Below are 57,671 nucleotides of genomic sequence, written 5' to 3'. Positions count from 1 at the left end.
TCGTTGTCCTCTTTCAGCACAACTTTAACACTTCGCTGTCCATTAAGAGCTAACTCCTGAGCAACATAACCGACGTAAGAGATTATGATTCTCGCATTTCGGGCGACATTAAGCGTGAAGTTACCGTTCATGTCGGTAATCACCCCATTCGTTGTTCCTTTTTCAAGTACGCTGGCACCTATGATGCCTTCGCCTTTTACATCAGTCACTGTTCCTGTCAGTTGGATATTCTGCGCTAAAGAGCTTAGCGGAATCAGAAACGCAAAGAGTAAGGCAAGCTTCCATACTCTTTTCATGTGGCAATTCTTAGCAATTCTACCCATGTGTGTTTATTTTAAGGTTGATACAAAAATGTTTTTCACACTGCAAATAAGGAAGAATTTTATGAATTCCTATCAAGAAAAGCATCTATACCGAATCTACAAAAAGAAGGAAAATACTCTTTTATAATCTACAGAATAAATTGTAAAACGAATTAAATCAGTATATTAAAAATAAATATATATCTACAAAACGGGGATAAAAGAAAGAGAAACTAAACCCCTTGAAGATATGCTGTCAGATCTTCTTCGGTCGACAGTCCGAGCGATTTACGAAGACGATAACGATTCATATTAACGCTTTTAGGATTGCTGCCCGTAATCATAGCAATCTCTTTGGTCGATAAATTTACTCTTAACAAAGTAGCCAAATACTTTTCGCCTTGCGTCAGATCGGGATGGCGCTTCATAAGCCGGTCAACAAATTCTTTGCTCTTCTCATCTATATTCAGGAGCAAAGCCGTATTTGTTTTATCCCCACTCTGGTATTGACAAATAAAAGCATTGATTTTCTTTAAATGGGGTACAAGACTTTGTTCATCCATCTTGTATCCTTCTTTGATCATTTCACGTATTTTATTCAGCAACTCATTCCGGCTTTGCAAGAATACGGCAAAGCTGGTAAGTTCCTGCCGGCTGCTTTCTAACGCATTTTGCACATTTTGCAGTTTCATTTCCTGCTGATGCACTTTCAAAACCGACAGTTCATGTTCCGACTGTTCCAACCGGTAACGCGCTTCTACCAGTTGCAAGTCCTTCCTCCGTTTATACCACTTATATAAAAAGACGCCCGCTATTACACCGAGTATAAGCACACTGCTCAACAGCCAGACGTTACGCTTCAGCAATTCTATTTCATACCCTCTCTCTTTCATCTCCGTGGCATGCTTCTGATCCTGATATCTCTTATAAGATATTTCCTGTTCGATATAAAGACGCCCGCTATTACACCGAGTATAAGCACACTGCTCAACAGCCAGACGTTACGCTTCAGCAATTCTATTTCATACCCTCTCTCTTTCATCTCCGTGGCATGCTTCTGATCCTGATATCTCTTATAAGATATTTCCTGTTCGATATTACGCAGTTTGTTGTTGCTCTGCAGTTCCCTGCCCAGCACGCTCATCTTTTCGAGACATCGATACGCCCGCTCATAATCGCTGATGGCGGCATACACCCACGAAGAATATTCATAATTATCGCAAATCAATTCTCGGGCCCCTATTCCGGTGGCATACCCGTATGCTTGCCTCAATGCTTCCAATGCCTGAGGATACTGTTTGGCAAAGAAATACTGTTTCCCCATGTTGTTATAATTCTCCCCCAACGACCATTGTGCCTCCAAATGTTTGTTGATAACAATAGCTTCACGAATAAGGACCAACTTTTCCTGCGTATCTCCCTCGTAAAGACAAAGATTGTTCAGGTTTGCCGCCACCCCTTTCAGGTTCCGTTGTGCGCGGTTAATCAGCAAAGCCTGACGGAAGAACCGTTCGGCTACCTGAAATTCATTAAGCAGGTAGTGCGTTACGCCCCGCTCATTATAACATTGAGCGATAGCCAATGAGTCTGCCAGCGATTTATAGATGGAAGTCGCCCTGTCATTCAGCTCGATAGCCTTATTATGGTCGCCCAATTTACTGTAAACACGCCCCATCAAAGCGTACAAACGGGCATTCAACTGCCTGTCGGCAGGGTTGATATACGTTTGAGCATCATACAAGTTTTTGATACTTAAATCAAAGTTACCCAGCAACTGTTCTGCCTGACTATACATAATCATAGCCTCCACCCGCAGCTTGTCCGAACTATTCTTGGGAAACAATTCGATTGCCTGAGTAGCATAGTATGAAGCTTGTTTCGGATTCGTAAACAGTGATTTCTGAGCCTGTTCCATCCACACCCGGGCTTTCTCCGGATTACCCGCTTTAAGTCCGGAGCAAAGCAATAAAATCATGAAGAAAAGATATAATTGTTTTTTCATAGCGAACCATATCGTATTATGCAGATAACGTATTTGCATATATTTTGTACTTAGAGCAGCAACAATACCCCACTGAGTATTAAGCCGGTTATTAGTAAGAAACAAAGAAGTCTTTAAACTTTTCCTTTTCTTTTATAATACCACATTTTGAAATAAGCCAAACAACTGCACTTCTCATATAAGTTTACAATCTTTCGTTCTCTTCCGGACAGACTATCTCTAAATTCGGGGAAAAGCCGGAGATACTCCACTACATATTTCAAATCTCTATACACATCCCACACTTTCCCCCATTGTCGCCTCCGGAAAATAGTCTTTAAGTGAAAATAGCCCAAATCTTTTTTAAGCACTTCTTTCCATCCGACTCTTTCCATAAAGCCGAGTATCCATCGCAAGTAAGCATTCATATCCCGATAGTTTCTCTCACTCATAGAATGGGACATTGAAGCAGGAAGTACCCTGTAATATAATAATGGGATATCCACAGACACCACTTTCTCGGAGTAATACAAAAGCTGTGTGGTTAGCACAAGATCTTCTCCAAAAGATATATCGATTGTTTCTATCGGATTTGAATACAAAGAACGCAAATGAAACTTCGACCAAACCATCCAATAACCTTTAAAGTTTAAATACCTCCTGATAAACTCAACTCCCGGGGCTTCGTCCGGATCGAAGAATTCAGCAAATTCATTCTCTTCACCATCACGAAAAACAAAAGGAAAAGAGACAACATCCGCTCCGGTTTGTTCTGCCTTGTTTAACAAAATCTCAATAGCATCGGCACAGAGTATATCATCGCTGTCAAGATGTTGTATATATTTCCCAACAGCTAAAGAAAGCCCTGTTTTTCGAGCCTTTACAAGCCCTTCATTCGCTTTGTTCACATATTTAATTCTGCCGTCTTTCTCCGCATACCGGTATATAATGGACAGGCTGCCGTCAGTGCTGCCATCGTTCACTACTATCACTTCTATGTTTTTATAAGTTTGATTGATGACACTCTGAATGCACTCCTCCAGATACTTCTCTCCATTATACACCGGAATAATAACAGAAACTAACGATTTTTTTTCATTCATACGTTAATCCATAAGAAGGTTTGCCTGAATACACACTTTCTCTCAACTTATAAAATATAAGTTTTTCATTCTCCGGTTAACCGGTCGAATAGTTGCAACCACTTCCTCCCGACCTCCTCAACAGAATATTCTTGCGATTTGCGAATCACATTCTCACGCATGCAAGCCAATTTTTCAGGATCTAACAGCAATTTACATAGTTCATCGGCATATATTCTCTTCCGGAAAGGAGGTATCAATATACCGTTTTCTCCCGAAGGAGAAAGAATCTCCCTGATTCCTGCACAACAGTCGAAAGCAATGGGAACTACTCCGTTTGCCTGCGCTTCAGTCAGACAAAGCGGCCAACCTTCAAATGTAGACGTAAGACAAGAAACAGACGCGTGCTTATAAAAGACAGAAGGGTTTAAACTCCAGCCTGTAAAGGTGACCCGCTCCAGCTTCATTTTCTCTGCCCTCTGCCGCAAAGCTCTCTCTTCAGAACCGCTGCCGACTAAAATAAGCTCCCAGCCGGGAACTTTCTTGTAAATCATCTTCCAGATGTCGAGCAAGCGATCCACACGCTTGTGCTCATAGGTCATTCTTCCCACAAAAAGCAACTGTTTTTTCTTGTCCATAGAGATATTCTCTACCTCATACTCCGCATTATGAATGACAGTTATCTTGTTCAAATCAGACAGGCGAAGTTTCTTCTCCAGTTCGCTTTTATATCCCTCGCAAAGCACAACATATGCATCTACCAAATCATATGTTTTCTTATACTCTTTCATCAACCTTTTCTCGTACACTTTTAGCCAAGTAGCTTTGGGGTTGGTCAGGAGATGCCATTCCAAGGTTTTCCAAAAAGAGCCTTTTGCCGCATGCTTTTTATGTTCACTGTTGCCTATTACCTCCCAAAAAGGCACATTATGCAATATATACACGAACTTACAGGAGGTACATGCGCTTCTTATATAAGCAAATTGCCTGCATTGGATTCCCGGTAGCACAAATATATCAATAGATAAGGTACGAATCAGGTCAACAATAGCGTCGGCATTTTCTTTCGAGTGATAGTCTTCGTGAGGCAATTCTATTAAAGAAACATTCTCCGCCTCTCCTTTCTTATGACACGCTGCTATATAAACTTCATAATCAAAATTTCGAACCCATTGAGCTATATCACGGGTAACCCTTTCCGCACCACCGCATGGAAAGTCTATATGATAAAAGAGTATTCTTTTTTTTCTTTGCAAAGAGGGCATTATTCTTGTTCTTTTAGGGGTTTGTTATATCGATTCTATGGCGTTCCGCAGACGAGACATGATTAAATCCCAGTCGTAATTCTCCTTTACATACCGTTTACCTGCCGAGGCTTTTTCACTACGCAGCTTTTCGGAAGAAGCGATACGGTGAAGTTTGCTTACAAATTGCCTTTTATTCATATAGTAATCGGCAGCATAGCCGCTCTTACGGCAATGGTCTTTCAATACGGCACAGCGTCCATTCACCAGCATCATCTTCCCTTGCTTCAAGGATTCCAGCAGAATAAGCGAAAGGCTCTCGTATTTCGAAGGGTTGACCGTAGCCATACAGTGCTGAATAATGGCAGTCTTCTCCTCATCGCTCACAAAGCCCGTGTATATAATGTCGGGATGAGTAAACGGCTTACGGGAGAGAAACAGCGCACCCACCATCACAAGCTTCAGGTTCGAGTGCGGATATCTCTTTTTATAGGCAAGGAAGTAAGCATGAATATTCGACACCTTCGAGCGGTCGAGCCTTCCCACATATAACAAATATTCTTCCGGCAGATTGAATTTCCGGCGCGTTTCTTCCCATGGAGCCGGTTCAAAATCTTCTATCCCTACGCTGATAATTCCTTCCCGCTTGATGATATTGCCAAAGATTCGCTGTCCGAGCTTCCGTTCTTCTTCGGAGTTATACCCCACATAAGCGAATTTGGCAAATACTTTATTCAACTGAAGGCGGAAAGAGGTTTTTGCCCGATGCATGGTAGGAATGGCGATGGTTTTCTCGCCTGCATGAATTCCTGCGTAATAGAAAGGAGCATAGTCGATAGAAATGGCGATGAAAGCTTTATATTCATTCTTATGCGCCTGTATATATTCGTTAAGTAGCGGAGAGTAGAATTTCGTGGCTTGCAGCGCTTTCTCCTCAAGTTTGTCGAACCAACTCCACTTGGGAAAGAAGCGGTTAATGGTGGACAAAACATTGATCCCATAAAGAAACATCCGGAACTTCTTTGTGAACGACACGCAAAGGTGTGAGAAACTCCCCAGAACCGAGCTGACAGGAGCCACTTCAAAACGCCTGACCAGCACTCCGTTGATACATTCTGACTCAGCAGACATCACGTTCTCGCCGGTTCTATAGTCCTGCACGCATGTAGTCAGCACTTCCACTTCGTAGTCTTCTACCAGTCTTTCGGCCAGCATTCTGCAATGATACTCGGCACCTCCATTTATATTCAGTCCGTATCTTACTACAACAAAAGCTATTTTCTCTTTCTCTACTTTACTCATATTTTTTTTGCTGCAACCGATATTCGTAAAAGGAGTTTTGTTTTAATATTATTTACAGGCAAAGTTAAGAATATAATGTTTTCTCCCCAATTATTACGATAAAAAACGTAGCACATCCTTACTTCACACGTTTAAACACCCAACGCAGGAACACAAAATTGACAGGAACCACAACAGCGAGCACCGCTATGGGAGCAATGGCCCTCGATAAGCCCAGATATAAAAAAAGATTGAACAGCCAGATGTGGTTGAGATAGTTCAGAAGATGGCTTCCGCCAAAACCGAACGCTCTCTTCAACGAAGGGGCTGCACGGAAAGTGACGTACGAGGTCAAAAAGAAATTTACCGTCAAGCTCACTGCATAACCTATGGTATAAGCCAAATTTACATTCATGTAAAACTGCAAAATATAATAAACCGCATAATGAATAGCCGCCGCAATGCCTCCCACAAAACAGTAGCGCATGAATTCAGCTATTTTCCCTTTTCTCCACATGGGCAACCGTTGTTTGATTTACAGAATAATCTCTTACACACATTTCATAAATCAACTTCATCCAGACCAACACGCAAGGGAGAGCCTTGAGCGCGTAGGGTCGCACCCACTCCCGGCGCAGACAGGCGGGAAAGAGGTCGGAAGACGACATACTTGTCAGCACAAACACAAAAACAAGCAGCGCGATATCCCAACGGGTACGTTGCCAAGGAGCCGTGACATACCAAAGCGAAACTCCGACGAAAGCAATGATATAAGAACTCGACTCGCTCCCCGTACTGAAGAGTACGACAAAAAGCAAAACAGAGGAAAGAAGGGCATAGCGGAAGGCTTCGTTTCTATATTGCGATACCCGCAAATAGGGAAGGCCGAACAATACAAGCCCGGCGGCTATGAGCGGGAAGTCGGAATAAGAAGCGCTGCCCGATATTTTACGAACCATGCCCAGCAGAGAGATATTCTGATGGGTGGCGAACAGGTTGTCGGCATTCTTCGACGCAAGGCTTTCCCACCATCCGGAGTATTGCTCCAACACATAGCCGGGACTGCTCAACAGCATGGGGGCAACGAACATAATCGCCGCCCACACGAGCAGCCATGCAACGAGGCGGGCTTTGTGTTTTGAGAAAAAGAAGAAAGCAAGTCCCACGATACCGTAAAGTTTGACAAACGTTCCGAACATGATGAAAAACGCCGCCCATCCTTCTTTCTCCTTTTCAATGCAGCAATATGACATCAGTATGATTGCCGCAATGGCAATATTGAATTGCGACATGAAAAGCGCCGTGAGCAATTCGTGCGCACAAAACCAATACAGGAACACGTGCTTGCGGTGAGGCAAAGGCAGGGACTTGACGGCATAAAAAAGAAACAGCGAAAGCGCCACTTCCCAAAAAAGCAGTCCCCACCATGTGGGAAGTAAAGCGAAAGGGGCGATGACGAGGCTGAAAAACGGTCCGTAATGATTGGTGTCGGCGTATTGGTCGGGATATGGAATATAAAGGGGCAACTGTTCCACCGTATGCCAATACACATACCTGAAAATAAGGAAATTGTTGTGCTTGCTTATCTTCATCAAAGCGGCAACGACCGGCAGCAACAGCCATAAGCCCAGCAAAGTGCGCCGGTCGCTGAAGAAAGGCTTCGTCAGAAAGAGCGTGACAGGTTGAAGATATTTCATAATTAACTTTTCCTTCTCTTAGAATCAACTTCGGCATCCGGATCCGGCTCATCCCACAGTATCTCGTCTACCGTATAAGACGGACGGTTTTTCACCTCCACATATATTTTCCCGATGTATTCGCCGACAACACCGATGGCAAGCAGCAAAACACTGCCGATAAACCATACGGAAAGCATGAGCGATGTCCATCCGGGCACGGCGAGATGTTCCCAATAGGAAATCAGGACGTAGACGGTCATGAGGATGCTTACAAACAAAAAGAAAAAACCGGCTCCCAATATCAGGGAGATGGGCTTGGTGGAGAACGACGTAATGCCGTCGACGGCCAAAGCAAGCATTTTCCGGATGCTGTACTTAGACTGCCCGGCTTCGCGCTCGCTTATCACATCGTCTACCGTGGCGGAAGGATACCCCATCAGAGGTACGAGCCCACGCAAATAGAGGTTGCGCTCTTTGTAGCGTGAAAGCTCTTCCAAAGCCCTGTGACTCAGCAGGCGGAAGTCGGCGTGGTTATATACGGCTTTCACTCCCATAGCCTGCTGCACTTTATAGAAAGTCAGAGCCGTAGTACGTTTTATCAGGTTGTCTCCCTTTCTCGATACTTTCACGCCGTACACCACATCGTACCCTTCTTCGTAGCGGTCTATCATTTTTTCAACGGCAGAGAGGTCGTCCTGCAAATCGGCATCAATAGTAATGACGGCATCACAACGATCTTTCACAGTCATCATTCCCGCCATAATTGCATTCTGATGCCCGGCATTGGCGGCTAAATTCATTCCCCGTACATAACGGTTCTCACGAAAAAAACGGGAGATGAGTTGCCATGTGCGGTCTCTGCTGCCATCATTGACCAGAAACAGGAAGCTGTCCGGCGACAATTTCCCTTTTCCGACCAGTTCGTCCAGCAAAGAAGTGAGGCGTGCTATGGATGAAGGAAGAACTTCCTCCTCATTATAGCAAGGAAGCACGAAGCCCAGCTTGATCATAATGCTCTTTTTTTATGTAGTGTGACAATGTTTATCCACAAAATGAGAGAAGGTCGCAAATACTGCTTCTTTACCCTTAAAAAAATCGATCCAGTCCGCCAAGCGCTTTGCCATTTCTTCACCGGAGCGGTTGCGTACGATGAAAGGCAAGTTGAATTCGGGGTGGTTGTTCAGCGGATAGAATTCCCACGGATGGAAATAAGTGGTCAAGTAACCGTCGTGACGGAGTGTGCGATGGCACAACCAACGGTACAAAGCAAACGGAAGATTATGGCACGACAGCCAGAACAACGGAAAACGCAGCCACGGACTGACCGAAGCCGGAATCTGCCACACGCCGGCTTTCATAAAGAAAGTGCGTGGAACGGAAAGGTGCATGTATCTGCCGGGAATGAAAGTGGGGTTCAACGACGAATTATAGGCATATCCCGCCTTAAACACCTCCGCTTCGGGCACGGGCATCATTCGCGCCTGGCGATAGCCGCGTATCTCTCTTCCCGAAAGTTCTTCGAGCGCTTGCTTGGAACGCAGCAAGTCTTCGGTATGGAAAGTCCAATGATAATAGCCGTGCGAAGCAAGTTCGTGGCCTTCGTCTACAATACGCCGTACCACGGCGGCAGACCTCAGGGCGAAGTTGGCGGTACAGAAAAAAGTCGCTTTCACTCCCTTTGCTTTTAAAATATCGAGTATGGTTTCCGTGCCGGCAGTCGATATGCGGATCTGCTCTTCCATAGCGAGATCGACTCCATGCTCCAAAGGCACGTCAAACTCTTCTATATCAAAACTCAAAAGTATCATTGCGCATTTGTATAATTATCCGGCAAAAGTAATAAAAAACAGAATACCAATGCAGAGGAGTGCCGTAAAAAATCATTGCACGGGCATATTTGCATGCCCGCCTGCAACATGAACGAACAAGAAGCCGAGCATGCCCGAACGGGTAAACCGCGATGTCCGGAATGAGGGATGCGCGAACTTTGCGGAAGAAGCAAACGCTGCGGATGACAGGCATATCGACGGCAAGCACAATGGCAGATAGTGGAAAGTTTCCCGAAAGACGCTGCGGATGACAGGCAGATTGAGGGCAGGCACAATATGTATATAGAGGGGGGTGCAGTTTCCCATTGGGGAAACAAAAGTTTCCCAAGTGGGAAAATAAAGTTTCCCCGGTGGGAAACTTTTGTTTCAATAGTGGGAAACTAAGCGAAACATTATTCCTTTGTCCGGGAAGTATGCACGTTCGATTTCCTTACCCTTCTTCTCCTTACTTCCCATTCACGCCGGCATGCCTCTGCGCGGCAAATACTCAATCCGCCATTTCCGTCTTCCCGATTACTCTGCCTGTCCCTGCCGGACATCATAAATAGAGCAGATATTCGTTTATTCCGGAGATTTTCCGTAAGTTTGCCCGACGGATGAAAACAAGGTGTTCATACGAAAACATGTTGTCACCCGACGAGAACAGATAGTGCAATATAACATAAGTATGCCATGAGAATAGGATTCGACGCCAAAAGAGCCGTGCAGAACTTCACAGGTTTGGGAAATTACAGCCGCTATGTCATCGATATACTGTGCCGTTTTTATCCGGACAACGAGTATATCGCATACGCACCCAAGCGGATAGAGAATAAGCAGACGGACAGGTTGTTGAACAGACATCCGCAGCTGTCGCTCAAGCTCCCGGCGGGGTTTCTATGGCGAAAAGCCCGTTCGCTATGGCGCGTATGGGGGATATCGGGTCAGATGGAGAAAGAGCATACGGATCTCTTCCACGGACTGAGCAACGAACTCCCGCTCAACATCCGCCGCAAGAAGATAAAAAGCATCGTTACCATACACGACCTGATTTTTCTCCGCTATCCGCGATTCTATAAGCGGATAGACAGGGGCATCTATTCATTCAAGTTTCGCAAAGCCTGCCGGAATGCCGACCGGATCATCGCCATCAGCGAATGCACGAAACGCGACATCGTTTCTTTTTTCGACATAGACCCGGGCAAAATAGAGGTCGTATATCAAGGGTGCGACGCTTGTTTCTCACACGAAGCAACCGAACAGCAGAAGCAGGAGGTGCGGCAACGTTATTCACTTCCCCGAAAATATGTTTTAAACGTGGGGAGCATAGAAGAGCGCAAAAACGCGTTGCTGGCAATAAAGGCAATGGAGGGACTTCCCGATGAGGTACATCTGGTCATCGTAGGAAAGCATACGCCGTATACCGATAAGATAAAGAGTTATGCGGATGAGAAAGGGCTTGCCCGCCGCATACATTTCATACACAACCTTCCTTTTGCCGACCTGCCGGCAGTGTACCAAATGGCAACGGTGTTCATCTATCCTTCGCGTTTCGAGGGATTCGGCATCCCGATTCTCGAAGCTCTTCACTCCGGTGTGCCTGTGGTGGCTGCCACAGGCTCTTGTCTGGAAGAAGCAGGAGGCCCGTACTCCATCTACGTCGACCCCGACAACGTGGAAGAAACGGCCGCAGCTCTCCGCCTGCTATGTACCGATGAAGCCCAAAGAAAAGAGATGATTGAAAAGGGAAAAAGGTTTGCCGCCTCTTTCTCCGAAGAGAAACAGGCGGAACAACTCATGGAGATTTACAGGAAAGTGCTTCACTCATAGTTGCCGGCATCCGGTGCATAGCGTTCCTTGTAGGCTCCGTCAAAATCCGGCAGACAGTTTCACTGCGCAGAACCCGGCCGCGCATAGAGCTCCTTGTAAACAGCCCTCAAATCACTCGCGGCAAAGTAGCGGTTGTAGAGCTCGCTTTCTTTGGCAAACAAGCGTCGGGCGGCAGAAGAAGCGGACGGAAGCATACGGCGCAGCGAACGGTATAGCTTAAAGCGGAAAACCGTGCGGGCAGAGGCCCTGCCGACAGGGTTGCGGAACGCAATCTTATACATCAATCCGGCGAAGAAACGGTCGCTCATCTCCTCGCACTTCTTCACCCAAGAGGCATCCGCCCATCCCCGGAAGGCAGCATAACAGGTAGCCACATAGCCTAAAACGTCACGGGAGATGCAAAGCCTGCGCAAGTTGAAGGCCGCCGTCTCACGATCCACCTCCCCGTCTATGAACTTCATCCGGTTCACATCTATCAACGAGAACGAATATCCGCCATTCACACGGGAAATGAGAATGTTGCCCGGCGAGTAATCCAAATGTATCACTCCTTTCTGATGCAGCGAAGCGGTGTACTCGGCAAAGGCCCGCAACTCAGATTCATTTCCGGACACCTCGCCCTTCATCAGGGCACGCACGGTTTCTCCCTCTTCATGTGCGCAAATGTAATAACTATATCCCAGCAAGCCGAATGTGTACTCTTCCAAAGCCGCAACCGGATCGGGAGTATCAAACCCCCGCCGGAGAATTTCCTCCGAATAGACGAAAGAACGTAAAGCCTTCGATTTACGGAAGAAAGAGTATACAATGCGGTTGATTACGTTGGGCTTCTTGAATCGCTTTACCACCCAATCCATATCCTTCACTCTTATCCGTTTCAGTACATTGCGCTCATCGTAAATCACTTCCCCCTCCGTATCAAAGGAAAAAGGAAGCTGTCTGACATACTCTTCAAACTCCTTATACTTAGAGTTTACGACACACTTCATCTTAAAAACATTTTAATCTATAACCTAATATCATCGAAAGCCGCTCCTATCTCGCAAAATAATCGCAGCAAATCATCAAATCGGATACTCGCCAAGCATCTCGCGCATGTTGCAGCTCGGCAGGAGACACGCCCGTAGTATCTCCGATAATCTCCATCTGCGAAGAGATCGCGAACCCTTTCTTGTCGGGCGAAAGAATACTTCTTCCCAATCCTCTCCACGGATAATCGTCGGCGCCGATCAGATCGAGCAAGGTAGGATACATGTCTATCTGCCCCATCACTTTCTCATAACGAAGAGAAACCGGAGAGTTTAGCACAATGAAAGGAGTAAAACGCTGCGGAGAAATGATATCTTTCCCCACAGGATCGGCGTACAAACCGCTCCTGCTCGTCCCGAACCCTTCGTGATCGCCGGTAATGACAATCATCGTACTGTCGAATTTCGGGTGAGAACGAAGAAATTCCACAAACTTTCCGATTGCGTAGTCTGTGTAATTGGCCACCTCTATATAATTCTTCAGCAGTGTAGGTATGCGTTCTGAAAAATGCACTCGCTTACTTTTCTCGGGAATAATGAAAGGTCCGTGTCCGGAATAAGTGACACACTGCACAAGCGTATGCCCTCCTGTTTGGAAAAGCTCTTCCGTCAGCAGCTTCTCTCCGCACTGCCTGAGGAAAGAAACATCCCCCAAGCGTTTTCGAGGACCGGTTTTTTCATCCAACACAAAGAACGGTTTATCCAGCAGCTTGTCATAACCGAAGTCCTGAGCCACAATCGCCACGTTCCAAACCACCTTCTTGTCTACAGTGAAACAACGGGTCACCCCTCCATCGTGCTTTTCTTTGAAAGCTTTATCTATGGTATAGTAGGTATGATGCGGAAAGCGGGCGCTGTAAGCGCCGAAATTAACCGGCAGCAAGCCTGTATGGAGCAACAGTTGGCCGTCGATAGAACGCGCGCCTTTCACCTGGCTTTGCACATAAGGGGCATACAACACATTGTCTTCTTTCAGTAACCGGTTCAGGTAAGGAGTGATTTCCTTTCCTTCCACCACTTTCTCGAGCACAAAGCTCTCGAAAGATTCCGCCAAAATAATAATGCAATTATCGCGGGCCTCTATCTTATAAGGTAGTTCTTGCCTACGCGGTTGTTTGCTCAGCCAGTCTTCAATTTCTTTTTTTATTTCAGGGGTATACTCTGTTTTATCCTGTATATGCTCGTAATACAAAGAACCGGGTATGGTATAGATTGGAGTACCGCATGTCTGATAGTCAATAAGCAGAGCCTCGTAAGCTTTTTTATAGCCGCCATAAAAAGCGAAAATGACTCCCAGAACAAAAGCCGGAGCGCCTATACAGACAGCCAAAAACTTCAGGCTGCGGGAAAGGTTCTCTTTCAACCGGTCGCCCAATTTCTGCCCGCGGATCAACACAAAAAACAAAACGGTAGAAAGCGGAAAGAGCAAATCCGACCATCGCAAAGAGCTCAATACGCTATCGCTGAAGTCGGCAAGATTGCCGGCAAGGAAGTAACTATCCCACGGAATGGAAGTGAAGTAAGTTCTGAAATACATCAGATTGACAACCAGAAGTATATCTACCAAGGATGCAACGATGGCACAATACCAACGGGTGCGAATGAACGTAAGAGGGACAGCCAGCAAAGAAGCCAACAAGAATTTGCTGAAATAAGTCTGAGGGAAGGAAAAAGAGGAGAAAGTCGTGTTCAGACACCAATCTAAATCAAAAAGCAGAAACTTTAAAAATAAACACCCAATAAACAAAGATAGAATTTTACGCGACTTCATTTGTTTCATAACAAAAAATCAAGATAATTTAACAAACAGTTTTTCAAAATAAGCAACGTAAGCATCTACACTGAAATCATTGATGATACGTTCACGGGCGGCAACACCCAAAGTCTTCAGCTTCTTCCTGTCATTCATCAATCCCCGAATGGCCTCTGCTATTTTCTCCGGTGAACGGGACGGAACCAAAATACCGGAAACATTGTCCACAATCAAATCGCGCGCACCGGGAATATCGGTTACGATGCAAGGCACACCGCAAGCCATAGCTTCACGCACTACACGCGGAGAAGCATCACGTAAAGCCGGTAAAATAAACAAATCTTGCTTGGGCAAAAAAGATATGGCATCTTCCCGGTTCCACAAAAAATGAATACGATTTGCACACGCTCCTTTTTGAGCCAATTGATAGTCCGAATCGTCATAATCACCAATCACTACCAAGTGGGCGTCTTTGGAATCCAATATCCGGAAGGCCTTGATCAAATCAGTCAGCCCTTTGAAAGGACGACCTTTCGTTGCACCGATATAGATACACTTAAAAGCATTCTCGGGAACTCCATCCGCCTGCTTAGGATTAAGACAAGCATCGGCTACCCATTCCACATCGAAAGGTTTAGTACTGACTGACAATTTATTGCGATCTATGTAGTGAGATAAATACTCTTGTATATCAGCCGTTTCGCACACGATATGGTCTACCCGCGGATTCAGCAGCCCCATGTAATAAGTAGGGTCGAATCTTTTCACCTTAGCTTGCGTACCTCTGTAACCGACATTCTTCACCCGCATACCCAACGAAGCAAACAGCGAATTTGACAGGCCCGAAGTACTGGGAGAAAAAATAAGATTTATCTGATACTTACGTATGTGCCCGCGAAGCGCTTTAATTACTTTCCATGAAAATTTAGAGTTTATACCTGGGATTTTTAGCGGAATACAATCACCTTCAAGCATTGACTCTTCCTTTTCAGAAGAGACTGCGATGTAAATCTTAAAAAACTTATTCCGGGACAAAATACCCAGCATTTTATAGGTTACCAAGTCGGTTCCCCGGTGAGTAATTAGTATATTCATCAACCATCTAATTAATAATTCCCTCTATTTTCTCTATCACCTGTTCCGGCCTGATATCTCGCAAACAAGCATAATCTCCTCTGCGGCAAGGCTTCTCTCCGTATACCGAGCATGGACGACAGGGCATATCGAGCTGTACGGTGTTGACAGGCAACTGCTTCCAACCCATGAATCCGGCATAAGGATGGGTGGCTCCCCAGATGGATATGACGGGTGTATTGACCAGCGATGCCAGATGCATATTGGCGGAGTCCATCGACAGCATCACATCCAAATGACTCATCAGATTGAGTTCCGTGCGTAAATTAAGTTTGCCAATCATAGAGGTAACCGCAGGATATTTGGCAGTCCACTTATTAAAAATATCCGCTTCTTTTTCTCCTCCGCCGAAAAGGAATACTCTGACCTTGGGATTGGCGGCAAAATGAGCTACCACCTGTTCTTGAAGTTCTATCGGATAAATCTTTCCGGCATGTTTGGCAAAAGGAGCGATACCAATCCATTTCTCATCCCCTTTAACGCCTGTTATAGGTGCTATTTCGGAAAAATCGCCTTTCCCCTCTCCATAAATGGAAGAGAAATTCATTAAAACCGGAAAACCTAATTTCTCCAGCACATCTGCATATCGACGGAAAGAGCTTTTTTGATTTTCGAATACCTTACGGTTCGGACGTATCAGTTTATGCTTACCTGCACGTCCCTTGCAAATGGATGCCACAGGCATGCCTGCCAATCGAAACCTCAAAGAGAGGTATTGAGAACGAAGTACATTGTGGAAATCGGCTACATAATCGAAACGCATCGCTTGCAGCTCGGCATATAGCCTGTTCAGTCCGAGAAAGCCTTTATGTTTGTCTGCCAAATGGGCGCCGACAAAGCGAACGTTCTCGGGCAGCCCTTCAAAAAGAGGCTGCCACGGAGCACGACTCAACAGTGTGATTTCATGCTCCGGATATTGCACAGCCAGCGAATGCAGCACAGGGAGAGTCATAGCGACATCGCCCAACGCTGAAAAACGAATAATAAGAATACGCGCCATTCGTTATTTTTTAGCATAAAGAACCGGATTCAATGCCGGATCGTTATACATCTTCATCTGTTTATAAACTTTCATATATTTTTTCCCTGCTTCGATATCAGCCAACAGCTGATCGATTGCAGACGAAAGGTCTTTGCGCTGCTCAAGCAGAACATCCAATTTCGCCTGACATTTAGCCCGATGTTCTTCTGTGGTATCGGTACGTTCCACCTCTTGTTGCATGTGATAGATTTTCAAAGCCAGAATAGAAAGGCGATCTACCGCCCATGCCGGGCTCTCTGTATTGATAGTGGCGCCCGCCAAAGGATTCACCTCTTTATATTTATCCAGAAAATAACTGTCGATAAGCTCCACCAGATCGGTACGGTCCTGATTCGACTTGTCTATCCTCCGCTTCAGCATCAATGCTTCCGCCGGATCTATCTGAGGATCACGGATAATGTCTTCAAAATGCCATTGAACTGCATCGATCCAGTTTTTCAGGTAAAGATAATACTCGATCGACTTCAACTCATAAGGATTGTTCATGGGAGCATCTACCGAATCCGTCACATGGTAATCGGTTGTCGACTTCCAAAAAATACCGTTACACAGGTTACTAAATGTCATAATCTTAGTCCAAATTAAGTATATAATAAGGCAAAGCTATGGAATATTTTCCACACGGACAACCGTTTCTTACTTTTTTATTTTTTACCTTTGTAAGGTCAATATCCAATTTGTATATGAAAATTATTGTCGACGATAAAATACCTTATATAAAAGAGGCGATAGAATCGATAGCCGATGAAGCTGTTTACTTAGCGGGTAGGAATTTTACCCCCGAAACGGTGAAAGATGCCGACGCTCTTATTATCCGCACGCGTACACACTGCAACAGTGAACTGTTGGCGGGAAGCCGTGTGAGGCTAATCGCTACTGCTACCATCGGCTATGACCATATAGATACGGAGTTTTGCCGGCAGGCGGGTATAGAATGGAGAAATGCGCCGGGATGCAACGCAGCTTCCGTAGCACAATATGTACAATCGGGGCTCATCGTATGGAGCCGGATGAAAAAAAGAGAGTTGAAAGGACTGACCATTGGCATTGTGGGAGTAGGGAATGTGGGACGAAAAGTCGCCGAAGTCGCCAAACATTTCGGCATGCGCGTGCTACTCAACGACCCTCCTCGAGAAGCGGCGGAAGGGAGCAGAGAGTTCTGTCCGCTGGAACAGATAGCAGAGGAATGCAATATCGTCAGCTTCCACGTACCTTTATATATAAAAGGAGCATACAAGACTTTTCATTTGGCAGACGAAATTTTTTTCCACTCATTGCGCCAAACGCCGCTACTGATTAACACCTCGCGGGGTGAAGTAATTGAAACGGACGCGTTATCCAAGGCGTTGGACAAGCATCTGATTTCGGATGCCATCATTGATGTATGGGAAAACGAACCCGCCATCGATCGAGAACTATTAGGTAAGGTACTGCTCGGTACTCCTCACATTGCCGGATATTCGGCAGACGGGAAAGCAAACGCCACCCGGATGGCGTTGGACGCCGTTTGCGACTTCTTCGCCATAAAGAAAGAATACGTCATCGCACCTCCCCCCCCGGCTTCACCCACTGTTGAAGCCCGAACATATGAAGAAGCTCTGCTCCGGATATACGATCCTCGAAACGACAGCAACCGGCTGAAAGCACAGCCGGAAGTATTTGAAAAGCTGCGAGAGGAGTATCCGCTGCGGAGAGAAGAGGCAGCTTACAATATCAGCTGCCGGCAAAACTGACTATTCATTCAGAGAGGGTTACTTCTACAGCGGCAGGATACAAACGGCGAGGATCGCAGAATGCCGCACAACTGTTGACGATATGTTTCAATTCAGGGCGGACTTTACCCGTATAAACCTTCCGCCCATTGACGGAGACAGTGACTTTCCTGCTCAAATCGACCAATTCCGGACATAGATAAAGAATCAACTTTCCTTTTTTCACAGGCGTATAGTTCTTCCTGAACTTCATCTCTATTCCCCATCTCGGATCTCTTTCTACGGTTTCGTAAACGACATCACTCACTTTCAGTTCGATATCATTCCCCGAAATATTCATTTCATAAAAAGTACGTGCATTTTCATCCGGACGCTCTTTCACGTACAGATTATAGAAGCCTCTCCGGTGAAGTCCGTCCATCTCAAAATCCTCCCAACTGACCTGCTTGGGATATGGATTGCGCGTATACCGGCTCAACCAAGGTGTAGTAGGCGTGTAATCGATGCTGTGTCCCGCACCGGGAATCAACTCGACACGGTGAATATAAGTCTCCGGGTTCTGCCTCTGCAGGCGTTCGAATTCTTCTTTCACATAAGAAGTCAACGTATTTCGATAGAACATCCGGTCATTATCACCCGTACGCAATGAGAAAGCTATGTGACGGCAATTTTCAGCAGGCGCATTTTTCAACGGCTCTCCACCCGCCATCGGTCCGGCTCCAGCCAGATAGTCGGCATAAAAAGAAGCCAGTCGCTGGCTGCCATACCCGCCTTCGGAGATTCCGAAGAAATAAACCCGGTCGGGATCCACTTCTCCCGAAAGAAAGGCCTGACGGAGCAGTTTCTCCCAAGCATACTGCTTGGCTTTCTGCCACCAGCGATAATAGGCTCCTTCATTGGGAATCTGAGGGATAAAATAAACCGATGGGGCATCTGCAAAACGTTGACAAATACTCAATCCCGTTGCCCATTCCGATTCTTTGCCACCCGAACCATGCATGTACAGATAAAGCGGATAACCTTTTTCAGGTTTTTCACCCTTCGTTCCCCAATAATAAGGCATTACAGCGTCAGGTTCCAAACTTGTGGGAAGATGCCATTTACCTGTACGGGCAACGGACAAAGGCATTAATTCGATAAGTTTTTCTTCATCAAACCGGGCGTTCGCTTCTTTCCAGGCCTTCCAGATCATCGAACGATAGTGCTCTATTTCCGAGATGTCAAAATTCTTCTGTTTTTCGTAAAACGCATGTTTACCCAACAAAGTTCCCGAGAAAAACGAAACGATTTCCTCCATCGGCGGATACTTCCCTCTATCAAGTTCTGTTTCCTTTCCGGACTCCCCTTTTTCCTCAGGAAATTGCAATTCCGGATCTTTCGCTGTACAGTAACTGCAAGCGACAACTAATAGCAGGCATACAAACTTTACAAATTTCATCTCTTTCCCATTTAATAACAAACAATTTTTAAATTACCTCCCCTTAAAAAACACGCTAAGAAGAACAAAAATATTTTTTAAGCGCGAAAAAATCTTTTAAACAGAAAGGTTCTACGGACCGACGTATCCTCCCGCGCAAGCTATAACGCTATCTTCATCACCCTCAATCCTGACCGCACTCCAACAACTCTTCAATCACTTTCGGAAAATAGTGATGCTCCAAAGCATGCACTTTTTTCGCCACATCTTCGGCACTGTCTCCCGGAAACACAGGGCAGACAGTCTGAAAAATCACATCTCCCTCATCGTATCGCTCATTTATATAATGTATAGTAATGCCGCTCTCCGTCTCACCGGAATCGACCACCGCGCGATGCACTCTGTCGCCATACATCCCTTTCCCACCAAACTTCGGGAGAAGTGCCGGATGAATATTAATGATCCGACGAGGGAAAGCATTCAACAACAAAAGGGGAACTCGAAGAAGAAAACCGGCGAGTACCACAAAATGGATCTGATGCGCTTGCAACACAGCCAGGATCTTATCACCCGCTATCCAGTCTTCATTCAAAAACACGTAAGAGGGAATCCTCAGACGATGAGCGCGTTCCAAAACATAGGCATCCGGTTTATTAGAGACTACCAATGAAACTCGAACAAATTCACTCCTTTGAAAGTAACGGATGATGTTTTCGGCATTTGTTCCGGAACCGGAAGCGAAAATTGCGATATTTTTCTTCATAGCACACGTTTTTATGCACAAAACAGTAAAAAATGTGCAAAAGAGAGCATTTATTTGAGCAAAAATTTGCGCAAAACGATAAATATTCATTCCTTTGCACGGCAAAATTAAAGAAATAAAACTAATTATTAATTAAAAACTTAAAGTTATGTCTGAAATTGCATCAAGAGTAAAAGCGATTATCGTTGATAAATTAGGCGTAGAAGAATCAGAAGTTACCAACGAAGCAAGCTTCACTAATGACTTGGGAGCAGATTCTCTTGACACTGTAGAACTTATCATGGAATTCGAAAAAGAATTCGGTATCTCTATCCCCGATGACCAAGCTGAAAAGATTGGCACTGTAGGCGATGCTGTATCTTACATTGAAGAACACGCTAAGTAATCATCGATTTCATTGATATGGAATTAAAAAGAGTAGTAGTAACAGGCCTTGGCGCCATTACTCCTGTTGGCAATGGAGTTCCCGAATTTTGGGAGAATCTCGTGAACGGGGTTAGTGGAGCAGGGCCTATTACTCATTTCGACGCATCACTGTTCAAGACCCAATTCGCATGTGAAGTGAAAAACTTCGATGTGACAAAATATATAGACCGCAAAGAAGCCAGAAAGATGGACTTGTATACTCAGTATGCCATCGCTGTTGCCAAAGAAGCGGTAGAAGACTCCGGTCTTGACATTGAAACAGAAGATTTAAACAGAGTCGGCGTCATCTTTGGTGCCGGTATCGGCGGTATACACACTTTCGAAGAGGAGGTAGGCAATTACTACTTGCACAAGGAAATGGGACCGAGATTCAATCCGTTCTTTATCCCGAAAATGATCTCGGACATCGCAGCAGGACAAATTTCGATCATGTATGGTTTTCACGGCCCGAACTACTCCGTAGCTTCGGCGTGCGCAACTTCTACGAATGCTATTGCCGATGCTTTTAACCTGATTCGTTTGGGTAAAGCCAATGTAATAGTATCCGGAGGTTCAGAAGCAGCCATTTTCCCCGCGGGAGTAGGAGGCTTTAACGCCATGCATGCCTTGTCTACCCGCAATGACGATCCCGCTAAAGCCTCACGCCCTTTCAGCTCAAGCCGTGACGGCTTTATTATGGGTGAAGGCGGAGGATGCCTGATTCTTGAAGAGTTGGAGCACGCCAAAGCCCGTGGTGCTAAAATTTATGCGGAAGTTGCCGGTGTAGGTATGTCGGCTGACGCACATCACCTGACAGCTTCCCATCCGGAAGGACTGGGAGCCAAACTCGTGATGATGAACGCATTGGAAGACGCTGGAATGGAGCCGAAAGAGGTAGACTACATCAACGTACACGGTACATCTACTCCCGTAGGAGATATTTCAGAAGCTAAAGCCATCAAGGAAGTATTCGGCGATCACGCCTACGAACTGAACATCAGTTCTACAAAGTCGATGACAGGACACTTGCTCGGCGCAGCCGGAGCGGTGGAGTCAATAGCAAGCATACTTGCCATCAAAGACGGTGTTGTTCCTCCGACTATCAACCATGAAGAAGGTGACAACGATGAAAACATCGATTACAAACTTAATTTCACGTTCAACAAAGCTCAGAAACGCGAAGTTAACGTTGCTTTGTCCAATACTTTTGGATTCGGTGGTCATAACGCATGCGTCATCTTCAAGAAATACGCAGAGTAAGATCGTGTTACGCAACCAAATAGATAAGATAAGGCTCCTGTTCCGCAAGGACAGAGGGTCTTATCTTTGTTTTTACCGTATACTCGGTTTCTATCCGCACGATATTCGAATCTACGAGCAGGCGCTTCTCCATAAATCATCGGGTATTCGTTCCGAAAAAGGCAGGATGCTGAACAACGAGCGACTGGAATTTCTTGGCGATGCTATTCTGGATGCCATCATCGGAGACATTGTTTACAAACATTTTGAGGGGAAAAGGGAAGGCTTCTTGACAAACACACGCTCGAAAATCGTACAGCGTGAGACACTGAACAAGCTGGCGGTTCAAATCGGGCTGGACAAGCTCATCAAATACTCTTCGCGTTCTTCTTCCCACAACAGCTATATGTACGGGAATGCTTTCGAGGCATTCATCGGAGCTATTTATCTAGACAGGGGATACAAGCATTGTAAGCAGTTTATAGAAGAGCAAATTATCGACCGATATATTGATTTGGATAAGATTTCACGCAAAGAGATGAATTTCAAATCGAAACTCATCGAATGGAGCCAAAAAAACAAAATGGAAGTCTCATTCGAGTTGATCGAACAATTTGTCGACCAGGACGGCAACCCTGTGTTTCAGACCGAAATCCATATTGAAGGGCTTTCGGCCGGAACAGGCACAGGATATTCTAAAAAAGAGTCGCAACAAAATGCCGCTCAAATGGCTATAAAAAAAGTAAGAGACACCGTTTTTCTATCGACTGTTCACGAAATAAAGTCACAGCGCACAATCGCTGCCGAATCAACAGCTGAAGCTGAAAAAAAAGAAGATATCATTGGCGAAGAAGAAAAGGACAATCTTTCTGAAACAGACGGTTTTTCATATGCTCTCACTGATTCGAGGCAAGAAAATGCAGAAATGGAAACCCGAGAAGGGTCCTTACTTTCAGAAAAAGAAATACCCCAAACAATATCCGTAGCAGAACCCTCCCTGCAGGGAGAAAAAGCAGAAACTGACGAAGCAGGTGTTCCACAAAATTCGCTGTCCACAAACCGACAAACGGCTAAGTAAGCAGAAGCAACTTCTTTTTCACAGCACTGATGAAAACTATCAAATACTCTACCGAACAAACCGATTGGCGAAAAAAGCCCTACACCATCCCCTGAAAGAAAGCTACCTGAACAAAATCCCATTATTCTTCATCAAGTCTGTCTGTAATTGCGAATTATCCGAAGCAAATCCCCATTCGCCGCCCTTGAATTACCAAATCGTGATCTTCGGTAACCAATTTCAATTTACCTGCTACTTCTTCAAGAGGAATAGACGAAATATCATTCCCTTTCAAGGCAATCATACGCCCAAACTCACCCTTGGCAATCAATTCCGTGGCATGCCCTCCCATTCGAGTCGAAAGATTACGGTCAAAAGGCGTAGGCGAACCGCCTCGCTGGATGTATCCAAGTACCGTTTCACGAGTTTCAATACCGGTTTCATATTCTATTTCCTGCGCAATATAAGCTGCAGCACGTTTTCCTCTGTCCGTCACAATGCCTTCCGCCACCACTACAATAGAGTAAGGCTTACCCTTTTTCAGTCGGTTCAAGATAGTAGCTCCTACATTCTTGATGTTATAGGGAATTTCAGGAACAAGAATCACGTCTCCTCCGCCCGCCATTCCCGAATATAAGGCAATCCATCCGGCTTTATGTCCCATCACTTCGATTACCATTACCCGTTTGTGCGAACTGGCCGTAGAGTGCAACCGATCGATGGCATCGGTAGCAATGCTTACCGCAGAATCGAATCCGAAAGAGAAATCTGTTCCCCAAATATCATTATCAATAGTCTTCGGTACAGAAACAACATTTACTCCCAAAGCGGCAAACTTGGCAGCAGTCTTTTGCGTACCGTTTCCTCCGATACACACCAAGCAGTCCAACCCTATTTCACGGATATTTTTCATAATCAGAGCCGGTTTATCGACATCGGATACAATGCCTCCCTTCTTAAAAGGTTTCTCGCGTGAAGTACCCAACATGGTTCCTCCCAGATTAAGCAAACCGGACATCGATTTATCTGTAAAAACTTCCGTGTCTTTAGTCAGCAGGCCCTGAAAGCCGCTGTGAATACCTATCACTTCCATTCCGTAATGGTGGATAGCCGTCTTGCAAACACCACGAATAGTAGCATTAATGCCCGGACAATCTCCACCGGAAGTCAAGATTCCAATTCTCATAATCTTACCTTATTTTTAATCAATATCTTCTGAGTTCCTGCGAAAGTCGTCATTTTTAACGATTATTTCCGTCATAAAGATAGAAAAAAAAGATAAATAAGGCTACTTTTGCACTCCTAAACATTATGATGATCACACAGAAATGAATATAACCAAGCTCATAAGCAGAATCTTCGATTCCCGCCTGAAACAAATAGACCTTTACAGTAGCTGCCCCGGTGAACTCCAACGCCAAGTATTAAGCAGGCTGACCGCACAAGCTGCACAAACGGAATGGGGGAAAAGATACGACTATGTTTCCATACGCGACTATGAAGACTTCAGAAACCGTCTCCCGATACAGACATACGAAGATATCAAACCCTACGTAGAGCGCCTCCGAGCGGGTGAGCAAAACCTGCTTTGGCCTTCGGAGATACGCTGGTTTGCCAAATCGTCGGGAACGACAAACGATAAAAGTAAATTTCTCCCGGTGAGCAAAGAGTCTTTGCAAGACACTCATTACAGAGGGGGTAAAGATGCCGTGGCTCTTTATTTTCGAATCAATCCAGACAGCCGCCTGTTCTCGGGTAAAGGACTGATTCTGGGAGGGAGCCATAGTCCGAACCTCAGCTCGAATCACAGCTTGGTAGGCGACCTTTCGGCTATCCTGATACAGAATGTCACACCATTGGTGAACCTGATCCGCATTCCGAACAAGAAGATAGCGCTAATGGACGAATGGGAAAGCAAGATAGAAGCGATTGCAAACAGTACTGTCAGATCCAATGTGACAAATCTCTCGGGCGTTCCATCGTGGATGCTCGTGCTCATCAAACATATTCTGGAGAAAACCGGCAAGAGCACACTGGAAGAAGTATGGCCCAACCTCGAAGTATTCTTTCACGGCGGTGTAGCTTTCACACCTTATCGTGAACAGTACAAACAGGTCATCCGTTCGCCGAAAATGCATTATGTAGAAACTTACAACGCGTCCGAAGGATATTTCGGTACGCAGAACGATCTTTCCGACCCTTCGATGTTACTAATGATCGACTACGGCGTTTTCTACGAATTCATCCCGCTCGAAGAAGTCGGCAAAGAGAACCCTCGGGCTTACTGTCTGGAAGAAGTGGAGTTGAACAAGAACTACGCAATGGTGATTTCTACTTCATGCGGTTTATGGAGATACATGATAGGCGATACCGTCAAATTCACCTCCAAGAATCCTTATAAGTTTGTCATCACCGGAAGAACCAAACATTTCATCAATGCCTTCGGCGAGGAGCTGATTGTAGACAATGCTGAAAAAGGGCTGGCAAAAGCCTGCGCTGCTACAGGCGCACAAGTCAGCGAGTATTCTGCAGCTCCTGTTTTTATGGACGAGAATGCCAAGTGTCGCCATCAATGGCTGATTGAGTTTGCCAAAACACCGGACTCGCTGGAGAAGTTTGCCGCTGTACTGGATGCCACCTTAAAGGAAGTGAACTCAGACTACGAAGCCAAGCGATGGAAAGACATCGCTCTTCAGCCGCTCGAAGTGATTGTGGCGCGCCCCGGACTGTTTCACGATTGGCTGGCACAGAAAGGCAAACTCGGCGGACAACATAAAATACCCCGCTTGAGCAATACCCGCGAATATATCGAAGAGATGCTTCCACTGAACAACCGTATTGATTAGCAAAAAGAACTCAATGCGTTGACATCGAGCGTCCCATACACCGGTTGTTTGCTATTAATAGCTGACCGTTTTTAAGCAAACAGAATAAGGCTAAAAGCCATTACTGCCATTCCCGCCACCAGCCCATACACAGCATGATGATGTTTACCGTATTCTTCGGCAGCGGGTAGAAGTTCGTCGAACGAAATAAACACCATCACACCCGCTATGGCAGCAAATATAAGACCGAAAGCCTCATCGGTAAGCCATGGAGCTAACAGGAAATAACCGACAAGCGCCCCCAACGGCTCGGTAAGTCCCGAAAGGAAAGAAAGCCAAAAAGCGCGGCGACGGCTTCCGGTGGCATAGAAAACAGGCACAGATACGGAAATCCCCTCCGGAATATTATGTATAGCAATGGCTATAGCGATAGGAATGGCAATGCTCACATCCTTCAGTCCCGCAAGGAAAGTAACCATACCCTCTGGGAAATTATGAATCGCCAATATCAGCGCAGTTACCATACCCACGCGAAGCAATCTCGGATTGTGTTCTGGCGTTTCCTTTACACCGGAAGATGACTCATCGACCATTTCTTCCACCTTATGCATCTCGTGCGGATTTTCCTGTTCCGGAACGAAACGGTCGATAAGCATTATAAAGGCTATACCACCAAAAAATGAGAGGGTAGCGTAGAGCGTCCCTTGTTTCACACCATACAAGTCAGTGAGAGAACTCACCGCAGCAGGCAATAGATCGACAAACGACACATACGCCATCACCCCGGCCGAAAAACCTAATGAAACGGAAAGGAACGAGGTATTAGTACGCCGTGCAAAAAAAGCGATAGCGCTGCCTATACCTGTAGAAAGTCCGGCGAAAAGAGTCAGAAGAAATGCGGTCAATACAGATTGTTCCATACTATGTCTCCCATAATTAATAATTTACCCTACAAAGGTAAAATGATAGACAGACATTTGCAATACCTAAAAGGAATGTTTTTAACTATTCTTTTCGGGTTGACAAATGATTGCACTCATTTATTATTCAAATTAAGATTGACTCCTTTTAGGAAAGCAGAACATGCGCTTCATTAGCAAGAGCCCCAAGGAAGAATATGGTAACGGCTACCGTTACTGTAAAGCAAGGGCAGATTCCTCCGTCAACCCATAACAGCCCTTTACCATTGCGGCAAACTCACCATAGCGGGCAAGTAGTTCCAACGGCGTACCCTGCTCTGCCACACGCCCTTCTTTCAACACCACTATCTTATGCGCATTGCCCACCGTACGCATCCGGTGGGCAATGATAAGCACCGTTCTATTTTTCACCAGTACCGAAAGGGCTTGCTGTATCTTGCTTTCATTCTCCACATCGAGGCTGGCGGTAGCTTCATCAAGCAATACCACCGGAGCATCTTTCAGCAATGCCCGCGCTATGGATATGCGCTGCCGCTCTCCTCCGGAAAGGGTTTCTCCGTTTTCCCCTATCAGGGTGTCATATCCTTCGGGCAACTTGCCGATAAACTCGCCGCATTGGGCCTGCTCCGCCGCCCACTTCACTTCTTCGTCGGTGGCGTCTTTCTTCCCGATGCGGATATTATCGGCAATGGTGGCGTTGAACAGCACGACGTCCTGAAAAACGATTGAGAAATTCTTCAGCAAAGCTTCCGGATCGATTTCCGAAATATCCTGTCCGCCAAGAGTTATCGTTCCGCTGTCCACATCCCAAAAACGGGCGGCAAGCTTGGCACAGGTTGTCTTCCCGCCGCCCGAAGGACCTACCAAAGCCGTCACTTCACCCTGACGGGCTGTAAAAGAGACATCGCAGAGCACCTGCTTCCCTGCTTCGTAAGAGAAGTTCACGCAATCGAATACGATATCGTAATTATCTATCTTGCATTGCGTTCTCCCCTGCTGAACAGGCATGCCCTCTATCTCTCGCATCCGGTTGATACGCACGTCGAGGAAAGACAGGATTGCCAGATTGTTGAAGACCTCCATCAAAGGATTGTAAATGGCGGAAGAAATCATGAGGAATATCAGGTAAGAGAATATGGACACTTCTCCGACCGAAAGCAAATAAGCACCTACGCCGATGACTGTAGGCAGACCGAGTTTGAGCAGGATGTACGCTCCGTTGAGCAATACGCCTATCAACAATTCTCCGCGTATAAGCCCATTTTCAAAAACACGGAGTACGTCATCAAACCTGTCGAGATACGCCCGTTCGCCATTATAGGCTTTAATCTCCTGAATCTGCTCAAGCCCTTCCTGAATCTGCTCGGTGACACCGCGCTTCACAACATAATGCGCGGCAAAAGACTTGTTCATCGCTTTCTTGGAAAAGAAGATAAGCAAAGCCGCCACCGGAGCCACCCAAAACAGGGCCAGAGCCAATCGCCAGTCGTAGAAAAACAGTCCGGTGGCAATCAATACGCTTATCACCGAAGCGAAAAGCTGCGGAACGGCATGAGAGAAAAGTCGCTCAAGGGCAGTACAATCTTCCATCACGGTGGAAGTGAGGTCGGAAAGATTCTTCTCGCCGAAGAAAGCCAGAGGCAACTTACGCAGTTTTTCGGCGACGGAGATACGCAGATTGGCACTTTCGGTATACACCTTGGTGTAGGTAGCCGTATACTGAAACAGCGAGATTATGTAAATCACCGCCATAAAGACGAGGGCCACCGACACATAGTACCAAAAGCCATTGGATATGGAAGCTCCGGGACTCATCACCGGACGGAGATATTCCGTAAGGAACAGAAAAACAAAAACGGCGGGCAGCAGCATAGCGATGTTGAGCAGCGTAGTCAACAAGATGCTGACGAGAAAAGACTTCGCTCCTTTTTCGGATAAGGCGAAGCGGTTCTGAAAATATTTTATCATCTCATTGTTTTTTTTAGTAAATAATGCATCAATCACAACATCGCGGATTCATTTCGGGCAAATTCCGCCCCAATGAATCACAACTTCCAGGATACAGACTTCAGGTATTCTTTCCACATTGCCTGATAAGTCCCTTCGATAGCTGTCAGTTCATTATGTGTGCCCTGCTGCACGATCCGCCCGCCTTCGATCACCAGTATGCGGTCTACATCCTGCACACTCGTCAAGCGGTGAGCAATCATCAGCACGGTCTTTCCCTTCATCAGCCCTCTCAATGCCTTCTGTATCAGCCGTTCGTTCTCCGGGTCGGCAAACGCGGTAGCTTCGTCGAGCACCACCACCGGAGCGTCTTTCAGTATAGCCCTCGCCAAAGCGATGCGTTGTTGTTCTCCTCCCGAAAGAAACGTTCCCTCCGATCCTATCCGGGTATGCAGCCCGGCAGGCAGACGGTCGATGATCTCACGGCTCTGAGAAAGGTCGATGGCGCGTTCAATGGCCTCTTGCGTTGCATGCGGATTGCCGTAGGTTATGTTTTCGAGCAAGGTAGTCTTAAACAACCCGGAATGTTGAAACACAAACGAAACATTGCGCATCAACTCTTCCTTAGCGATATTGCGTACGTCTGTCCCGCCGATGCGGACAGCTCCTTCGGTTACATCCCAGAAGCGCGGGATAAGGCGGGCTATCGTCGTTTTCCCACCGCCCGATGGTCCTACAAGCGCATACGTTTTTCCTTCGGGAATGGAGAAAGAGAGGTCGCGAAGCACATCTGCCGACGTGCCGGGATAGCGGAAACGGACTTGACGGAAGTCTACCTGCTTCCCCTTCATCGTTTCCGGCACTTCGGGTTGTGGTAGAGGAGGTTGCATCGTCAGCCGTTCTATCCGGTCGATAGACTCTCCGGCGAGGAAAAGGTCCTGTTGCAAATACATTATCTTCATAATGTTTACGGCAAAAACAGGAGCGATAAGCACATACAAAAACATATTAGCAAGCACTTCCGTCCAATCGCCCGAACGCCCGAAGAGCAAAATGGCGGCAGGAACGAGGAAGAATGCCGAAGCGTGGATCACGGTGGTATAGAACGACATTGGCTTCTGCCACTCCAGCGTATATTGGGTTACCAGCTCGCTATAGGTGACAATGCTGTCGTAAAAGCGTTTGAACGAGAATACCGTCTGCTGGAACACCTTCACTACCGGAACACCGCGTACATATTCCACCGCTTCGGTGCTCATCTTCTCAAGCGCGTCAAGATACATACGCTGAAACTTGTTCCGTTTCGGATCCATCATATACGCCATGGTGGCGAAAGCCAGCAACAGGGGGATGAGGCAAGCGATGCCCAGACGCCAGTCGAAAAAGAGAATGAGCCCCATTACGATAACGGGCGACAATATACTGCCTACAAGGTCGGGCAGCAAGTGCGCCGTGAAGGTATGGATTTCCGAAGCGCCTTCATCCACTATCTTCCTCACCTCTCCGCTGGTGTTCCGGTCGAAAAAGCCCAACGGCATGGCTACGAGCCTCTGCATAGCCTCACGCCGGAGATTGATCTCGACGCGGAATGCAGCCAGATGAGACAACATGAGCGAGAAGAAGTAAAGAACTACGCCTGCCACAGCCGTCCCGAAAGCCCACCAGGCATAAACGCCAACGGATGTTCCTTCGATAGTGCCGCCCGTAACCAGCAATACACGGACTATGAGCCAGATAAAAACAAAAGGCAATAGCGACACAACGCTATTTATACCTGAAAGAACGAGCGAGAGCGGAAGCAGCAACCTCCGTCCGCCCATATATCTTTTCAAATTTCCAAGAGTATTCATTTAGAGCCTGTTTAAAAAAATTAAAGTTTAACAATGGGAATGTATCTCTCCTTTCTTTTTTCCCGTTTGTTTACGGATGCCTCTCAGAAGCTATACTTAGCTTTCATCCATATTTCCGAATTTCGCCTGTATATGCCGAACATGCCTTCTTTACCTCCGAGCCAGTCGCATCCTGCAGCAAAACACACCTGATCATTGACGGCATAATTCGCAGCAAAACGGTTGAGCCATCCACGGTGGCGGATGTCGAAATAAGTGAAATCGGAAAGGGTCAAGGAGCTGTTCAGCAGCTTCTTCGATATGTTCACGGTGAGCAACGAGTGGTATGCAGACTGGGCTATGCAGGGCAGGTAACCGAAAATATGCTCGGCAGAGAATTGCGCCATTACCGTCCACTCATGCGGCGCATACCAATCGACTCCCGCCAGCCAGTTGAGGGTGTTGAAACCTTTCTGGGGCGTTGCAGCCGCTGAGGGCATATAGCCGAAATGCTTTCCGATGTTGCAGGCTATCTCTCCCCGCAGCACAAACTGTCCCAGCGGTTTGGAGAAGTCGCCCCCGACGAATCCCATACGGTAGTATTGCGGTGTAATGCGCACACCGTCCGCTTCAGTCCGGTAATCCAATACCGGCATTTTGTTCCACGTATGCAGTGCGGCAATGGAGAAGTCGATTCCCGGCAACGTCACACTCAGGCGTCCGCCATATTCCACATTCGACAGTTTGAAGGCAGGATGATTGTGCGCTCCGTCCCATATCACCGGGAGCGGAAGATTCTTCGGCAACACAGACCAGGGATTCTGCGCTCCGACAGGCAAGCGGAAACCTTCGACTACCGGAACCAATACGGCTTCCAACTTCACTTTATCGTTGAACCGGAAGAAGCGGAGTGCGTTGACGGGCATCCGTATATCGTCATAGTCGCGTGTCAGAAACTCGGTCATGTCCATCGGCGAGACAAGGTCGGTAATACGTACTCCGTCTGCCGATCCCCAGATGACAAGCTGTCTGCCGGCACGTACCCCCCAATGCTTTGCGCGATAGTCGAGATAAGCTTCACGAAGTTCGAAGCCCGTCCGGTCTTTCAACAAGGCATGGTATACAGCATTGAAAGAAACGAACAGCGAGGAGCGCCCCATATCATGCGTCACCTCGCCACGAAAGCGGGTTCGCGAGCTCATCCAATCGTTAGGAGACTCTATACGAAGCGCATGGTAGGTCTCGGCAAAACCCTTTATCTTCCAACTGCCTTCACCCGTCTCCTGTCCATTTACAGTCAGCAAGCCTCCGCATCCCAGCAGACAAAAAAGACTCTTTATTCGATTTTTTCTTCGCATAACGCATCAAAATTTACCCGTTTCAAGCGTGGTCACACTAAACTTGGCCTCATCCATCGGTATATCGTATTTCGGATCTTTGATTTCAAGCAGAGTCTTATGCCCCGTCTGCACATTCTCCATCTCAAGCTTGCCTGCCATCCAGAAGCCATCCACCTTGCGCACATCTGAAATCAGAAGCAATCGGTGCAATTTATCCATTTTGTCGTAATACTCCACACGACAGCCGATGTAGCAGTCCTGCCTCACCCATGCCACCTTGCGCGAGAAGATATCGCGGCTATCCTTCGGCACAGACTCGAGCTTCCAGCACTTGTGCCCGCCTACCGTTTCTTCACCAAGCAGCTTATGCGTATCTTCGTCCACATTCCGGCTACCCATGTCGTCGTACGTGAAATCGCTGCCCATGAAGTAATCTTTCTTTGCAGACGTGCCGCTGATACGCCGTGTTTTCTTCATCGCAGGCAGATAAAGCCATTTGTCGTCCTCTTTCCCTATCTCATCATAGTCCCAGGTGAGAAAGCCTGTTCCTTTCACATCGCCCGGATAAAGGAAGAACATAAGCGTTTTACGGTCTTTTTTGCCTTTACCCGTATCGAAAGAGTAAGAAACAAGCCGGCGCTCGCGCAAGCTGCCCCGCTTATTGATAAGCTTCATAATGATCTCCAACCGGCGCGTATCGCCGTCGGGACGGTCTTTGACGCGTTGTGCAATCTCCCTGCCCGTAAGAGTCTGGGCATTCAATCTCGCCGCCCCTGTCGCACTCAGGGCAAGGACAGCTATCCAATGTTTTGTTTTCATCTTTTATGAGATTCTAAATAAATTAATATTCAAACTGTATTTTCGGGCGATATCCGCCATTCCCGACACATCCGGTCTTTGCCACGTATGGCATGCATCAGCCGACTTCAAATAATACATTCCGTTATTTTTCTTTTCCGAATATCTGACAGGATTGGAACAGTACCGGAGTGATACAGAGGTCTGCCAGCAAAGCGGCCAGAATTCCGGCAACAGACAAAATACCCATGTGGAAAAACGACAGGCTGTCGGAAGTTCCGTACATAGCGAAATTGAAAGACATGACAAGGCTCGTAAGCACAATAGGAGTTCCTACCACACAAAAAGTCCGGAGAATCGCCTTACGGTAATTCTGTTGGCGATCGAACTCCAAATGTCCGTGATTGATAAAATGAATCGTGTCGTCCACTGCCAATCCTAAAATCATAGGCATGATAGTGGCTGTCATCATATCCAGCGGATAGCCCAGCCACCCCATCAGCCCTCCCACCACTATGGCAGGCATGATATTGGGTATCAATCCGATCAATCCGATACGTACGCTCCCGAACACCGCCATCATCATCACACCTATCACCAGTAAGGCAAGAGCGAACGACCATATCTGTCCGCGGGCTACGTATTGCATCATGGTGGTGAACTGCGGCAAATTGCCCACAGCCGATACCGAAGCTCCCGGAAATAGTTTTTGGGCAAAAGCCGTGACGTCTTTGATATTACGCTCTGCCTCTCCCGAATCGTACGTACTGATTTCCACCATCAATCGCAAACGCCGGTATTCGTAATCCATCCAGTATTCCGCTTCGCTCCCGCCGGCATTCTCGTACAACAGCAGGAGTTGAGCCACTTCATCCGCCTTACGGGGAAGCGTATAGTAAGCTTCTTTCCCTTCATTGAGCGTACAATGGAGGTCTTTCAGTATATTGATTACGGAAGTGGTGCGCTTGGTCAACGGATACCGGGCGGCATGGCTTGCAAGAGAATCGAGTTTCATCAGATTCTCCGGAGTTTTCGCGTCTCCGTCTCCGGGCAGGTCTATCATCACGTCATACGCGTAGATAGCCCCCAGTTCGCTCTCTCCTATCTCAAGCAATTTGCGCACGTATTCAATCTTTCTCCCCATTGTTTTCTCCACATCGAAGGTGGTCTCCAACTTGGTAAACTGATAGATTAAAAAGGCGGTGATGAAAGCCGATACCCACAGCACACACTTGGCGTGGTTCAAGACTGCGGAGCCGAGCGCGACAAGTTTCCGGTCGAGCCATCCGCCTCCCGTCTCCCGTACCTGCGGATGCGGTTCTCTGTCTTTCCCGAAACTAAGCATGATGGGCATTACCGTAAGAGTAATGACAAACGTGAGCATAACGCTCGAAGAAGTGGTAATGCCTACAAAATGCAAGGGAACTACCGGGACAACCAGAAAAGAGAGCAAAGCCGCAAAAGTGGTCAAAGCACTGAATAGTATCGGGTATCCCATCTCTCCCACCGTTTCCACAACTGCTTTCCGGCGCCGGCCGTGCAACAGGAACTGCCGCCGGAAATAAGTATGCACGTGTATGTTGTAAGCAACAGCCACGGCAAAAGCCAGAAGCATAGGAATGAGCATCATGCTGCTATCGATAGGATAGCGGAGGTAACCCATAGCTCCGTATACGATGACAATGGAGCTTACGGCCGTGACGAGAGGAACCACAACGCCACGCACCGATCGGGTGGCAAACAGAAGCACAATGATGGCCAACAAGGAGGCAAGCCCCATCACACGGGGCAACTCTTTTCCCACCCACTTCATTTTACGCTCGGTGGTATAAGGCATCCCCGCTCCACGCAGATGAAGCGGAGCGTATTCGGGTTTTGTAATGATGCGGTGCAATTCCTCCCCCGTCTGCACATCGGGCGGAACAGCTCCTTTCCCTGTATTCCGGAGCTTCTCATTGGGGAAGGGACGGAGTTTCAGGAGTATCCAGCTCAATTTACCGTCCGCCGACACCAGACGCTCAGCAATGTAAGGTTTCATATAAGCCTTCCGGCGAATCTCGTCCAAGCCGGCTTTGTCCGAAGGGATCTCGTCAGGCACTATCTGCTCGATAGCCACTCCGTCAGAGGTAGCCATCAGAAACTCAAGGTCGGTGATGGACGTTATCTTATCGGCATACGAAATACTGTCGAGCATTTCATCAGACAGCTTGCGGATAAGCTCCAGGTTCTTTTTAGTAAAGGTGTTGTCGCACGACGTAAGTACCGCCACGAAATAATCGTTGCCGAATACTTCCTTGAATTCTTCCGTCTTCACCAGCATGGGATCGTCTTCAAGGAAGTAGCTGTCCCACGAGTTGTTGATATTCATAAACCGTATGCCGTAGAAACCCACAGCGAATAAGAGTACAAAAGCTGCAAGAACCAAGCGGCGCCTCTGTACAATCCGTTCGCCCAAACGGGCGAACCATACATTTATTTTCTCGATATTCATATAAAAAAGAAGGTATATATTAAGTTAGTAACTGCGCAAAGCACGCATGGCATAACCACGGCAAAAACGAACAAAAAACCGAAACGTTCTAAAAAAAGCGAGCCCGGCTTCCCAGCCGGACTCGCTTTCAAACAAGAGAGTCTACCTCTTATTATAAAGAATTTATGAATCATTACACTATGCTTAATTATGACTTGCCAATATTTTTTCTTTTTTCATTCTATGCATCCAACAACTTTTCCCAGCCGGCAGTACCAAACTTTACATAGTCGGCTATAAACTGTTCGGCGTCATCATCACTCAAATCATTGTGCCGTGCTATTTCTTCGAGCACGCTCACCCACCACCTTCCGGTTATCCGGACAAAGAGTTCCGAAACCTCGATATTGAGATGCGGGTACTTCTCTTTCATAAGTTGCATATATTCCACACCTATGCAAATATTCTCTTCAACGATTTCCTCCCTGAAGTTCTCGAACGAAGAGCCTCCTGCGCGGAAAAGCAACAGAAAGATAACATCCCTGTATTGCCTGACGAGCCTCATCATCGAAGCAATGACATGGTGCTGGTAGTCTCCCGACACAAAGACATCCAGAGAAACATACTCGCCGCTATGATGCTTCTTCAAAAAGGAGTTAAGGCTGCAAATGAACGGTTCTACCATCGCACGGAATATGTCGTCCTTACTGTGGAAGTAGGTGTATATATTGCTCAGGTTCACATCTGCTTTCCGGGCAATGCTACGCATGGAAGCCGCCTTGAAACCGCAGGCAATGAACTCTCCTTTCGCCGTTTCAAGAATCGCATTTTTCGTATTTTCCTTTATCACTTGCATGAGCGTAAACTCCGGTTTCTTATCCACTCACAAAGTTATGCCGTTCCGTCCGGATATAAAATACCTAAAAATGATGGTTTTAAAGCACACGCATACCCTCTTATGCTTATGCCGCGCAGTAACCTGCCAATTTGCCAAACCGGTACATTCATTACAAAAGATCTTTCTAAACACGAATGTTTTTAAGGCAGGAGGAGAGGAACTCTTTAAGATAGAAGCGAAGAGCAATTTGATGTATTGCCACCGTATAGCATGGAAAACAAAAGGCTCTTTTAAATAAAATCCCCCTGTTTTAGTCTTGCACCGTTACGGTTCAAGATTAAAACAAGGGGATCGCCATGTTTCAACTTATATTATAATAAGACCAACTCAGCTTTCCATTCCGAAACCACCAATTCGCTTCAGCACGATAGCGGGACGAGGCGATCAGAACAATATCTGGAAACGAGTCTGAAATGTATTCACCGATTGGTTGGCAAACCCGGCTCTGTCCGAAACATGAGTATAAGAATACCTGAGCCTCCAGATCATGTACTTATTGATGTAATAGTTCAGAGTGAGCGAAGCATCATTCTGACGCCCGCCGAATATTTCTGCCTTGTGATCGGACAAGTCGGTATAGTTATACCCGAGCACGCATTCCAACGAACCCGGAGCCGGAGTGGAAATTCCGCTGTCACTCTCCGAATACTTATAGTTTTTCCCAATCAAAAGTCCTCTCAACATGGCATACGCTCCGCTGGCTTTAAAATCCCGCTGTTCGTTCTTACGCTGCACATTCACATAGAAGTACTGCGCTTCCAAGCCGAGTCTTCCGTAAGCGGCACATACTTCCGGTGTAAACTTATATAGCCAGTCGGCATCGGATATCTTCGCTTCCTGTGCGGTGACTTTCGCAATTCTTGTCGGGAACTTAGACTTCAGCACGAAACTTTCGTGGTTCAATGCCTCGTCGTCGTTGTAACGCGGAGTCTCGAACGCTCCCGAAAGACCTACCTGAAAGATACTTCCGTCTTGGCGTAAAGGACGGTAAACCAGACGCGACATCATACCGTAACCTTGCTTTCCACTCTCATTGGTGGTTTTCTTCATCGCCTCGCCTTCGACATGAAAGCTCATTGTTCCGAAGAAATCGCCTTTGCTGTGCACAAACATAGCACCGATAAGACGCGAATTGAAGAAGGCTTCATTACTTGCCGGTTCTTCCATCGAGATTTTCATTGACGAACTGGTGGAACTCTGCAAGCCGTATTGGTGAACAAAGTAGCCTAAACGTACCAAATTATATTTCCCCAGCTGGCGTTCTACAAAAATATCCTTCATGCGCACTTTCCCGTAGGCATATCCTATATCTATTTTGGCTTTATACGCTCCGTAGCTTGCCTTCACTCCCACACGCATGTCGGGAATAGCCATACCATTTACCAAGTCTTCATTATCGGTGCTGAACACCCCTGCATCCATCAGAATTCTCCCCGACGGCTTTATCTCTATTTTATCCTGAGCCTTCACACTGCCACATACCAAAGCAAGCGTAAGCCCTATCATCACAAATCTATTCATAAGTATCAAAATTATTCTTGGGATTGATAGTAAAAAACTGTTTCGACTTTCTGCATCGAGGCTGTCTGGAAAGTCTGAAACAGTTTCTGGAAACAGCTTTTAAATCTTGTTTCAATTATTCTCGCTCGGCTTCACGGCACCGGCTTTTTCCAGTTGGGCAAACTCTTTCTTCGCCTTTTCCAATTGCTTCATGAAGGCTTCGTTGGCATGAAGACGTGCCACTACAGCACTTGCCACCAAACGGGCTGCGTCTACATCGCTCTGGAAGTGGTAACCGCAAATCACTCTGCTTTGCCCCATCTCATAGCCCCTTTCGAGGATTTCATTCTGACGCGCCGGATTGATTTCCGCCAGAACAAGGGCGGTGGCCCAACCGATAGCTGTATGTCCCGAAGGATACGAACCGTTGGTAGAAAGTTCTTGTTGCTGTTCGGGATTGCAAGTGTTTTCTTTAAAGAAGCTGAACGGACGCACACGCATGTAGTGTTCTTTGGCATGGCGTGTCGCCAAATCGCCGGCATCTTCTCTCATGTTGATAACGAGCTTATGTATTTCGGGCGTCTTTTCTTTGCTGATTTCTATGCCGAAAGCTTCAGAAAAAGCCATAGGCACACCGTTCCCGCCTACACGGGCATCTCTCACAGCCTGATCGCCGCGCGGAGTGTCTCTCAGCAATTTTCCCCAATCGTATTGGGCTTTGTCGTTCAAAAAAAGAATACTGTTGGCAGCAGGAGGAGGAGGAAGAAGTTTCAGGCTGTTCGCCACTTCGGAGATTTCGAGGAAGTACAAATCGGGATGAGTCCTTTTGTCCTTGATTTTGGTTTCTTGCGCGAATACGCTAACTGTAAACAGAGTACAAACGAGTACGAGTAACGAAAATTTTGCTTTCATAATAAACAAATTTTGCGGTTAATAAATAGTTTAGTTTTTAGTTTATCCCCGGCAATACGGATGCCCCACATCCGGACGGTTTCCCGTTCACCGGAACCGGCAGCAAAAGTATGTATTAATACTCCTGCAAAAAAGTTGCGTTTATTGATTTCACCCGTTCGGCCGGATGCAACATCGGGCAATTTGCGAAATCAAATATAACCCGATGCGCGGCAGGAAGAAAGCAAGAATCGTTTGTCTCCGTTCATAATGGAACAAACGTCAGTCGATCAATCCCAATATATAATAAACGAATCCCACAGCCGGATATTCCTCTTTCAGGTATTCCTTGAGTTCCTGCTCATTCGCCTTAATTTTGTTATTGACCAAGCGGCTGATTACAGGATTCAGGTTTCCGTACAATCCCAATATACCCGGAACATCAGTGCGCTTCACACGTGGATTGGCAATAAGCAACGCCAGCACTCTGGCCTGCTGATGGTCGTAACTGGAGAACCGGAGTATATCATTCAGGAGCACAGGGTCTGTAACGCTCAACACTTCGTACATGGACATGATGAGACGGTCCACCCGCCTTACCACTTCTTTCGCGCCGGAAGCTATCTCCACTTCCAGTTCCTTGTCGAACTTCTTATTCACCAACCGCTCGTTCGCGGCAATTATTCCCTCTCTTATATGCCGGTATTCACCGATGCCCGCCGCTATTTCCTCTTTGATCTCCAGCAGAGAAAGCCTGTCGTCCGCCTGCTTCAGCAATCGCAGCAAGCGGATGCGCTCATCGCGGCGGGTACACAAAAGTGCTTCATCGATCCGGACGCCCAACCCTTCGGATACTTTATCGGGTTGTGCGATCTCATCCAAGCGGCAACGCATCTGCTCCACATACCGGAGAATAAGCGCCAGTGCGTCGCCGGAGAAAACATGCCCGTAAGCGCGCTTCAATTTAAGGAATTCGTCATTTACTTTATCAAGGGGCATTTGCGCCGTCTTCTCTTTTAGAAGAAGGAACTCATTCCTCAAACCCTTATTTACGCCTTCCAATTCCAGACAGCCTTCCATATCTTCGGCATAGCGTGCGGATTCACGTTCCAAGCCGGTAAGCAGATTCATCCACTGCTCATTACCGGTTACAGCACTTTTTATCCGCTCGATATTGTTCGATTTCTCGGCTTCGGCCGCCTCTGCGAGCATGAATGGCTTGTCGAAAGCCTCCGTACCCGCTATCCATCCGGCTTGCTCTTTCAGTTTTTTCAGCAGGCACAATGTAGCCTCGCGGTTCCGGTTGATAATATCGTTCGTGAGCCGCGTAATAAGCGCATACGTTTTCTTGCGTTCAGGCGCGTCGGGGTCTATCGTTTCAATCTCGGCCCTCAGGCAAGCCACCTCCTCGCGCGACGCTTGGTCGGACAAGTCGTAGAGCAACTCCAGATCGTCCACCCGCGCCTTCAAAGCTTCCACCCGCCGCAGTATCTGCTTTTTCGTACTGCTCCTGCGCCGAAAGTAACCGCCCACAGCCAAAGCGATAATACCCAAAACAAGTATGGCTGTAATGACAACAAAACGCAAGTTGAAAGTGCTTCCGGGAGCGAACGCCACCCACCGGGGGATATCTTCGCGATCGATTCCGATGGTAAGCACACCGAGATCCGAACCGAGACAGAGCCATCCGTTAGAAACAAAAGCAGCAGCGGGATTAAAGCGTATATCGGTATAATATTTCCCCTTGTCGCAAATACGCCCGCCGCTGATGGAAAATTTCCGGATTCCGAATTCGGGTAATGCGTAGAACAACGTATCGTTGGCATACAGCAATCTGTTATACCCCCTCACCCGGAGGGTATCATCAGGGTTTTGCGAAAGAATATGATGATTGGTCAGAGTAATAAGAGCGGAGCGATAACCTTCGGTAGCGATCAGGTCTCTGATAAACGAGTTTTTTTCCGTACCGGGAACCGGCTTGAATGCCGTATCCGGACTTACATAAAATATGCCGTCGTTCAGTGTCGACAAGTATAAGAGGCCGGAATGCCTGGGAGCAAAGAAAGAAGTCACGTAGCGGTCTTTAAAAACGGAAACAGTATCTGCCTCGCCGTCCTCACCGACAATCACCAGACCGTCCTGCACTCCCAAGAGAAGTTCGTCGCCGTCTTTCTTTTTCTTGAGCCAAGAGGCGGTTATCTTGTCTTTGGAGCGATACACCGTAGCCGGCGAATGAAACAGACGGTTCTCCATCAGGTTTCCGGAGACTTTGAGCCGCTTCACCTCCTGGCGGGTGTTGCGATAATAAAGCCGATTCCCGGACATGTCCATCCAGACGATCTGTTTCTCTTTCGGAAAAGAACAAATCTGCGATGCCGAAAATTCACCTTTCCGCTGACGGTATAGCTCGTTGCCGGAAGTCAGGTAATAGAGAAAGTCGGCTTCCATACACGCCGCTTTCACGGAAATATCTCCATTAAAAATGCCCAGATGATGAGGAACCCTCCAAAGAGCGCGTTCGGTAAGCAGCAAGGTAAAATCTTTGTTAGGATCGGGCATTACCACATTCCGGCATCCGGCAGGAATTTTCCTGCGCAGCGGAATAAGAACGAACTTCTCGAGGTCATCGCTCAGCAGCAGATTATCGGTACCTGCCAGATAGTAGACGCCTCCTGCCCGATAGCAGAGCTTGGGAGCAAACTCCAGTTGTATTTCTTTCAACAATCCGCCATCGGTACGGTTCAGAAAGAGTGTGTTATCGGACAAGACGAAGAGGGTATCGTTGCAGACAGACACGTGGTCGACGAAACGGCCCGGATGAATCACACGCCCGGCGTGGCGTACCATATCGAACAGAAAAACTCCCTGCTCAGTGGAAGCAAACAAAATGCTGTCTTTATAGGGACACAGATTATTGACTACGAAAGACTTGTTATACAAACTGTCCCAAACGTCCTGAGAGGGGTAAAGCAGGCGAAGCGAATCCGGAGAGGCTTTCGGTGAAAGAACGTAGAGCCCCTGGCTGGTAGCCACATAAACCGAATCGCGTATCAAAGCTATGTCATAAGGCGAATATCTGTTTTTCTTCTGAGGAATAAAATAGGTCTTCAGATTCCGCCCCCCGTGCTCATCCATCTCCCATTTCTGCAAGCCGGAGTTTCTTACTCCTATCCAGCAGATCTCTTTGCGTGAGTCGTTTTTTTCAGATACAACCTTATAGATACGATCTTCTCCGATATCGTAAACGCGGCGTTCATCGCCTCTCAAACGCCAGAGAGCGCCCGTTTCACCGCCCACCCAGACTATACTGTCGGCTCCGGACGACAAAGAAGACAGCCGCTCGTCGAAGCAGTATTCCGTTTCGCCCAGCGTGTTTATCTTTTCAACCTTTTCACAACTCGCAGTTACGAAAACGCATACAAGGAAGATAATGACGTACGATATATTTGTTCTCATGCGGGATACTTTATGACTATTATTTTTAAACCGGTTCTTTACAATCGCTTGCAACGATATGACAAACTTACACAAAAATATTTATTTACGGACTCATCTTCACAAACAAATGTGCGCTCGCTTACAGCAGCCATATATACCCGGCACGGTGTATATATACTCTGTCTTTGCCTGAAAAAGGTAGAAGAGGTCAAGACCGAATACTGAGGCAAGAGATATGACGGTTTGGTCTATGTACTCACAGACGACAAGCGAAACAAGTCAGCACACCTATGCATGCTTCTAAGGCTTGCTATAATAGTATGTACAATAGAGGGTAAAGGTATCTTATGGAAAGGTGCCATTTCTGTTGAGCCATCTTGCTTCAATGACTTACATGTTTTAGTCATGAACCGAGTTTTTTCAGCAGAAGTGATCACCCCCCCACAACAGTTGTTCCTTTTCTATCTGTTGAAGCCATTTGCCTTATTCAAGCAACAGGCATTGTCAACCCATAGTAAGCAGCAATAGAAGTAAGGCATGCTGCGTCACAATCTGTTATGTCATGTTGCTTTATCTCGATTGTACTCATTTAATTCCAGAAAAAAGAAATTCATAAAGAAGAGGCGTGGCATTTATTGAAAAATGAACCGCAAATATAGAAATAAAAGGATGGTTACCTTGACGTAAATGATAGCCGGCAACAAGGAGAATACCTGGTATAAAGGCAAACATAATATACACTATTGAGTAAAAATGTTGTAGCGCAAAAAAAAGACCGGAAATAGCAATAATAAGCCATAATCGTTTCTGCAGAAAATGAATCTTACTCAATAAATGATACGGGAGAGCTTGAAAAAGCGCCGTTTCAATCAGCGGTGCTACGAGGATTACGATTGTATAATCGTAGATACTTTGAGGGGCCTCAAAGTTATATTGCGAAGATAGCTGTATACCGCTAATCCTAACTAATGCATCAAAAAAAACATTCCATAGGCACCCGATAAACCAAAAAATGCATACAAATAATGCTACTGGTGCATCAGCCAGCCATTTAAAAATCTTATTCATACATAGGATGTTTCCTACAAGTAACACTTGTAAATGACGCTATTATCTATATGTAACCCAATACCACAGAGATTCACCTCCATTACATTCAACAACTTCATTGAAAGTGAATTCTTCAATACCTTTCATCCTGGGAATTTCAGATAAATCTAATTTTGCCATAATATTCTTTACTTTTAATCTCACCGTAAAGCATTTTCTTCTTTATCTTTAATTCTATTTCTTAGAGAAAACACCAATGATTCCTCGAACAATATCAGGACCATCAGTAATTATCACATAGGCCAAAAGTCCTACGACTACAGCGATCAAAAAAGAGATGAAAGATGTCGTTTTTTTTCTTCCGCCCTTAGTGTTTTGGTTTCCTTCCTGCGTAGCCATCACTAATTCCTTTTCTAATATCTCCGAAATTATTTACGAAAGAAAACTATAAGTCCTACGACCAATCCCATAATGACTGGTGATACTTCTCTATTCACAGATTTAGCTTCTCCTTCTTCTAAGGGTTCCAAACCCGTCACATTTAATTGAAAATTTTTCATCAAGTTTATCTAATTAGTTAAACATAAAAGTGTTATTTAACGTTGCCAAAATACAAATAAAAACAGAAACAGCTAAACTTTCCGGAGTGTTTTTTTGTCTTTTTTATTCATCCAGTCTTTTCCTATGATATCATTAACTCATGAACAACCTAATTATCAGGCATAAGATAAATATAGTGAACCAAAATCAGGCAATCACAGGCAGCATGGTGGGCATATATAGTCATGTATGGTGAATATATATGGTCATGTATGGTGGATATATATGGCTACCACGCTGGGCATATATACTCACCATGGTGAATATATATAGAAATGGAAGGGGGTAAAAAACGAACGTGGAAAAGCTGGAAACGAACCTCCAAGGAAACCTATACGATAATGCCTCCTCCCAACAGCAAACCGTCTTTGTAGAATGCTGCCGCCTGCCCCGGAGCAATGGCAGCCAGCGGTTCGTGCAACTGCACATGCAGCAGATTGTCGGGAGTCACCGCCACCGTGCAATGATTTTCTTGCTTCCGGTAGCGGATTTTTACTATCACATCGTCGTGCCCCAACAGGCGGTCTGCACAGACCATGTTCCAGTCTTTGAGCAACATTTCCGTTTTTTCCAGCAACTGCAACGGGGCAAGCATCACTTCATTCTTTAGCGGAACGATCTCTTTCACAAACACGGCACGATTAAGATGAATACCCAATCCCCGCCGCTGCCCGACGGTATAGAAAGGATACCCCTCGTGCCAACCGATAAAATCGCCGTTTTCATCGATGAATTTCCCTCTCCCCACAACTTCGGCAAACGACTGCCCCTTATCGGCAAACCACCTTTTCAGAAAACTCCGGTAATCCATCGGGCAAAAGCAAACGCTCAGGCTATCCTTTTTCACCGAGACTTCATGGAATCCTTTGTCCGCCGCCTGAGCGCGCGCCTCTGCCTTGGTTATGTCGCCCATCGGCAGAAGCATTCTCCGGAGAATTTCCTGCGGAAGCCCCCACAAAAAGAAAGTCTGGTCTTTATCGCCATCGGCGGCGTATGTAATATAATAGGTGTCATCCATTTTCACCTTACGCGCATAATGTCCCGTAGCAATATGATACACTCCCATTTCATCGGCTATGCGGGCAAGCAACGGCCATTTCAGGAAGTTGTTGCACAGCGTGCAGGGGACAGGCGTGCGCCCCGCCATATACTCCCGCACGAAGTACTCCATAATCTGTTCGCGAAACAGCGTGCGGGCATCATACGTGATATGAGCGATTCCCAGCTTCTCCGACAATTCGCGCGCATCGTCCGAAGAGGCGGTGGAGCTGTCCATCTCGTAGAAACGAAAGGTGACTCCGGTTACCTCGTAACCGGCTTCAAGCAGACGCAAGGCGGCAACGGAACTGTCCGTACCCCCGCTCATTCCCAATAATACGCGTTTGTTCTCTTCCATCATGCCGCAAAATTACGTATTTTTCCGATGTGAACTTTCTGCAGAAGCTGTGATTTTCACGCTAAAGAAAGGATATGAATCAATATTTTTATTTAAGTTTGCAGATTAAAGAAAAATGAGAATGAAAGAATACGCACCTACCGAACAACTCGTAATCGTTCTTACAGAGCACCCTGTGTTCGGTCTGCTGCTGATTCCGTATACTTCCGAAAAAAGAGCCGACGGAACGGTTCTCCTTCTCGAACAGGCCTTTCATGCCTCTGCCGAAGCCATGTCCCGCATGAGCGGGATCGAGCGGCAAGCCATCACCATCGCTTCGCACTATACAGAGAAGTACCTGATGGAGGTCTACTCGCGGGAGAAAACAGTTTCCCGCTTCCTTCGCAAACTCTCCGGCGAACCGGAAAAGGTCAGGCGCTCCATCCGTCCGTTTATCGAGAAAAAGTTGCAGGAAATGCTGGCGCTCATACGCCGGTCGGACATACCGCTCTATCAAAAGCTTTCGGGCAGCAAGCAGTTGTACGCGCATCATCTCTACCGCATACACCCGGAAGATGTTGAAATCCGATTCTGCTTCCATCTGGACGAAGCCGTATTCTGCTACCGGCTTCAGTGCATCTACGAGGGAAAGGCTGTCTCCATACGCGAACAGAAACCGGCTGTGGTACTCACATCCTCTCCCGCTTCACTGCTGCTGGGCATGGAACTGTATTTTTTTCCTCATATCGAGAGCGCGCGGTTGCTGCCTTTCACCAAGAAAGAGACAATCTGCGCCGAGGCGACCCAAGCGGATAAATATATACAAAACATCCTTATCCCGACGGCACGCTACCACGAGATAGAAGTCGAAGGGCTGAAGTTCACGGAAGAGCCGTGCGACTGCGAAGCGCGGCTGACTGTGGAAGAAACCGTATACGAGGAGCCTCTTTTGCATTTGAGCTTTCACTACGGCGAGGAAACTTTCCTTCCCGGAAGCGACGCCGGACTGAAAAAGATCGTACGAAGAAAGAGTAGCGATGAAATCGTGTTTTTTCGCCGAGACGAAGCGAAAGAAGCGTGGCTTCAGGAGCAGCTCGCCGATGCCGGACTGCAACGTATCAGCGAAGCCCATTTCAGGCTGTCGCCCGATGCTCTCGAAAAGTCTGCGGAAGAATGGATCCGCAACCACCGGGAATTGCTGCAAAATCATTTTCGCTTGGCGGGCAATATGGGTAAAAGCCCTTATTGCCTCGATGAGATACGCATCGAGCAGGGAGTCGACGACACTCCCGACTGGTTCGAGCTGCGCATTACCGTAGTAATAGGAGATATTCGCCTCCCCTTTTCACGCTTCCGGAAGCATATCCTCGAGGAAAAGAGAGAGTTTCTTCTACCCGACGGGCGCATCATCCTTCTACCGGAAGAGTGGTTCAGCAAATACGCGAATGCGCTGGAGATGGGGATACAGACCGAAACGGGAATCCGCCTGAAGCGTTCGTTCGCAGGTGTTGTGCAATCGGCATTGGAAAGCGAAGGAACGAGACAAGCGCCCGTGCTCAGACAGCTTGAAGAAATACCTGCCCCCGCATCACTCGACGCACGGCTCCGTCCGTATCAGCAGAAAGGCTTTTCGTGGCTGGTGCATCTGTACGAACAGGGATTCGGCGGTTGTCTGGCAGATGATATGGGCCTGGGGAAAACTTTACAGACATTGGCTCTGCTCCAATACATCTATCAGCCCTCCACCCAGGCGGAAAGCGATACGGCAGAGATGTGCGCGCCACCCGTCGAGCCGGTCAAAGTGCCGGAAGCGGATGAAAACGGGCAGTTTCTACTGTTTTCTTTCGACACGGAGGAAGATTGGCTTCCCGCCGCTCAAGAAATCAGAGAAAAGGAATCACCAAAGGCTGACTATTCCCCTCGGCAAAGGAAGACTGCCCGAAAACCTGCCACGCTGGTCGTCGTACCTACCTCCTTACTACACAATTGGCGGAGGGAAGCCAAACGCTTCACAAGACTTTCCGTAGGCGAATACAACGGATCGACCGTCATCTCCCGCAAACATCCCGAACGGTTCTTCGGACGCTACCAGCTCGTTCTCACAACCTATGGAATGATGCGGAACAACATCGACCTGCTCTGTTCGTATTGCTTCGAGTACGTAGTGCTCGACGAAAGCCAGCACATCAAGAACAGCGATTCGCTCACTTTCCAGGCGGCCATCCGGCTGGAATGCAAGCACCGTCTGGTACTGACGGGTACGCCGATTGAAAACTCCCTCAAAGACCTATGGGCTCAATTCCGCTTTCTACAACCCGACCTACTCGGAGAAGAAAGCGTTTTCCAGAAGCGGTTCATCGCTCCCGTCAAGCAAGGGAACCGTCTCATGGAAGCCAGGCTGCAACAACTCATTGCTCCCTTTATTCTCCGCCGCAGCAAACGCGAAGTAGCGCCTGAGCTGCCTGCGCTCACCGAAGAAACCATCTATTGCGACATGAGCGAGAAGCAGAAAGAATATTACGAACAGGAAAAGAACAGTCTGCGGAACATACTGCTTCAACAACCGCATGCGACGGGGAGGACACACACGTTCAGCATACTGAACGGCATCCTACGCCTGCGACAGTTGGCTTGCCATCCGCGGCTCATCATCCCCGGATTCAACGGATATTCGGGAAAGGCGGAACAAATCATCGACACTTTCGGCACGTTGAGAAGCGAAGGACATAAGGTGTTGATCTTCTCCTCGTTTGTCAGCCACCTGGAGATACTTGCCGATGTGTTTCGCGAGCGAGGATGGAAGTATGCCTTACTGACAGGAGCGACAAACGACCGACCGAAAGAAATAGCCCATTTCACCGAACAAGAAGATGTGCAGGCTTTCCTTATCTCGTTGAAAGCCGGAGGAGTAGGTCTCAACCTCACACAAGCCGATTATGTCTTTATCATCGACCCGTGGTGGAACCCCGCCGCAGAGTCGCAAGCCATTGCCCGCGCCCACCGCATCGGGCAGGAGAAACAGGTCATCGCTTACCGGTTCATCACACAGGGCAGCATTGAAGAGAAAATTCTTCATCTGCAAGAAAGCAAACGAAAACTGGCGGAGACTTTCATTACCGATAGCGGCACCCTGCCCGAACTGACCAACGAAGAGTGGGCAGAACTGCTGAAGTAATTGCCTGAAAATGCGGTCGAACAATTTTGCATATCGCGCAAGCTTACCGCTTAGCCATAAGGACGGGCTATCATTACTCTTATCGGAGCGACCGGAAGTTATTCCCCTATGAAACAAAAATCTTCAGAAATGTATAATTTCACTGTATTCCCGGATTTTTTTATCCACATACTCTGAATGATTGCCCCTATCTTTGCCGATGCGAATTCAAATTAACCGAAATTACAAACGTATGAAAAGCAAAAGTATTACCTATCTACTGCTATGGAGCATTTGCAGTTTGTTTGTTTTCATGCAATCGTGCCAGGAAACAGACGATTTAAAAACCGATATCAACCGGCTTAAAGACCGCGTAGCTGCCTTAGAGAAAGCGACAGAGGGAATGAACACCTCCTTTGCAAGCCTGCAAGCTTTGATACAAGCCAACAAAACCATTATCGGAGTTACCCCTACCAAAGACGGCAAGGGATACTCGGTAGAACTGAGCGACGGCACCACCGTCCGGGTGATGAACAGTGAAAGCGTTGCAGCCTCTGTTCCCGTCTTTTCGGTAGACGACGAAGGATATTGGATGTATAAGACTGCTTCGGAAACTGATTTCCGGTACTTACCCGGGCCTGATGGAGAAGAAAAGATATCGGCCATCCCACGTACGGAAGCCGGCACCCCCATCCTCACCCCTCAACTGAATGTCAGCAGCACCGGCTATTGGCAAGTGAGCTACGATGGCGGAACAACGTTTACCACCCTGAAAGACGCCGACGGGCAAGACATCAAAGCCGAAGGAGGCAAGCAAGGCGGAACAACGGTTTTCAGTAAAGTTGTATACGATGAAGAAAAGAAAACACTCTCTTTTACCTTGGCGGGGACGGATCCGGAGCAAAGCTATACGTTTCCGGTAGACGACAGTTTCGGTCTCGTCATCGAGGGCTGGAACCCGGACAAAATAGAGGAATTTGCCGAGAGCGAACCATTTAAAGAATATAACGTGCGGCAGACAGATATCAAAGAAGCTATGATACAGCCGCTTCCCGGATGGAATGTAAGACTAACGGAAGAGAAGCTTATCGTCACTCCGCTACCCGATGTAACAAAAAATAAAGAGGAGACAATCAAAATCGTACTGACCTCTTCGAAAAACTATATACGTATCGTTTCCATGAGCGTGAAAGTATTGCCTTCGGGTGTCGAAACACCGGCATGGAAGCAATTCAAAGAGAAAAGCGATGAAAATGTATTGCTCGATTTCTCTTACGCGGGATACATGCACGGCGAATCAGCTCCCGCCGAAATGGACGAATGGATAGCGAAAGGATATAAAGTATACGATGTGACGAAATACGGCGCCATACCTAACGACGGACAACCCGACCGGGAAGCTTTTATGAAAGTACTTGCCGAGATTGCAGGGAAACCGGAGAATATAAAAAAAGAGGATAACGGCATGACCGACCGCTACATCAGGCCCTCTGCAAAAGCCGTTATCTACTTCCCCGAAGGAAACTATATCCTCCAAAACGAAGCATCCAAAGACCGCAGAATACGTATATCAATGGGCGACATCGTACTCAAAGGAGCCGGAAGGAACAAAACCACGCTGGAAATGACAGTTGCCAACAATTCTCCTGAACCGGTCACCCAAATGTGGAACGCTCCGGTAATGATGGAGTTCAAACACAATACGGGATTAGGAGAGCCTATCGCGAACATTACCGAAGACGCGCCTGTCGGCAGCAAAACCGTAGCAGCTACCGCCCTTGGAATAAAATCGGGAGACTGGGTATGCCTGGTGCTTGTAAACAACAACGAAACCGTGATCAACCAAGCGTTAAGCCCCTACAAATGGCAGGACATCAAGGTATTGCCGGGTGCAGGAGAGTTGAATATCAAATCAAAGGGCGTACAGGTATACGAATATCATCAGGTGGAAAAAGCCGATGCCGGCAAAATCACGTTCAAAGAGCCCATCATGCACGCCATCAACAAAGACTGGGGCTGGAAGCTGCATAAATTCGCCAACTATTCCAACGTCGGTGTAGAAGACCTTACATTCAAGGGACATGCCAAGGAAAAATTCATTCATCACGGTTCCGACGTAGACGACGGAGGCTTCAAGCTGATAGACTTCGTTCGGCTTACCCATTCATGGATACGTCGTGTAAATTTCGAAAGCGTCAGCGAGGCTATGTCTATCACCAGCTCTGCCAACTGCTCGGCATACGATATACAGATCGGAGGAAATCGAGGGCATTCGTCCATCCGCTCGCAAGCCTCATCGCGCGTCTTTATCGGGAAAGTGGTGGAAAACAGCGACGGATATACATTAAGAAAGGGTCAAGGGGAATCTACTCTTATTGAATACAAGAATAATGTCGGACAATATCATGCCTGCGGTGTATCCAAACAAAGCATGGGAGCGGTGATATGGAACGTGAAATGGGGAGACGATTCCTGCTTCGAGTCGCACGCCACACAACCGCGAGCCACATTGATAGACTGTTGTTCGGGCGGATTCATGCATTGGCGGCAAGGAGGAGATTCGGCACAGATGCCGAACCATTTGGAAAATCTTACCATTTGGAATTTTAACGCTACTAATGTACAAACCGATCCGGACATTGACAAAGACGGAAAATTCACATGGTGGGATAGCGACGGCTATTGGTGGAAATTCGTACGTCCTATTGTAGTCGGATTTCATGGAAGTCCGCTTTCGTTTGACGACACCCAAATGAAGCGTAACGAATCGCCCGGCAAAGCCGTACATCCTTATTCGCTATACGAAGCTCAACTCCGTTTGCGCTTAGGATATGTACCCGCATGGCTGAATGCACTGAAATAAAAACCTAAAAATAATAGAATCATGAAAAAAATCGGAAGTATACTTATGCTGTTGGCCTTGTGCCTGATAAGCTGTAACAACACGGACGACCTGCAAGACGATGTAGACGCCCTGAAAATACGTGTGACTGCTCTCGAATCTCAAATACGAGACATCAATAAGAACATAGAAAGCGTAAGCGAACTTGTGCAAAACGGAATATTCATTACCCGGATAGAAGAACAGGCGGATGCTTACGCGCTGACGCTGAACAACGGCAAAACACTCAGTCTTTATATGAAAAACGACAAGAACCTGCTTTGTCCGCTCATTGGAATCGATAAAGACGGATATTGGACTGTTTGCTACGATACCGAAGCCGGATTCAAACAGCTTTTAGTCGACGGAGAACCAGTAAAAGCCAAAGGAGAAGACGGGAAGACACCGGAATTTACTGTGGATGCGGATGGATTCTGGAAAATCAGATACGGGAAAGAAGAAGAATTCCGGTTTGTATATAAAGAAGGAACGACGGAGAAAGTAAGCGCCACAGGCGGAGGTTCCGCTGCCACCGACAGTTTCTTCGAGAAAGTCGAAGTAGCAGACAATGAGCTGGTGCTTACTCTCAAAGGGAACGAAAGCCATACTGTTATCCGAATTCCCATTGTCAGCGAATTCGAACTCAGCTTTGCCGGCGAAGTCGGGAATACCGTTCAGGAGTTTGCTGCCGGCGAAACCCGCATGTTCGAAATGACCTTGCGCGGTGTGGAAAGCACAATGATCAGTGCGCCCGAAGGATGGACTGCTGTCCTGAATGACGCCAAACTGACCGTGACAGCCCCTGCGACAAGCAAAGCAGTAACGCGTGCCACTGCCGACAATAGCAATGAAATAGCCATTCTTGCCACTCACGGAAAGTATGCAATGATCGCCAAAATGCAAGTGAAAGTCAATGCCGAGTCTGAAGATTACAAAAGCATGTTCGAGAGCGGAAAACTCAAGATAGGCGAAGAGACCATCAATCCTGAGGATTATACTGCGCAAATCCTTGACGGACAGTCGGGAACTGACTTATCAGCCCTTCTTGGCGCTTCGGAGGCCACCATTGTTTTCTTAACCGGCTCTACGGAATTTACCATAAAAAGCACAACTGCTGTCACCAAACCTATTATTATAATCGGACAAGACCCGAAACAGAAGCAGAACATTGCATTCGATGAAGCGGCATTCCTTACGCTGAAAAGCGGCAAGCTGATGTTTAAAAACGTCAACATCAAAGCAAGGGCTGCCAACTATCTATTCAACAGTCCGGCCACCGGAGATGCTTTGTTTACTGATTTGACGATTGAAGACTGTAAAATGACCAACCTTACCAAAGCGATGTATTATGTCGGCAAAACCACAGTCGGAATAGAGAAAATTACACTGAAAAATTCGCTCTTCGAATTCGTGAATACGGGCAACATACCATTCTTCAACATCAGCGGAACACTAACCCCGAGCCTGTTTAAAAAACTGGATATGGAGAACAACATTGTTTACCACAAAACCGGCGTCGCATCTATACAGTTGTTCAACTGGAATACAAAAACTACGACCGACGATACGGGTAACATGACCGTACATATCAAAAACAACAGTTTTATCAATGTTAAAGGGTCGAATGTGTTTGTAAAGACTAACAAAGCGGCGGTGAATTACGAAAAGAATATTTTCTGTATCGCTACGGAAAGTACTTTGACCTCCTACCTATACGAGCTGAAGGACAACGCTTCTACAGCAACAGCTACAGACAATATCGTATATGATACCAAAACAAATTGGAACTATGCCAATACGGATGTAGCCAAACCGGAGAACAACATCATGGATAAGGTGGAAAACATACCTTTCACTGAAATCAATACTGCGGATGGCATTTTCACCAAAGATCCCATGTACGCAGACAAAGGATCAAATCTTAACAAATAACATATTTTATCAATAACCATTTAAAACACAGTATTATGAGAAAGAATCTATTCTTTTGGGCTATAGCGCTGACTTCTTCGCTCTTCATAGCAGGATGTTCCGATGAAGAAGCGCAAGGAGAAAGCGCACAAAACGAGAAAGTCTACTTTCTGATGTCGCCCCGTTCGCTCACCCGCACTTCGACGGGAGAAGACTATGAAACGACATTTGTCACGGGAGATGCCGTCGGGATTTTCGCTTACGAGCGAATGAGCGACGGAAGTGAAGGTAAGATGGTGGTGAGCAATACCAAATATACGCTCGGCACTGACGGCACTTGGCAGGCTGCCGAAGGGCACATGCCGGTCTATGCAGATGCAAAAAGAAGCATCAATTATTATGCATACTATCCCTACAGCGAGCAAGCAACCAATCCGGAAGCTATTAACCTGACAATCATCTCAGACCAGTCTGCCGGCGATGCAGCCAACTATAACATCAGCGATGCGTTGGCCGCCCAAAACACAACCACCGGAAAAGGCGCTAAAGTGGTGAAGCTTGCTTTTAAGCACATCTTCTCACTGGTACAGGTAAACATCGACGGAATGGATGCCACTAAAGACGCTGCTATAACATTGCAGAACATTCATTCTTCAGCAACTCTCAACGTTAAAAGCGGTGAAGCCACAACTAATACCACAGAACCAAAGAGTGAAGTGAAAATGTATGCCTTACCGAGCAATCAGCACGAAGATACTGTTCGCTACGCTTACCGTGCCGTTGTGCCCGCTCAAACTATAAAAAAAGGTGACGTGTTGCTGACAGTAGCGTCGAATGATAAAACTTTCCAGCTCAAATATTCGGCAGATGTACCTTACGAATTCGCCAAGCTACGCGTTATCAATGCTCAGTTAGGGGAATCCGGAAAATCCAACCTGGATATACCCCAATCGGATGTTACCATAGAAAAATGGGGAGTTAGCGACGCTGTAGAAGGAGAAGGAACTGTTGAAGAAACTTCTTCCGTAAACCCCGAAGAGCCTCCCACACCGCCTGAAACCGTAACAAGTTTCAGCCCTGAATTTACGCTGGAAACCGCTTTTCAGTCTGCCGGTATTTTTACAAAGCAAAAAATAACAGGCGATACCGAATTCTGGTTCCACAGAGAAAACGTGACGCCCGCTACAACGGTCAGCATCGTTTCCGAAGCGGAAGGTCCGGCCATTCAATTACAGACAGAGGGTGTTAAAGGTTCTTGGAACAACTCCAATATTGGCTATCATTGTACAAAACTGTTCGAAAGAGCTTTTTACACATTGAGCTTCAAAGTGAAATCGTCCATAGCCGAGGGCATTGTCGGTCTGGGAGTATCTGCCGCAGGAGACGACAAATTCTTCCAAATGTGCAAGCCCGATTGGAATGATTGGAACAGAACTGTAACCACTTATGGAAGTATTGGAGGGAATTGGATTGAAAAGAAAGTCAACCTGAATTTCACACAAGCCTTGAATGAAGGAAAATCTTCAGGAGTAACAGAATATAACACTACAACCGATGAAGACGTAAAAGGCATAAATATCTATTTCTACAATTATGCTCTTAACAATCAATTGTTTATTAAAGACATAAAAATAGAAAAGAGGCAATAGCAAGTAAATAGTTTTAAAAGAAAGAGCCATATTCAATCTCAAATTGAGAGCCGATATGGCTCTTTTTATGATTGCCACCATCTCTTTTTTCCTTATCTTTGCCCGCTAAAAAAACAGAATCGTATGAAGTACAGAATGATCGTGCTCGACCTCGACGGCACACTGACCAACTCTCGAAAAGAAATCACACCGCGCAACCGGGAAACACTGATGCGCATACAGAAGCAAGGCATACGGCTGGCATTGGCATCGGGACGCCCGACATACGGCATCAAGCCTTTGGCCGACGAACTGAGCATGAGAGAGCATGGAGGCTTCATCCTGTCTTACAACGGAGGAGAGATTATTGATTGGGCAACCGGTGAACTCATCCATGCCAAATTGCTCCCCAACGATGTAATTCCCATTCTCTACCAATCTGCACGAGCGCACGGACTCAGCATATTGGGTTATCATGGCAATCACGTGCTCACGGAACATCCCGACGACGAATATGTGAAGAAAGAGGCTTGGCTCAACAAGATGCCGATACGCGCAACCGCCAATTTTCTTGCCGACCTCCCCTTGCCCACTCCCAAATGCCTGATTGTAGGCGATCCGAAGAAACTCATCAGCGTCGAGTCCGAACTTAGTGTGCAGTTGCAAGGAGAAATCAACGTATTTCGTTCCGAACCTTATTTCCTCGAGCTGGTACCGCAAGGCATCGACAAAGCCCGTTCTCTCGCAGTATTGTTGGAAAAGATTGGGATGACACGCGAAGAGCTGATTGCGATAGGCGACGGATACAACGATTTGTCGATGATTCAGTTCGCCGGAATGGGCATTGCCATGGGAAACGCCCAAGAACCGGTGAAGAAAGCGGCAGACTACATCACGCTGACCAACGATGAGGACGGAGTATCCGCAGCCATCGAGAAGTTCTGTCTCCTGTAAACTCCTCGCAAACAAAGACCTCCGGATGGATACTGTCAGGGAATAGTTTTTTCATTTGACATCCCAAGCATTTTCATTCATCGCTTAGTCTGTAATTTCGCGATACACTTCTTTGGCTACATCTGTTGGGTTACCTTCTGCTGCGGCTGAATAAACATTACGTTGCTTGGTCCAATGCTCTTCCAACGCATAGAAGTCAATCTCTTTCGGCGTGTTGCCGTTCAGCCTGCTGTTCAACTCGTCAAAAAAGGTTTTCCACCGCATATAGTAGAAATCTTGCAATAATCCGTTCCATTCCTTGTGGGCATAATCGTGCAGCCCGCCATCATCCGCAGCAGCCCGATTGCCCCAAGTAGTGATTTGCACACGTGCATTCCATTCATACAAATCTTTTTGCGCATCCGTTTCACCCATGTTCCGGGCAAAATTTATCCAAGTGCCCAGTCTGAACTCCCTGCGTGTGGCCAATAGCTTGTCTTGCAGCCTTATCAGGTTCAAGAATCGTTCGGAAGCGGCTTCAAACAATTTTTTGTCGGCAGCCTTGTAAGCGCTTACCACAACAGGGTAAATCAACCTTCCCTTTTCGGCAACAGCTTGGCGAACCACATCCACCAGGTCATATTCAAAGTTGTTGTTTCCACGGAACTCATCCGCCGCATCAACCAACTTGCCGGCTGTACGGATAATATCCATCGGCGCATAGAAGTCTGCCATCTCCGACCATGTGGAAACCTGATACACCTCCAACGACGGACGGGCGCAGAATACCGATTCATGCGCTCCTTGCTGGGTAGAAGATGCGGGACTGTTGTAAATGGTATTGCTCAACTCCAGCCAAGCCTCATCCACCTGCGGCGTCGTTTTGCCGTAACGCGCCTTGATGTACTCTTTCAACCACTCGTCTTTAGAAAAAAGTTTCCCGCGCCAGGGAAGTTCGCACAGCAATTCATACATCACGGGATTATTCTCAGAACCTTCCATGGTAAGCCCCACGCCTTTCAGCGTACTGTTGAATCCACTCCCTTTTGCTCGGTAAAATTCATCGATCACATGTTTCATCTTACCATACAACCCAACGTTTCCACCGAAGTTCAGCAACATGCAGTATATCCAGTCGTGTTGCCTGAAACCTTGCCTCCGATACCATGAAGAATTCGGATTCCCCCATTGCGGACGGCTTTCCGAGTAAAGATCGAGTACAATCATATCGCCGGCAGGCAGATTCTTTATCATATCGTCATACGGACAGGCACCCCATGCCTGAACTACCCAAGCAGCCTTGGGATTGACTTCTTTCATCGCTTCCCAAATACTCTTTCCGGCAGCTTCGAGATCTACCCCACTTGCATTCCCGCCTTCATGAAAAGGATCCATACTGTAATAGTTTGCCTTTCCGTAAAGCCTGGTCATCTCCTTGTAGTAAAGACGGGCAATGCGCCGGAAATTCTCATCGGAAGGTTGCAAAAAGGCCGGTCTGCGATAGCCGTTCCATTTTCCCGGATCGGCGACATTAAGTCCGAGTTTCTCTTTCGCATTGGCAGGCACCATACCCGAATATCCGGGCAGTACGGGTTCGATGCCATATTCGCGCATACGCTTCAGAATACGTTTCTGCAACTGTTCCTGATGGCTGTACCATTGTTCAGGATTCGGTCCGCCCCAGCCTTCAAGATTATTCATCAACCACCAAGCCTGAAAAGCCGGTCCTGCTACGAACTCATTAATCTCCTCTTTGCTATAACCTAATTGAGACAGCACATTGCGCCATACGCTACCGGTACCCACAATACTCAGCGGCAAGTTAATACCATGAAGCGCCATCCAGTCGATTTCTTGTTCCCATCGGTCCCAATCCCAGAAAGCCATGGTATACGAATACGTGCAATAATTAAAGTTATATCTGTATTTCAAATCCGTGTCGTACCGCTCTTTTTTCAGCACCGGAGGAAGTTGCTCAGGCAGTTTTGCGCGCATGTTGTTCCAAGACAAGTGAATCCCTGCATAATATTTCAGATACCGGTTGATACCTGTGGCAATGCTGATATAGTTGTTTCCACGAACAACGACTTTATTCCCCCGCTGATCGAGTTCAAAGAAGTCCTTGTCCGATTTCACTTGCTCGATGACAAACCTCTGCGACGCTCCTTTATCAATACGCTCCAATAAACCTTTAATAGGCGGCGCTGCATACATTTGAGAAGCTATAAACAATAGAAAAAAAAGAATTTGTTTCCTCATAGTTGCACTAGACATTATATCGAATAAGAACGGAGGTGTGTCGTAATGCACGATGCACTTCCTTTTTTGTTCATCGCTATACAAATCGGTTCATTATCTTTAAGCTGCGATATTTTGAAGATTTCTTTGATTTATGTGTTTCCAGCACTTAAATAAAGCGGCAGTAAGCTCATAAAACAGCCTAATTAGCCAATCCATGCCTTCTTTTGTCATTTTTGCACACATCTTTTTTATATTGAAGGCAATGGCCAGGAAGGAAAAGTCCAT

The 57,671-nt window shown here is 46.8% G+C and carries 40 protein-coding genes and 3 pseudogenes (1 of these 43 running past the window's edge); 11 read left to right on the top strand and 32 right to left on the bottom strand.

The annotated features are described in order from the left end of the window. The 10 genes and pseudogenes from C234_RS0100240 to C234_RS0100195 form a co-directional block, all read right to left on the bottom strand. A protein-coding gene (locus C234_RS0100240) for a SusC/RagA family TonB-linked outer membrane protein (RefSeq protein WP_027324103.1) crosses the window boundary here: on the bottom strand, positions 1–296 show its beginning. 2,854 nt of this gene lie to the left of the window's left edge; only the first 296 of its 3,150 coding nucleotides appear in the window; the start codon lies at positions 294–296; its stop codon lies off the left edge, out of view. Positions 297–535: 239 nt separating this feature from the next. Beyond that, positions 536–1,108: pseudogene (locus C234_RS18220) on the bottom strand (helix-turn-helix transcriptional regulator); the annotation flags it as partial. A gap of 189 nt (positions 1,109–1,297) precedes the next feature. Then, positions 1,298–2,304, bottom strand: a pseudogene (locus tag C234_RS16910) (tetratricopeptide repeat protein); the annotation flags it as partial. A 113-nt stretch (positions 2,305–2,417) separates the two neighbouring features. Next, positions 2,418–3,386 (bottom strand): glycosyltransferase family 2 protein, encoded by a 969-nt coding sequence (locus C234_RS0100225; protein WP_027324102.1) that lies wholly within the window; start codon positions 3,384–3,386, stop codon positions 2,418–2,420. Positions 3,387–3,451: 65 nt separating this feature from the next. Beyond that, entirely contained in the window at positions 3,452–4,630 is a 1,179-nt protein-coding gene (locus tag C234_RS0100220) for a glycosyltransferase (RefSeq protein ID WP_034536628.1), read from the bottom strand. Between the two features lie 24 nt (positions 4,631–4,654). Next, entirely contained in the window at positions 4,655–5,911 is a 1,257-nt protein-coding gene (locus C234_RS0100215) for a glycosyltransferase (RefSeq protein ID WP_027324100.1), read from the bottom strand. A gap of 118 nt (positions 5,912–6,029) precedes the next feature. Beyond that, the gene (locus C234_RS0100210) at positions 6,030–6,407 is read right to left on the bottom strand and encodes a GtrA family protein (RefSeq protein ID WP_027324099.1); all 378 of its coding nucleotides are present in this window, start codon (positions 6,405–6,407) and stop codon (positions 6,030–6,032) included. Next, positions 6,382–7,587: a glycosyltransferase family 87 protein gene (locus C234_RS0100205; protein ID WP_034536626.1), complete on the bottom strand. Its 1,206-nt coding sequence runs from the start codon at positions 7,585–7,587 to the stop codon at positions 6,382–6,384. Before C234_RS0100205 ends, C234_RS0100210 begins: the two co-directional genes overlap by 26 nt. Positions 7,588–7,589: 2 nt before the next feature. Then, entirely contained in the window at positions 7,590–8,579 is a 990-nt protein-coding gene (locus C234_RS15600; protein ID WP_051290097.1) for a glycosyltransferase family 2 protein, read from the bottom strand. Positions 8,580–8,591: 12 nt separating this feature from the next. Next, the gene (locus tag C234_RS0100195; protein WP_027324097.1) at positions 8,592–9,377 is read right to left on the bottom strand and encodes a polysaccharide deacetylase family protein; all 786 of its coding nucleotides are present in this window, start codon (positions 9,375–9,377) and stop codon (positions 8,592–8,594) included. 693 nt (positions 9,378–10,070) lie between these two features. Here C234_RS0100195 and C234_RS0100180 point away from each other — a divergent pair. Then, the gene (locus C234_RS0100180; protein ID WP_027324095.1) at positions 10,071–11,207 is read left to right on the top strand and encodes a glycosyltransferase family 4 protein; all 1,137 of its coding nucleotides are present in this window, start codon (positions 10,071–10,073) and stop codon (positions 11,205–11,207) included. 59 nt (positions 11,208–11,266) lie between these two features. Here C234_RS0100180 and C234_RS0100175 read toward each other — a convergent pair whose 3' ends face one another. Genes C234_RS0100175 through C234_RS0100155 form a run of 5 tightly spaced genes read right to left on the bottom strand, consistent with a single transcriptional unit; the run spans position 11,267 to position 16,731 of the window. Next, positions 11,267–12,196: a BUD32 family EKC/KEOPS complex subunit gene (locus C234_RS0100175; protein ID WP_021646793.1), complete on the bottom strand. Its 930-nt coding sequence runs from the start codon at positions 12,194–12,196 to the stop codon at positions 11,267–11,269. A gap of 46 nt (positions 12,197–12,242) precedes the next feature. Beyond that, the gene (locus C234_RS0100170) at positions 12,243–14,006 is read right to left on the bottom strand and encodes an LTA synthase family protein (protein ID WP_051290103.1); all 1,764 of its coding nucleotides are present in this window, start codon (positions 14,004–14,006) and stop codon (positions 12,243–12,245) included. A gap of 18 nt (positions 14,007–14,024) precedes the next feature. Then, entirely contained in the window at positions 14,025–15,083 is a 1,059-nt protein-coding gene (locus C234_RS0100165; RefSeq protein WP_027324093.1) for a glycosyltransferase, read from the bottom strand. Positions 15,084–15,090: 7 nt separating this feature from the next. Beyond that, positions 15,091–16,122 (bottom strand): glycosyltransferase family 9 protein, encoded by a 1,032-nt coding sequence (locus C234_RS0100160; RefSeq protein ID WP_027324092.1) that lies wholly within the window; start codon positions 16,120–16,122, stop codon positions 15,091–15,093. Between the two features lie 3 nt (positions 16,123–16,125). Then, positions 16,126–16,731, bottom strand: a complete 606-nt coding sequence (locus C234_RS0100155) for a DUF4254 domain-containing protein (protein ID WP_027324091.1) — start codon at positions 16,729–16,731, stop codon at positions 16,126–16,128. A gap of 116 nt (positions 16,732–16,847) precedes the next feature. Here C234_RS0100155 and pdxB point away from each other — a divergent pair, with 116 nt between their 5' ends. Continuing rightward, positions 16,848–17,897, top strand: coding sequence for a 4-phosphoerythronate dehydrogenase PdxB (pdxB, locus tag C234_RS0100150; RefSeq protein ID WP_027324090.1), 1,050 nt, complete (start codon positions 16,848–16,850; stop codon positions 17,895–17,897). A gap of 4 nt (positions 17,898–17,901) precedes the next feature. Here the strand turns inward: pdxB and C234_RS0100145 are convergent, their stop codons facing one another. Next, positions 17,902–19,314 carry a carboxylesterase family protein gene (locus C234_RS0100145; RefSeq protein ID WP_027324089.1) on the bottom strand — a complete coding sequence of 471 codons (1,413 nt, stop codon included), beginning with the start codon at positions 19,312–19,314 and terminating at the stop codon, positions 17,902–17,904. 163 nt (positions 19,315–19,477) lie between these two features. Next, positions 19,478–20,106: pseudogene (gene purN, locus C234_RS0100140) on the bottom strand (phosphoribosylglycinamide formyltransferase). A gap of 98 nt (positions 20,107–20,204) precedes the next feature. On the opposite strand from purN, the gene C234_RS0100135 reads away from it, so the two are divergent. From C234_RS0100135 to rnc, 3 genes are read left to right on the top strand one after another with little or no spacing between them, the layout of a single operon-like run. Beyond that, on the top strand, positions 20,205–20,441 hold the full coding sequence (locus C234_RS0100135; RefSeq protein ID WP_004291965.1) for an acyl carrier protein: 237 nt from the start codon (positions 20,205–20,207) through the stop codon (positions 20,439–20,441). 17 nt (positions 20,442–20,458) lie between these two features. Continuing rightward, positions 20,459–21,721, top strand: a complete 1,263-nt coding sequence (fabF, locus tag C234_RS0100130) for a beta-ketoacyl-ACP synthase II (protein ID WP_027324087.1) — start codon at positions 20,459–20,461, stop codon at positions 21,719–21,721. Positions 21,722–21,725: 4 nt separating this feature from the next. Next, positions 21,726–22,778, top strand: coding sequence for a ribonuclease III (gene rnc / locus C234_RS0100125; RefSeq protein ID WP_051290102.1), 1,053 nt, complete (start codon positions 21,726–21,728; stop codon positions 22,776–22,778). Positions 22,779–22,932: 154 nt separating this feature from the next. Here the strand turns inward: rnc and C234_RS0100120 are convergent, their stop codons facing one another. Continuing rightward, positions 22,933–23,943 (bottom strand): ATP-dependent 6-phosphofructokinase, encoded by a 1,011-nt coding sequence (locus C234_RS0100120; protein ID WP_027324085.1) that lies wholly within the window; start codon positions 23,941–23,943, stop codon positions 22,933–22,935. Positions 23,944–24,085: 142 nt separating this feature from the next. Here C234_RS0100120 and C234_RS0100115 point away from each other — a divergent pair, with 142 nt between their 5' ends. Continuing rightward, the gene (locus tag C234_RS0100115; protein ID WP_027324084.1) at positions 24,086–25,603 is read left to right on the top strand and encodes a GH3 auxin-responsive promoter family protein; all 1,518 of its coding nucleotides are present in this window, start codon (positions 24,086–24,088) and stop codon (positions 25,601–25,603) included. 71 nt (positions 25,604–25,674) lie between these two features. Here the strand turns inward: C234_RS0100115 and zupT are convergent, their stop codons facing one another. From zupT to mnmA, 13 genes are all read right to left on the bottom strand, one after another. Beyond that, the gene (gene zupT / locus C234_RS0100110; protein ID WP_027324083.1) at positions 25,675–26,502 is read right to left on the bottom strand and encodes a zinc transporter ZupT; all 828 of its coding nucleotides are present in this window, start codon (positions 26,500–26,502) and stop codon (positions 25,675–25,677) included. A gap of 213 nt (positions 26,503–26,715) precedes the next feature. Continuing rightward, entirely contained in the window at positions 26,716–28,470 is a 1,755-nt protein-coding gene (locus C234_RS15595) for an ABC transporter ATP-binding protein (protein ID WP_051290101.1), read from the bottom strand. Positions 28,471–28,547: 77 nt separating this feature from the next. Beyond that, entirely contained in the window at positions 28,548–30,299 is a 1,752-nt protein-coding gene (locus C234_RS0100100; RefSeq protein ID WP_027324082.1) for an ABC transporter ATP-binding protein, read from the bottom strand. Positions 30,300–30,382: 83 nt separating this feature from the next. Next, on the bottom strand, positions 30,383–31,636 hold the full coding sequence (locus tag C234_RS0100095; protein WP_027324081.1) for a DUF1302 family protein: 1,254 nt from the start codon (positions 31,634–31,636) through the stop codon (positions 30,383–30,385). Between the two features lie 6 nt (positions 31,637–31,642). Then, positions 31,643–32,437 carry an outer membrane lipoprotein-sorting protein gene (locus C234_RS0100090; RefSeq protein WP_027324080.1) on the bottom strand — a complete coding sequence of 265 codons (795 nt, stop codon included), beginning with the start codon at positions 32,435–32,437 and terminating at the stop codon, positions 31,643–31,645. 124 nt (positions 32,438–32,561) lie between these two features. After that, positions 32,562–34,907: an efflux RND transporter permease subunit gene (locus C234_RS0100085; RefSeq protein ID WP_027324079.1), complete on the bottom strand. Its 2,346-nt coding sequence runs from the start codon at positions 34,905–34,907 to the stop codon at positions 32,562–32,564. Positions 34,908–35,127: 220 nt separating this feature from the next. Continuing rightward, complete coding sequence (locus C234_RS0100080) at positions 35,128–35,769, bottom strand: TetR/AcrR family transcriptional regulator (RefSeq protein ID WP_148295128.1); 642 nt, start codon at positions 35,767–35,769, stop codon at positions 35,128–35,130. 399 nt (positions 35,770–36,168) lie between these two features. Continuing rightward, a complete protein-coding gene (locus C234_RS0100070; RefSeq protein ID WP_027324076.1) occupies positions 36,169–37,305 on the bottom strand; it encodes a porin in 1,137 nt (378 codons plus the stop codon). Between the two features lie 111 nt (positions 37,306–37,416). Next, positions 37,417–38,196, bottom strand: a complete 780-nt coding sequence (locus tag C234_RS0100065; RefSeq protein ID WP_027324075.1) for an acid phosphatase — start codon at positions 38,194–38,196, stop codon at positions 37,417–37,419. 261 nt (positions 38,197–38,457) lie between these two features. Next, positions 38,458–41,631, bottom strand: a complete 3,174-nt coding sequence (locus C234_RS0100060; protein WP_027324074.1) for a hypothetical protein — start codon at positions 41,629–41,631, stop codon at positions 38,458–38,460. 567 nt (positions 41,632–42,198) lie between these two features. Beyond that, positions 42,199–42,681, bottom strand: a complete 483-nt coding sequence (locus C234_RS15585; protein WP_034536611.1) for a CPBP family glutamic-type intramembrane protease — start codon at positions 42,679–42,681, stop codon at positions 42,199–42,201. Positions 42,682–42,897: 216 nt separating this feature from the next. Continuing rightward, complete coding sequence (locus C234_RS17855; RefSeq protein ID WP_148295127.1) at positions 42,898–43,062, bottom strand: DUF2644 domain-containing protein; 165 nt, start codon at positions 43,060–43,062, stop codon at positions 42,898–42,900. A 532-nt stretch (positions 43,063–43,594) separates the two neighbouring features. Further along, on the bottom strand, positions 43,595–44,662 hold the full coding sequence (gene mnmA, locus C234_RS0100040; protein WP_027324072.1) for a tRNA 2-thiouridine(34) synthase MnmA: 1,068 nt from the start codon (positions 44,660–44,662) through the stop codon (positions 43,595–43,597). Between the two features lie 118 nt (positions 44,663–44,780). Here mnmA and C234_RS0100035 point away from each other — a divergent pair, with 118 nt between their 5' ends. From C234_RS0100035 to C234_RS0100015, 5 genes are all read left to right on the top strand, one after another. Next, positions 44,781–47,813 carry a DEAD/DEAH box helicase gene (locus C234_RS0100035; RefSeq protein WP_027324071.1) on the top strand — a complete coding sequence of 1,011 codons (3,033 nt, stop codon included), beginning with the start codon at positions 44,781–44,783 and terminating at the stop codon, positions 47,811–47,813. Positions 47,814–48,045: 232 nt separating this feature from the next. Then, positions 48,046–50,655 (top strand): DUF4955 domain-containing protein, encoded by a 2,610-nt coding sequence (locus C234_RS0100030; RefSeq protein WP_027324070.1) that lies wholly within the window; start codon positions 48,046–48,048, stop codon positions 50,653–50,655. A gap of 21 nt (positions 50,656–50,676) precedes the next feature. After that, positions 50,677–52,605 (top strand): PL29 family lyase N-terminal domain-containing protein, encoded by a 1,929-nt coding sequence (locus C234_RS0100025; RefSeq protein ID WP_027324069.1) that lies wholly within the window; start codon positions 50,677–50,679, stop codon positions 52,603–52,605. A 35-nt stretch (positions 52,606–52,640) separates the two neighbouring features. Further along, a complete protein-coding gene (locus C234_RS0100020) occupies positions 52,641–54,233 on the top strand; it encodes a fimbrillin family protein (protein WP_027324068.1) in 1,593 nt (530 codons plus the stop codon). Between the two features lie 123 nt (positions 54,234–54,356). Beyond that, positions 54,357–55,166 (top strand): Cof-type HAD-IIB family hydrolase, encoded by an 810-nt coding sequence (locus C234_RS0100015; protein ID WP_027324067.1) that lies wholly within the window; start codon positions 54,357–54,359, stop codon positions 55,164–55,166. Between the two features lie 84 nt (positions 55,167–55,250). Here C234_RS0100015 and C234_RS0100010 read toward each other — a convergent pair whose 3' ends face one another. Then, complete coding sequence (locus tag C234_RS0100010; protein ID WP_027324066.1) at positions 55,251–57,404, bottom strand: alpha-N-acetylglucosaminidase; 2,154 nt, start codon at positions 57,402–57,404, stop codon at positions 55,251–55,253. Positions 57,405–57,671 lie beyond the last annotated feature (267 nt).

It is taken from the genome of Bacteroides pyogenes DSM 20611 = JCM 6294 (assembly GCF_000428105.1).
GTDB lineage: Bacteria > Bacteroidota > Bacteroidia > Bacteroidales > Bacteroidaceae > Bacteroides > Bacteroides pyogenes.
This window is presented reverse-complemented; position numbering and strand designations above follow the sequence as displayed.

Coding starts and splice junctions, on each gene's coding strand:
- C234_RS0100225 (WP_027324102.1), bottom strand. CDS start 3,386: ATGAATGAAAAAAAATCGTTAGTTTCTGTTATTATTCCGGTGTATAAT.
- C234_RS0100220 (WP_034536628.1), bottom strand. CDS start 4,630: ATGCCCTCTTTGCAAAGAAAAAAAAGAATACTCTTTTATCATATAGAC.
- C234_RS0100215 (WP_027324100.1), bottom strand. CDS start 5,911: ATGAGTAAAGTAGAGAAAGAGAAAATAGCTTTTGTTGTAGTAAGATAC.
- C234_RS0100210 (WP_027324099.1), bottom strand. CDS start 6,407: ATGTGGAGAAAAGGGAAAATAGCTGAATTCATGCGCTACTGTTTTGTG.
- C234_RS0100205 (WP_034536626.1), bottom strand. CDS start 7,587: ATGAAATATCTTCAACCTGTCACGCTCTTTCTGACGAAGCCTTTCTTC.
- C234_RS15600 (WP_051290097.1), bottom strand. CDS start 8,579: ATGATCAAGCTGGGCTTCGTGCTTCCTTGCTATAATGAGGAGGAAGTT.
- C234_RS0100195 (WP_027324097.1), bottom strand. CDS start 9,377: ATGATACTTTTGAGTTTTGATATAGAAGAGTTTGACGTGCCTTTGGAG.
- C234_RS0100180 (WP_027324095.1), top strand. CDS start 10,071: ATGAGAATAGGATTCGACGCCAAAAGAGCCGTGCAGAACTTCACAGGT.
- C234_RS0100175 (WP_021646793.1), bottom strand. CDS start 12,196: ATGAAGTGTGTCGTAAACTCTAAGTATAAGGAGTTTGAAGAGTATGTC.
- C234_RS0100170 (WP_051290103.1), bottom strand. CDS start 14,006: ATGAAGTCGCGTAAAATTCTATCTTTGTTTATTGGGTGTTTATTTTTA.
- C234_RS0100165 (WP_027324093.1), bottom strand. CDS start 15,083: ATGAATATACTAATTACTCACCGGGGAACCGACTTGGTAACCTATAAA.
- C234_RS0100160 (WP_027324092.1), bottom strand. CDS start 16,122: ATGGCGCGTATTCTTATTATTCGTTTTTCAGCGTTGGGCGATGTCGCT.
- C234_RS0100155 (WP_027324091.1), bottom strand. CDS start 16,731: ATGACATTTAGTAACCTGTGTAACGGTATTTTTTGGAAGTCGACAACC.
- pdxB (WP_027324090.1), top strand. CDS start 16,848: ATGAAAATTATTGTCGACGATAAAATACCTTATATAAAAGAGGCGATA.
- C234_RS0100145 (WP_027324089.1), bottom strand. CDS start 19,314: ATGAAATTTGTAAAGTTTGTATGCCTGCTATTAGTTGTCGCTTGCAGT.
- C234_RS0100135 (WP_004291965.1), top strand. CDS start 20,205: ATGTCTGAAATTGCATCAAGAGTAAAAGCGATTATCGTTGATAAATTA.
- fabF (WP_027324087.1), top strand. CDS start 20,459: ATGGAATTAAAAAGAGTAGTAGTAACAGGCCTTGGCGCCATTACTCCT.
- C234_RS0100120 (WP_027324085.1), bottom strand. CDS start 23,943: ATGAGAATTGGAATCTTGACTTCCGGTGGAGATTGTCCGGGCATTAAT.
- C234_RS0100115 (WP_027324084.1), top strand. CDS start 24,086: ATGAATATAACCAAGCTCATAAGCAGAATCTTCGATTCCCGCCTGAAA.
- zupT (WP_027324083.1), bottom strand. CDS start 26,502: ATGGAACAATCTGTATTGACCGCATTTCTTCTGACTCTTTTCGCCGGA.
- C234_RS15595 (WP_051290101.1), bottom strand. CDS start 28,470: ATGATAAAATATTTTCAGAACCGCTTCGCCTTATCCGAAAAAGGAGCG.
- C234_RS0100100 (WP_027324082.1), bottom strand. CDS start 30,299: ATGAATACTCTTGGAAATTTGAAAAGATATATGGGCGGACGGAGGTTG.
- C234_RS0100095 (WP_027324081.1), bottom strand. CDS start 31,636: ATGCGAAGAAAAAATCGAATAAAGAGTCTTTTTTGTCTGCTGGGATGC.
- C234_RS0100090 (WP_027324080.1), bottom strand. CDS start 32,437: ATGAAAACAAAACATTGGATAGCTGTCCTTGCCCTGAGTGCGACAGGG.
- C234_RS0100085 (WP_027324079.1), bottom strand. CDS start 34,907: ATGAATATCGAGAAAATAAATGTATGGTTCGCCCGTTTGGGCGAACGG.
- C234_RS0100070 (WP_027324076.1), bottom strand. CDS start 37,305: ATGAATAGATTTGTGATGATAGGGCTTACGCTTGCTTTGGTATGTGGC.
- C234_RS0100065 (WP_027324075.1), bottom strand. CDS start 38,196: ATGAAAGCAAAATTTTCGTTACTCGTACTCGTTTGTACTCTGTTTACA.
- C234_RS0100060 (WP_027324074.1), bottom strand. CDS start 41,631: ATGAGAACAAATATATCGTACGTCATTATCTTCCTTGTATGCGTTTTC.
- C234_RS15585 (WP_034536611.1), bottom strand. CDS start 42,681: ATGAATAAGATTTTTAAATGGCTGGCTGATGCACCAGTAGCATTATTT.
- C234_RS17855 (WP_148295127.1), bottom strand. CDS start 43,062: ATGGCTACGCAGGAAGGAAACCAAAACACTAAGGGCGGAAGAAAAAAA.
- mnmA (WP_027324072.1), bottom strand. CDS start 44,662: ATGATGGAAGAGAACAAACGCGTATTATTGGGAATGAGCGGGGGTACG.
- C234_RS0100035 (WP_027324071.1), top strand. CDS start 44,781: ATGAAAGAATACGCACCTACCGAACAACTCGTAATCGTTCTTACAGAG.
- C234_RS0100030 (WP_027324070.1), top strand. CDS start 48,046: ATGAAAAGCAAAAGTATTACCTATCTACTGCTATGGAGCATTTGCAGT.
- C234_RS0100025 (WP_027324069.1), top strand. CDS start 50,677: ATGAAAAAAATCGGAAGTATACTTATGCTGTTGGCCTTGTGCCTGATA.
- C234_RS0100020 (WP_027324068.1), top strand. CDS start 52,641: ATGAGAAAGAATCTATTCTTTTGGGCTATAGCGCTGACTTCTTCGCTC.
- C234_RS0100015 (WP_027324067.1), top strand. CDS start 54,357: ATGAAGTACAGAATGATCGTGCTCGACCTCGACGGCACACTGACCAAC.
- C234_RS0100010 (WP_027324066.1), bottom strand. CDS start 57,404: ATGAGGAAACAAATTCTTTTTTTTCTATTGTTTATAGCTTCTCAAATG.